Annotated in this window: 55 protein-coding genes, 1 tRNA gene and 1 pseudogene (1 of these 57 cut by a window edge); 41 read left to right on the top strand and 16 right to left on the bottom strand. The window is 53.4% G+C overall.

The features are described 5' to 3' along the window. Window positions 1-116 precede the first annotated feature (116 nt). From BJ887_RS19480 to dinB, 8 genes are all read left to right on the top strand, one after another. Window positions 117-1,460, top strand: a complete 1,344-nt coding sequence (locus BJ887_RS19480; RefSeq protein WP_049022690.1) for a Na(+)-translocating NADH-quinone reductase subunit A — start codon at window positions 117-119, stop codon at window positions 1,458-1,460. Between the two features lie 3 nt (window positions 1,461-1,463). Continuing rightward, entirely contained in the window at window positions 1,464-2,699 is a 1,236-nt protein-coding gene (locus BJ887_RS19475; RefSeq protein WP_121340308.1) for an NADH:ubiquinone reductase (Na(+)-transporting) subunit B, read from the top strand. Continuing rightward, a complete protein-coding gene (locus tag BJ887_RS19470; protein ID WP_121340307.1) occupies window positions 2,692-3,486 on the top strand; it encodes a Na(+)-translocating NADH-quinone reductase subunit C in 795 nt (264 codons plus the stop codon). Before BJ887_RS19475 ends, BJ887_RS19470 begins: the two co-directional genes overlap by 8 nt. After that, window positions 3,479-4,117 (top strand): NADH:ubiquinone reductase (Na(+)-transporting) subunit D, encoded by a 639-nt coding sequence (locus tag BJ887_RS19465; RefSeq protein ID WP_121340306.1) that lies wholly within the window; start codon window positions 3,479-3,481, stop codon window positions 4,115-4,117. The genes BJ887_RS19470 and BJ887_RS19465 overlap by 8 nt, the downstream gene beginning before the upstream one ends. 6 nt (window positions 4,118-4,123) lie before the next feature. Further along, window positions 4,124-4,720, top strand: a complete 597-nt coding sequence (gene nqrE, locus BJ887_RS19460; RefSeq protein ID WP_014168762.1) for an NADH:ubiquinone reductase (Na(+)-transporting) subunit E — start codon at window positions 4,124-4,126, stop codon at window positions 4,718-4,720. Window positions 4,721-4,730: 10 nt separating this feature from the next. After that, complete coding sequence (nqrF, locus tag BJ887_RS19455) at window positions 4,731-5,954, top strand: NADH:ubiquinone reductase (Na(+)-transporting) subunit F (RefSeq protein WP_121340305.1); 1,224 nt, start codon at window positions 4,731-4,733, stop codon at window positions 5,952-5,954. Then, window positions 5,954-6,157 carry a (Na+)-NQR maturation NqrM gene (gene nqrM / locus BJ887_RS19450; protein ID WP_020882787.1) on the top strand — a complete coding sequence of 68 codons (204 nt, stop codon included), beginning with the start codon at window positions 5,954-5,956 and terminating at the stop codon, window positions 6,155-6,157. Before nqrF ends, nqrM begins: the two co-directional genes overlap by 1 nt. 101 nt (window positions 6,158-6,258) lie before the next feature. After that, complete coding sequence (gene dinB / locus BJ887_RS19445) at window positions 6,259-7,317, top strand: DNA polymerase IV (protein ID WP_014168765.1); 1,059 nt, start codon at window positions 6,259-6,261, stop codon at window positions 7,315-7,317. A gap of 54 nt (window positions 7,318-7,371) precedes the next feature. Here the strand turns inward: dinB and pepD are convergent, their stop codons facing one another. Beyond that, a complete protein-coding gene (pepD, locus tag BJ887_RS19440) occupies window positions 7,372-8,829 on the bottom strand; it encodes a cytosol nonspecific dipeptidase (RefSeq protein ID WP_032677472.1) in 1,458 nt (485 codons plus the stop codon). A 260-nt stretch (window positions 8,830-9,089) separates the two neighbouring features. Between pepD and gpt the strand changes: the two genes are divergently transcribed. The 3 genes from gpt to crl all read left to right on the top strand — a co-directional run bounded on the left by gpt (window position 9,090) and on the right by crl (window position 11,357). Next, window positions 9,090-9,548 carry a xanthine phosphoribosyltransferase gene (gpt, locus tag BJ887_RS19435; RefSeq protein ID WP_010427903.1) on the top strand — a complete coding sequence of 153 codons (459 nt, stop codon included), beginning with the start codon at window positions 9,090-9,092 and terminating at the stop codon, window positions 9,546-9,548. Window positions 9,549-9,653: 105 nt separating this feature from the next. Further along, window positions 9,654-10,898, top strand: coding sequence for an esterase FrsA (gene frsA / locus BJ887_RS19430; protein WP_014168767.1), 1,245 nt, complete (start codon window positions 9,654-9,656; stop codon window positions 10,896-10,898). A gap of 57 nt (window positions 10,899-10,955) precedes the next feature. Further along, window positions 10,956-11,357, top strand: a complete 402-nt coding sequence (crl, locus tag BJ887_RS19425) for a sigma factor-binding protein Crl (protein ID WP_020882784.1) — start codon at window positions 10,956-10,958, stop codon at window positions 11,355-11,357. Window positions 11,358-11,469: 112 nt separating this feature from the next. Here the strand turns inward: crl and phoE are convergent, their stop codons facing one another. Further along, window positions 11,470-12,522, bottom strand: coding sequence for a phosphoporin PhoE (gene phoE / locus BJ887_RS19420; RefSeq protein ID WP_014168769.1), 1,053 nt, complete (start codon window positions 12,520-12,522; stop codon window positions 11,470-11,472). 305 nt (window positions 12,523-12,827) lie between these two features. Between phoE and proB the strand changes: the two genes are divergently transcribed. From proB to BJ887_RS19385, 7 genes and pseudogenes are all read left to right on the top strand, one after another. Beyond that, on the top strand, window positions 12,828-13,931 hold the full coding sequence (gene proB / locus BJ887_RS19415) for a glutamate 5-kinase (protein WP_032677473.1): 1,104 nt from the start codon (window positions 12,828-12,830) through the stop codon (window positions 13,929-13,931). 11 nt (window positions 13,932-13,942) lie between these two features. Continuing rightward, window positions 13,943-15,196, top strand: coding sequence for a glutamate-5-semialdehyde dehydrogenase (gene proA, locus BJ887_RS19410; protein WP_121340304.1), 1,254 nt, complete (start codon window positions 13,943-13,945; stop codon window positions 15,194-15,196). 111 nt (window positions 15,197-15,307) lie between these two features. Then, window positions 15,308-15,383: transfer RNA gene (locus BJ887_RS19405), tRNA-Thr, on the top strand. 192 nt (window positions 15,384-15,575) lie between these two features. After that, a pseudogene (locus BJ887_RS23370) lies at window positions 15,576-15,671 on the top strand (Arm DNA-binding domain-containing protein); the annotation flags it as partial. A 161-nt stretch (window positions 15,672-15,832) separates the two neighbouring features. Beyond that, complete coding sequence (locus BJ887_RS19395; RefSeq protein WP_229216858.1) at window positions 15,833-16,120, top strand: hypothetical protein; 288 nt, start codon at window positions 15,833-15,835, stop codon at window positions 16,118-16,120. A gap of 457 nt (window positions 16,121-16,577) precedes the next feature. Beyond that, window positions 16,578-17,093, top strand: a complete 516-nt coding sequence (locus BJ887_RS19390; RefSeq protein WP_121340303.1) for a hypothetical protein — start codon at window positions 16,578-16,580, stop codon at window positions 17,091-17,093. A 47-nt stretch (window positions 17,094-17,140) separates the two neighbouring features. After that, window positions 17,141-17,767 carry an AbiV family abortive infection protein gene (locus BJ887_RS19385; RefSeq protein WP_121340302.1) on the top strand — a complete coding sequence of 209 codons (627 nt, stop codon included), beginning with the start codon at window positions 17,141-17,143 and terminating at the stop codon, window positions 17,765-17,767. Window positions 17,768-17,913: 146 nt separating this feature from the next. Here BJ887_RS19385 and BJ887_RS19380 read toward each other — a convergent pair whose 3' ends face one another. Both BJ887_RS19380 and BJ887_RS19375 read right to left on the bottom strand, forming a co-directional pair. After that, entirely contained in the window at window positions 17,914-18,825 is a 912-nt protein-coding gene (locus BJ887_RS19380) for a DUF2971 domain-containing protein (protein WP_121340301.1), read from the bottom strand. A 532-nt stretch (window positions 18,826-19,357) separates the two neighbouring features. After that, window positions 19,358-19,999, bottom strand: coding sequence for a TetR/AcrR family transcriptional regulator (locus BJ887_RS19375; RefSeq protein ID WP_121340300.1), 642 nt, complete (start codon window positions 19,997-19,999; stop codon window positions 19,358-19,360). Window positions 20,000-20,107: 108 nt separating this feature from the next. On the opposite strand from BJ887_RS19375, the gene BJ887_RS19370 reads away from it, so the two are divergent. Then, the gene (locus BJ887_RS19370; protein ID WP_050737773.1) at window positions 20,108-20,800 is read left to right on the top strand and encodes a DAPG hydrolase family protein; all 693 of its coding nucleotides are present in this window, start codon (window positions 20,108-20,110) and stop codon (window positions 20,798-20,800) included. Between the two features lie 184 nt (window positions 20,801-20,984). Here the strand turns inward: BJ887_RS19370 and BJ887_RS19365 are convergent, their stop codons facing one another. Together BJ887_RS19365 and BJ887_RS19360 are read right to left on the bottom strand one after the other, a co-directional pair. Continuing rightward, window positions 20,985-22,373 (bottom strand): carbohydrate binding domain-containing protein, encoded by a 1,389-nt coding sequence (locus BJ887_RS19365; protein ID WP_229216857.1) that lies wholly within the window; start codon window positions 22,371-22,373, stop codon window positions 20,985-20,987. A gap of 87 nt (window positions 22,374-22,460) precedes the next feature. Continuing rightward, entirely contained in the window at window positions 22,461-23,225 is a 765-nt protein-coding gene (locus tag BJ887_RS19360) for a LecA/PA-IL family lectin (protein WP_014168780.1), read from the bottom strand. A 778-nt stretch (window positions 23,226-24,003) separates the two neighbouring features. Here BJ887_RS19360 and BJ887_RS19355 point away from each other — a divergent pair. Next, a complete protein-coding gene (locus BJ887_RS19355; RefSeq protein ID WP_078774980.1) occupies window positions 24,004-24,363 on the top strand; it encodes a LecA/PA-IL family lectin in 360 nt (119 codons plus the stop codon). A 404-nt stretch (window positions 24,364-24,767) separates the two neighbouring features. Here the strand turns inward: BJ887_RS19355 and BJ887_RS19350 are convergent, their stop codons facing one another. Continuing rightward, window positions 24,768-25,982, bottom strand: a complete 1,215-nt coding sequence (locus tag BJ887_RS19350; protein ID WP_121340298.1) for an L-dopachrome tautomerase-related protein — start codon at window positions 25,980-25,982, stop codon at window positions 24,768-24,770. A 68-nt stretch (window positions 25,983-26,050) separates the two neighbouring features. Further along, entirely contained in the window at window positions 26,051-26,845 is a 795-nt protein-coding gene (locus BJ887_RS19345) for an SDR family NAD(P)-dependent oxidoreductase (RefSeq protein ID WP_020885260.1), read from the bottom strand. A 97-nt stretch (window positions 26,846-26,942) separates the two neighbouring features. Here BJ887_RS19345 and BJ887_RS19340 point away from each other — a divergent pair, with 97 nt between their 5' ends. Further along, entirely contained in the window at window positions 26,943-27,836 is an 894-nt protein-coding gene (locus BJ887_RS19340) for a LysR family transcriptional regulator (protein WP_121340297.1), read from the top strand. 23 nt (window positions 27,837-27,859) lie between these two features. Next, entirely contained in the window at window positions 27,860-28,369 is a 510-nt protein-coding gene (locus tag BJ887_RS19335; RefSeq protein WP_020885258.1) for a hypothetical protein, read from the top strand. Window positions 28,370-28,402: 33 nt separating this feature from the next. On the opposite strand, the gene BJ887_RS19330 is transcribed toward BJ887_RS19335, so the two are convergent. Both BJ887_RS19330 and BJ887_RS19325 read right to left on the bottom strand, forming a co-directional pair. After that, entirely contained in the window at window positions 28,403-30,187 is a 1,785-nt protein-coding gene (locus BJ887_RS19330) for a diguanylate cyclase (protein ID WP_121340296.1), read from the bottom strand. A 120-nt stretch (window positions 30,188-30,307) separates the two neighbouring features. Next, on the bottom strand, window positions 30,308-31,417 hold the full coding sequence (locus BJ887_RS19325) for an AI-2E family transporter (protein ID WP_020885256.1): 1,110 nt from the start codon (window positions 31,415-31,417) through the stop codon (window positions 30,308-30,310). A gap of 336 nt (window positions 31,418-31,753) precedes the next feature. On the opposite strand from BJ887_RS19325, the gene mmuP reads away from it, so the two are divergent. The 6 genes from mmuP to tauD all read left to right on the top strand — a co-directional run bounded on the left by mmuP (window position 31,754) and on the right by tauD (window position 37,682). Continuing rightward, complete coding sequence (gene mmuP, locus BJ887_RS19320; protein WP_025205021.1) at window positions 31,754-33,154, top strand: S-methylmethionine permease; 1,401 nt, start codon at window positions 31,754-31,756, stop codon at window positions 33,152-33,154. Continuing rightward, window positions 33,141-34,073: a homocysteine S-methyltransferase gene (gene mmuM / locus BJ887_RS19315; protein ID WP_047955096.1), complete on the top strand. Its 933-nt coding sequence runs from the start codon at window positions 33,141-33,143 to the stop codon at window positions 34,071-34,073. Before mmuP ends, mmuM begins: the two co-directional genes overlap by 14 nt. Window positions 34,074-34,269: 196 nt before the next feature. Continuing rightward, window positions 34,270-35,232, top strand: a complete 963-nt coding sequence (gene tauA / locus BJ887_RS19310) for a taurine ABC transporter substrate-binding protein (protein WP_047955097.1) — start codon at window positions 34,270-34,272, stop codon at window positions 35,230-35,232. A 10-nt stretch (window positions 35,233-35,242) separates the two neighbouring features. Beyond that, entirely contained in the window at window positions 35,243-36,010 is a 768-nt protein-coding gene (gene tauB / locus BJ887_RS19305) for a taurine ABC transporter ATP-binding subunit (protein WP_014168801.1), read from the top strand. Continuing rightward, window positions 36,007-36,834 (top strand): taurine ABC transporter permease TauC, encoded by an 828-nt coding sequence (gene tauC / locus BJ887_RS19300; protein ID WP_014168802.1) that lies wholly within the window; start codon window positions 36,007-36,009, stop codon window positions 36,832-36,834. Before tauB ends, tauC begins: the two co-directional genes overlap by 4 nt. After that, the gene (tauD, locus tag BJ887_RS19295) at window positions 36,831-37,682 is read left to right on the top strand and encodes a taurine dioxygenase (protein WP_014168804.1); all 852 of its coding nucleotides are present in this window, start codon (window positions 36,831-36,833) and stop codon (window positions 37,680-37,682) included. Before tauC ends, tauD begins: the two co-directional genes overlap by 4 nt. Window positions 37,683-37,726: 44 nt before the next feature. On the opposite strand, the gene BJ887_RS19290 is transcribed toward tauD, so the two are convergent. After that, the gene (locus tag BJ887_RS19290; RefSeq protein WP_121340295.1) at window positions 37,727-39,427 is read right to left on the bottom strand and encodes a lysophospholipid acyltransferase family protein; all 1,701 of its coding nucleotides are present in this window, start codon (window positions 39,425-39,427) and stop codon (window positions 37,727-37,729) included. Between the two features lie 132 nt (window positions 39,428-39,559). Further along, window positions 39,560-40,534, bottom strand: a complete 975-nt coding sequence (gene hemB, locus BJ887_RS19285; RefSeq protein WP_020885251.1) for a porphobilinogen synthase — start codon at window positions 40,532-40,534, stop codon at window positions 39,560-39,562. Window positions 40,535-40,983: 449 nt separating this feature from the next. Here hemB and BJ887_RS19280 point away from each other — a divergent pair, with 449 nt between their 5' ends. Together BJ887_RS19280 and BJ887_RS19275 are read left to right on the top strand one after the other, a co-directional pair. Beyond that, window positions 40,984-43,758, top strand: coding sequence for an autotransporter outer membrane beta-barrel domain-containing protein (locus tag BJ887_RS19280; protein WP_121340294.1), 2,775 nt, complete (start codon window positions 40,984-40,986; stop codon window positions 43,756-43,758). A 91-nt stretch (window positions 43,759-43,849) separates the two neighbouring features. Beyond that, entirely contained in the window at window positions 43,850-44,473 is a 624-nt protein-coding gene (locus BJ887_RS19275) for a helix-turn-helix domain-containing protein (protein ID WP_014168808.1), read from the top strand. Here BJ887_RS19275 and ampH read toward each other — a convergent pair. Then, the gene (gene ampH, locus BJ887_RS19270) at window positions 44,470-45,636 is read right to left on the bottom strand and encodes a D-alanyl-D-alanine-carboxypeptidase/endopeptidase AmpH (protein WP_121340293.1); all 1,167 of its coding nucleotides are present in this window, start codon (window positions 45,634-45,636) and stop codon (window positions 44,470-44,472) included. The genes BJ887_RS19275 and ampH overlap by 4 nt on opposite strands. Window positions 45,637-45,840: 204 nt before the next feature. On the opposite strand from ampH, the gene BJ887_RS19265 reads away from it, so the two are divergent. From BJ887_RS19265 to BJ887_RS19255, 3 genes are all read left to right on the top strand, one after another. Continuing rightward, the gene (locus BJ887_RS19265; RefSeq protein ID WP_121340292.1) at window positions 45,841-46,374 is read left to right on the top strand and encodes an isochorismatase family protein; all 534 of its coding nucleotides are present in this window, start codon (window positions 45,841-45,843) and stop codon (window positions 46,372-46,374) included. A 111-nt stretch (window positions 46,375-46,485) separates the two neighbouring features. Continuing rightward, window positions 46,486-47,706 (top strand): peptide antibiotic transporter SbmA, encoded by a 1,221-nt coding sequence (gene sbmA, locus BJ887_RS19260; RefSeq protein ID WP_014168811.1) that lies wholly within the window; start codon window positions 46,486-46,488, stop codon window positions 47,704-47,706. A 14-nt stretch (window positions 47,707-47,720) separates the two neighbouring features. Beyond that, window positions 47,721-48,818, top strand: coding sequence for a DUF1615 domain-containing protein (locus BJ887_RS19255; RefSeq protein WP_121340291.1), 1,098 nt, complete (start codon window positions 47,721-47,723; stop codon window positions 48,816-48,818). Here the strand turns inward: BJ887_RS19255 and BJ887_RS19250 are convergent. Further along, on the bottom strand, window positions 48,815-49,117 hold the full coding sequence (locus BJ887_RS19250) for a DUF2755 family protein (RefSeq protein WP_020885246.1): 303 nt from the start codon (window positions 49,115-49,117) through the stop codon (window positions 48,815-48,817). The genes BJ887_RS19255 and BJ887_RS19250 overlap by 4 nt on opposite strands. Before the next feature lie 248 nt (window positions 49,118-49,365). Here BJ887_RS19250 and BJ887_RS19245 point away from each other — a divergent pair, with 248 nt between their 5' ends. After that, window positions 49,366-49,602 (top strand): DUF2754 family protein, encoded by a 237-nt coding sequence (locus BJ887_RS19245; RefSeq protein WP_025205000.1) that lies wholly within the window; start codon window positions 49,366-49,368, stop codon window positions 49,600-49,602. Here BJ887_RS19245 and ddlA read toward each other — a convergent pair. After that, window positions 49,599-50,699, bottom strand: a complete 1,101-nt coding sequence (ddlA, locus tag BJ887_RS19240; protein WP_020885244.1) for a D-alanine--D-alanine ligase — start codon at window positions 50,697-50,699, stop codon at window positions 49,599-49,601. The genes BJ887_RS19245 and ddlA overlap by 4 nt on opposite strands. Before the next feature lie 103 nt (window positions 50,700-50,802). On the opposite strand from ddlA, the gene BJ887_RS19235 reads away from it, so the two are divergent. The 6 genes from BJ887_RS19235 (at window position 50,803) to adrA (ending at window position 56,469) form a co-directional block, all read left to right on the top strand. Further along, on the top strand, window positions 50,803-51,486 hold the full coding sequence (locus tag BJ887_RS19235; RefSeq protein ID WP_104440500.1) for an extensin family protein: 684 nt from the start codon (window positions 50,803-50,805) through the stop codon (window positions 51,484-51,486). A 169-nt stretch (window positions 51,487-51,655) separates the two neighbouring features. After that, entirely contained in the window at window positions 51,656-52,870 is a 1,215-nt protein-coding gene (locus BJ887_RS19230) for a multidrug efflux MFS transporter (protein WP_020885242.1), read from the top strand. Between the two features lie 208 nt (window positions 52,871-53,078). Then, a complete protein-coding gene (gene iraP, locus BJ887_RS19225) occupies window positions 53,079-53,339 on the top strand; it encodes an anti-adapter protein IraP (RefSeq protein WP_014168818.1) in 261 nt (86 codons plus the stop codon). Between the two features lie 99 nt (window positions 53,340-53,438). Next, window positions 53,439-54,854 carry an alkaline phosphatase gene (phoA, locus tag BJ887_RS19220; RefSeq protein ID WP_020885241.1) on the top strand — a complete coding sequence of 472 codons (1,416 nt, stop codon included), beginning with the start codon at window positions 53,439-53,441 and terminating at the stop codon, window positions 54,852-54,854. Between the two features lie 89 nt (window positions 54,855-54,943). Further along, complete coding sequence (gene psiF, locus BJ887_RS19215) at window positions 54,944-55,264, top strand: phosphate starvation-inducible protein PsiF (protein WP_014168820.1); 321 nt, start codon at window positions 54,944-54,946, stop codon at window positions 55,262-55,264. 101 nt (window positions 55,265-55,365) lie between these two features. Further along, the gene (gene adrA / locus BJ887_RS19210; RefSeq protein WP_063215184.1) at window positions 55,366-56,469 is read left to right on the top strand and encodes a diguanylate cyclase AdrA; all 1,104 of its coding nucleotides are present in this window, start codon (window positions 55,366-55,368) and stop codon (window positions 56,467-56,469) included. 16 nt (window positions 56,470-56,485) lie between these two features. Here adrA and proC read toward each other — a convergent pair whose 3' ends face one another. Beyond that, window positions 56,486-57,295, bottom strand: coding sequence for a pyrroline-5-carboxylate reductase (gene proC, locus BJ887_RS19205; protein ID WP_020885239.1), 810 nt, complete (start codon window positions 57,293-57,295; stop codon window positions 56,486-56,488). A 97-nt stretch (window positions 57,296-57,392) separates the two neighbouring features. Between proC and BJ887_RS19200 the strand changes: the two genes are divergently transcribed. Further along, window positions 57,393-57,671 carry the 5' portion of a YaiI/YqxD family protein gene (locus BJ887_RS19200; protein WP_014168823.1) on the top strand. 180 nt of this gene lie beyond the right edge of the window, so only the first 279 of its 459 coding nucleotides appear in the window; the start codon lies at window positions 57,393-57,395; its stop codon lies off the right edge, out of view.

Here is a 57,671-nt window from a genome sequence, read left to right as displayed (position 1 = left end):
TTTGCGTAATACCTCGCACTTTAGCGCCTGCAACCGAGGTTTTGGTGCCCGAAAAACAGCGAAAATGGTACACTTCGCCCCCTCTGGATTGAAGTTCATGGAAGCTTGCTAACCACATGTTTAAAATCAGAAAAGGACTTGATCTGCCGATTGCAGGCGTGCCCGAGCCGCACGTTTCGCCTGGCGCAAGTGTCCGCCATGTCGCCATTTTGGGCGACGACTACCTGGGAATGCGTCCCTCAATGCTGGTGCAGGAAGGCGATCGCGTCATTAAAGGACAGGCGCTCTTCGAGGACAAAAAAAATCCTGGCGTTATGTTTACGGCCCCCGCGAGCGGTACCGTGGTGGCAATCAATCGCGGTGAACGTCGCGTCCTGCAGTCGGTGGTTATCCGTATTGAAGGCGACGAACAACGTGAGTTTTCCCGTTTCGACGCAGCGGACCTCGCCGCCCTGAGCCGGGAAGCCGTTCAGGCACAACTGCTGGCGTCCGGCTTGTGGACGGCGTTTCGCACGCGACCTTTCAGCAAATCGCCTGTTCCGGATACGCTTCCGGCCGCTATTTTCGTCACTGCCATTGATACCAACCCGCTCAGCGCGGACCCGGAGCCCATTATTCTGGCGCAGCGTAACGCGTTTGATGCCGGGCTAACCGTGTTAACCCGTCTGACCTCGGGGAAGGTCCACGTCTGTCAGGCGGGCGGCGGCAAACTCGGGGGCCATCCGCAGGGGCAAGTTACGTTTAATGCGTTTGCAGGCCCGCACCCGGCGGGGTTAGTCGGAACGCATATCCACTTCCTGGAGCCGGTGAGCCTGACGAAACAGGTCTGGCATCTGAATTATCAGGACGTGATTGCCATTGGTAAGCTCTTTACCGCCGGTGAACTGTGCGCTGAACGGGTGATCGCCCTCGGCGGGCCACAGGCAGCAAATCCACGCCTGGTGAAAACGCTGCTGGGTGCGGACATTAATGAACTGCTTGCCGGTGAAACGAAAGAGGGTGAAAACCGCCTGATTTCTGGCTCGGTGCTCAGTGGCCGTCATGCGGCTGGCGCGCAGGCGTATCTTGGGCGCTTCCACCTGCAGGTCAGTGTGGTTCTGGAAGGTCGCGAGAAAGAGCTGTTCGGCTGGGTTCTGCCGGGCGCTGAGAAGTATTCCGTGACCCGCACCACCCTTGGGCACTTCCTGCGTCGCAAACTCTTTAATTTCTCGACCAGCACCCACGGCGGAGAGCGCGCCATGGTTCCGATTGGCAACTACGAGCGCGTTATGCCGCTGGATATTCTGCCAACTCTGCTGCTGCGCGATCTGCTGGCCGGCGACACCGACAGTGCCCAGGCGCTGGGGTGCCTCGAGCTTGACGAAGAAGATCTGGCGCTCTGTACCTATGTCTGTCCGGGAAAATACGAATATGGACCGGTATTGCGCGAGGTGTTAACCCGCATTGAGCAGGAAGGATAACTGATGGGCTTAAAACACCTCTTTGAAAAAATAGAGCCGCACTTTACGCACGGGAAGCTCAGGAAGTACTACCCGCTGTATGAAGCAACGGCGACCATTTTCTACACGCCGGGGCTGGTAACAAAAGGGGCGGCACACGTTCGCGATGCTATCGACCTCAAACGAATGATGATTCTGGTCTGGTTTGCGGTCTTCCCGGCCATGTTCTGGGGTATGTACAACGTTGGCCTGCAGACCATTCCGGCGCTGCATCATTTATATGATGCCCCACAGCTGGCTCAGGTTATCCAGTCGGACTGGCACTACCGCCTGGCCCAGACGTTAGGCGTCAGCTTTGCAGCCGATGCCGGCTGGATAAGCATGATGACGCTGGGAGCCGTATTCTTCCTGCCAATCTACATCACGGTGTTTATCGTGGGGGGCTTCTGGGAAGTGCTGTTCGCCATTATTCGCAAACATGAGATCAACGAAGGCTTCTTCGTGACGTCGATTCTGTTTGCCCTGATTGTTCCACCAACGCTGCCGCTTTGGCAGGCGGCACTGGGGATCAGTTTTGGCGTGGTGATTGCCAAGGAGATCTTCGGTGGTACCGGGCGCAACTTCCTCAACCCGGCGCTGGCCGGGCGAGCTTTCCTGTTCTTTGCGTATCCGGCGCAAATTTCGGGCGACCTGGTGTGGACGGCCGCGGATGGGTTCTCGGGTGCGACGCCGCTTTCACAGTGGGCCGCGCACGGGGGCGAAACGCTGGTTAACAACGCCACGGGTCAACCCGTGACCTGGCTGGATGCCTTTATTGGCAACATTCCCGGCTCTGTTGGGGAAGTTTCCACGCTGATGATTTTACTCGGTGGCGCCATCATTCTCTTCGGACGCGTCGCGTCGTGGCGCATTGTAGCAGGGGTAATGATTGGCATGGTGTTAACAGCCACGATGTTCAATTTCATCGGTTCCGCCACCAACCCGATGTTCTCCATGCCCTGGTACTGGCATCTGGTGCTGGGTGGGTTCGCTTTCGGCATGATGTTCATGGCCACCGATCCTGTCTCTGCGTCCTTTACCGACAAAGGTAAATGGAGCTATGGCGTGCTCATTGGTGCGATGTGTGTCCTGATTCGCGTGGTCAACCCGGCTTATCCGGAAGGGATGATGTTGGCCATTCTGTTTGCCAATCTGTTTGCGCCGCTCTTCGACTATCTGGTCGTGCGCGCCAACGTTAAGCGGAGGAAAGCGCGTGGCTGAAAGCAAGAATAACGACAGCATCGGCAAAACGCTGCTGGTGGTGCTGGTCCTTTGCCTGGTCTGTTCCATTGTCGTGGCTGGCTCTGCCGTGGGATTAAAACCACGGCAACAGGAGCAGCGTGCGCTGGATAAACAACGCAACATCCTGGCTGTGGCCGGGTTAATGCAGGAAGGGATGAGTACAGACGACGTGGCTGAACTCTTCGCGGAGCGAATTTCGGCGCGTCTGGTGGATTTAAAAACCGGCCAGTTGCTGGATAAAGACCCGACGAAATTTAACCAGGCACTGGCACTGAAAGATCCTGAGATGAGCCTGACGCTGGAGGCATCGCAAGATCCCGCTGGCATCAAGCGTCGCAGTAACCTCGCCGAAATTTACCTTGTGCGCGATGAGCAAAAGCGGGTGCAGGAGGTCGTGCTGCCGATATACGGCAACGGGCTATGGTCGATGATGTACGCCTTTGTGGCACTCGATACGGATGGTCGCACGGTGAAAGGGATTACCTATTATGACCAGGGCGAAACGCCGGGGCTCGGCGGTGAGGTTGAAAACCCTAACTGGCGCGCGCAGTTTGTCGGCAAGAAAGTGCTCGACGATAACGGCCTGCATGCCCTGAAGGTGATGAAAGGGGCTGCGCGTCCGGGTGACGAATATGCCGTAGATGGGCTTTCCGGGGCAACGCTCACGTCAAAAGGGGTGCAGCACAGTTTTGATTTCTGGATGGGCGAGCTGGGCTTTGGTCCTTTCCTGAAAAACGTACGTGAAGGAGCGCTGAACAATGGCTGATACGGGTGAACTGAAAGAAGTCAAAAAGGTGCTCATCGGTCCGCTGCTGGCGAATAACCCTATTACCTTACAGGTACTGGGCGTCTGTTCGGCGCTGGCGGTCACGACAAAACTGGAAACCGCGCTGGTCATGACCGTCGCGGTCACGCTGGTGACGGCATTTTCCAGCATGTTTATCTCCATGATCCGCCACCACATCCCGAATAGCGTGAGGATCATTCTGCAGATGGCGATCATCGCGTCGCTGGTGATCGTGGTCGATCAGCTACTGCGCGCTTTCGCGTATGAAACGTCAAAACAGCTCTCGGTGTTTGTCGGTCTGATTATCACCAACTGCATCGTGATGGGGCGTGCCGAAGCTTATGCGATGAAAATGCCTCCGCTGGCGAGCTTTATGGACGGGATCGGTAACGGTCTCGGTTACGGCGTTATCCTGCTGACCGTTGGGTTCCTGCGCGAGCTGATCGGCAGCGGTAAGCTGTTTGGCGTCACGGTGCTGGACACGGTACAAAACGGCGGCTGGTATCTGCCAAACGGACTCTTCCTGCTGGCCCCAAGCGCATTTTTCATTATCGGTTTGCTGATCTGGCTGATTCGTACCCTGAAGCCAGAACAGCAGGAAAAGGAGTAACCGACGATGGCTCATTACCTGAGTTTATTTGTGCGCGCGGTGTTTGTTGAAAACATGGCACTCGCGTTTTTCCTGGGCATGTGTACGTTTCTTGCCGTTTCCAAAAAGGTATCGACGGCGTTTGGTCTGGGTGTTGCGGTCACGGTGGTGCTCGGCTTATCTGTACCGATTAACAACCTGGTGTACAACTTTGTGCTGCGCGACGGTGCGCTGGTAGACGGTGTCGATCTCAGCTTCCTGAACTTCATCACCTTTATCGGTGTGATTGCGGCGCTGGTACAAATCCTGGAGATGATCCTCGACAGGTATTTCCCGTCGCTATACAACGCGCTGGGGATTTTTCTGCCGTTGATCGCGGTGAACTGCGCCATCTTTGGTGGCGTCTCGTTTATGGTTCAGCGTGATTACAACTTCAGTGAATCCGTTGTGTATGGTTTCGGCTCCGGCATCGGCTGGATGCTGGCTATCGTTACCATGGCGGGGATCCGCGAAAAAATGAAATATGCCAATGTGCCTGCGGGTTTACGTGGCTTAGGGATCACCTTTATCACCACCGGGCTGATGGCGCTGGGCTTTATGTCCTTCTCCGGTGTGCAGCTATAAGGGCTAACAGATGGAAATTATTCTTGGCGTGGTGATGTTCACGCTGATTGTACTGGTGTTGTCAGGGCTGATTCTGGCGGCACGCGAGAAGCTGGTGAATTCCGGCGACGTAGTGATTGATATCAACGGTGAGCCGCAAAACCAGATCCGCACGCAGGCGGGGGATAAACTGCTCAATACGCTCTCCGGCAACGGGATCTTTGTCTCCTCAGCCTGCGGTGGCGGTGGCTCCTGCGGTCAGTGCCGCGTCACGGTGAAAGAGGGCGGCGGTGATATTCTGCCCACTGAGCTGGCGCATATCACGAAGCGTGAGGCGAAAGAGGGCTGCCGTCTGGCCTGCCAGGTCGCGGTGCGCCAGGACATGAAAATTGAGCTGCCGGAAGAGATCTTCGGGGTCAAAAAATGGGAGTGCGAGGTTATCTCTAACGATAACAAAGCGACTTTCATTAAAGAGCTGAAGCTGCGCGTGCCGGAAGGGGAAGATGTTCCGTTCCGGGCCGGGGGATACATCCAGATTGAGTGCCCGGAGCACACCGTGGCGTATACGGACTTCGACGTTCCGGATGAGTACCGTGCCGACTGGGACAAATTCAATCTTTTCCGTTTTGTGTCTGACGTTAAAGAACCGACGCTTCGCGCCTACTCAATGGCCAACTACCCGGACGAGAAGGGCATCATTATGCTCAACGTGCGTATCGCCACGCCGCCGCCGAGTGTGCCTGATGCCCCCCCAGGCGTCATGTCGTCGTATATCTGGTCCCTGAAGCCGGGTGACAAGGTGACCATCTCCGGTCCGTTTGGCGAGTTCTTTGCTAAAGAGACCGAGGCTGAAATGGTCTTTATCGGTGGTGGCGCAGGCATGGCACCGATGCGTTCGCACATTTTTGACCAGCTCAAGCGCCTCGGGAGCAAGCGCAAAATCAGCTTCTGGTACGGGGCACGCTCGCTGCGAGAGATGTTCTATGATGATGAGTTTGAGCAACTGGCGCGTGAAAACCCAAACTTTACCTTCCATGTGGCCCTCTCCGATCCGCAACCGGAAGATAACTGGACCGGCCACACGGGGTTCATCCACAACGTACTTTATGAAAACTACCTCAAGCAGCATCCTGCGCCAGAGGATTGCGAATTTTACATGTGTGGGCCGCCAGTGATGAACGCTGCAGTCATTAAGATGCTAAAAGATCTGGGTGTGGAAGATGAAAACATCCTGCTGGATGACTTCGGGGGGTGATGATGCTGACGTTTCTGGCAACTTTCGCGGTTTTTTTGCTTGTTGTACTCGGCATGTCTCTGGGCTGGATCATAAAGCGTAAAAGCATTCAGGGCAGCTGTGGTGGTATCTCCGCGCTCGGGATGGAAAAAGTGTGCGACTGCCCCGAACCCTGCGACGCCCGTAAAAAACGCATGGCGCGCGAGGCCCGGCGGATCCTGTAGTGAGTCCGGTGTTTTCCCTCTTCCTGGAGGAGAGGGGAAACACACTTCTCAACTCTCATTTTTTTACTGTATACTTATCCAGTGATGAGTGAGGGCTTACTATGCGCAAAATAATCCATGTCGATATGGACTGCTTTTTTGCCGCAGTGGAGATGCGTGACAATCCGGCGCTGCGGGATATACCTATTGCGATTGGCGGTAGCCGTGTCCAGCGCGGTGTGATCAGCACCGCCAACTACCCTGCGCGCAAATTTGGCGTGCGCAGTGCTATGCCAACTGCCATGGCGCTAAAGCTGTGCCCTCATCTCACGCTGTTGCCCGGCCGATTTGAAGCCTACAAAGAAGCCTCCCTGCATATCCGCGAGATCTTCTCTCGCTATACCTCGCTGATTGAACCTCTGTCACTGGACGAAGCCTACCTGGATGTCACTGACAGCCTGCACTGCCACGGCTCCGCAACGTTAATGGCGCAGGAGATCCGCCGGACTATCTTCAACGAGCTCAATCTGACCGCTTCCGCAGGCGTCGCACCGGTGAAATTCCTCGCCAAAATAGCGTCTGATTTGAATAAACCCGATGGTCAGTACGTCATCACTCCGGAAGAGGTTCCGGCGTTTTTAAAAACGCTGCCGCTCGGCAAAATCCCCGGCGTGGGGAAAGTGTCTGCTGCAAAGCTGGAAAGTATGGGATTACGGACCTGTGAAGATGTACAGCGAAGCGATCTGGCCATGCTGCTTAAGCGTTTCGGTAAGTTTGGTCGCGTGCTGTGGGAGCGCAGTCAGGGAATTGATGAGCGCAGCGTGAGCAGCGAGCGGCTGCGTAAATCGGTCGGGGTTGAACGCACGCTGATGGAAGATATCCATGACTGGTCCGAGTGTGAAGTCATTATCACTGACCAACTTTATCCCGAACTGGAGCGGCGGTTAGCGAAAGTAAAACCCGATCTGCTGATTGCCCGTCAGGGCGTTAAGCTCAAGTTTAATGATTTCCAGCAGACGACGCAGGAGCATGTCTGGCCGCGACTGAATAAAGACGATCTTATCGCTACTGCGAGAAAAGCCTGGGAAGAACGGCGGGCAGGGCGGGGAGTCAGGCTGGTGGGGTTACATGTGACGCTGCTGGACCCGCAACTGGAGCGGCAGCTGGTATTGGGGTTATAGCAGGCGGATTTGTCAGCCCGGCAGGCAACGCGCTACCGGGCATCATACGGCGAATTACTTAGCAGGGATCGCTTTCAGCAGTTCAGTCAGCAGAGTCCAGTAATGACCCACGCTTTCAATATGAACCTGCTCATCCGGCGAGTGCGGACCGGTAATGGTTGGCCCGATAGACACCATGTCCATGTTCGGATACGGTTTCTTGAACAGACCACACTCCAGACCGGCGTGGATCACCTGAATGTTCGGGGTACTGTTGAACAGACGCTGGTAAGTTTCACGCACCAGCGCCATCACCGGGGAACTTGCATCCGGCTGCCAGCCTGGGTAGCTACCTTTTGCGGAGGTGTGCGCACCCGCCAGTTTACCCAGAGACTCCAGCATGCTCACCACATACTCTTTACCGCTGTCGATAAGCGAACGGATCAGGCAGATGATCTCCGCGCTGTCATCGCTCATGGTGACCACGCCCACGTTCAGGGAGGTTTCAACCACGCCTTTCGCGACGTCTGAGTTACGAATCACGCCGTTTGGCGTCGCGTTCAGCAGCTGAACGAAGGCGTCACGAGACGGGGAGGTCAGCGCCGCTTTGTCGGTAGTCACGGACTCGAGCACCACGGTCAGGTTCTTCTCTTTCGCTGACAGTTCGTTTTTCAGGATATCCAGGTACACGCTGGAAAGCTTTTTCAGCTCGTCAGCTTTTGCAGCGGGTACTGCCACGGTCGTGAAGGCTTCACGCGGAATGGCATTGCGCAGTGTGCCGCCGTTGAAATCCACCAGACGCAGATCCAGCTCAGCCGCGTGGCCAGCCAGGAAGCGTGCCAGCAGTTTGTTGGCGTTGCCCAGACCCAGGTGAATATCACCACCGGAGTGACCGCCTTTCAGCCCTTTCAGCGTCAGCTTGAAGGTCTGGAAACCAGCAGGGATCGCTTCGCGGGACAGTGGCAGGGTCGTGATGAAATCAATCCCGCCGGCGCAGCCCATGTAGATCTCACCCTCTTCTTCAGAGTCGGTGTTGATCAGAATGTCCGCCTGCAGCCAGTTCGCCTGCAGACCGAACGCGCCGTCCATGCCTGCTTCTTCCGTCATGGTCAGCAGCACTTCCAGCGGACCGTGCTCAACGCTGTCGTCCGCCAGGACCGCCAGAGCAGACGCCATGCCAATGCCGTTATCTGCACCAAGGGTCGTGCCGCGCGCTTTCACCCAGTCGCCATCGATGTAAGGCTGGATAGGGTCTTTGGTGAAGTCGTGAACGGTGTCGTTGTTTTTCTGTGGAACCATGTCCAGGTGCGCCTGCAGCACAACCGGTTTACGGTTTTCCATGCCTGCGGTCGCCGGTTTGCGGATCAGAATGTTGCCAACCTGGTCGCGTTCAGCATGCAGACCTTTTTCCTTCGCCCAGCCCATAATATGTTCGGCAAGCTGTTCTTCATGGTAGGAAGGGTGGGGAATGGAACAGATTTTGGCAAAAATATCCCACAGTGGCTGTGGAGATAATTGAGACAGTTCAGACACGATAAGTCTCCTTGTCGATGCCCTGCAAAGCGAGTTGCAGGTCACAGGGTTAGCAGGTTAATAGTTACCACAAGACAGGCTTGCGAGATGCAACTGAGAATACCACTTTCTCCGATGGCTGGTAGCATAAAGCATGTAAAAACTCAGGCTCCGGGCGCTAAACACTGGTTTTTAGTGCGTCAGATCTCTATAATCTCGCGCAACCTATTTCCCCCTCGAACACTTTTTAAGCCGTATACAAACAGGCTGGGACACTTCACATGAGCGAAAAATACGTCGTCACCTGGGACATGTTGCAGATTCACGCACGCAAACTGGCTGCGCGTCTGATGCCTTCCGAACAGTGGAAAGGCATTATTGCCGTCAGCCGTGGCGGTCTGGTACCGGGGGCGTTGCTGGCACGTGAGCTGGGTATTCGTCATGTCGATACCGTATGCATCTCCAGCTATGACCATGACAACCAGCGTGAGCTGACCGTGCTGAAACGTGCGGAAGGCGACGGTGAAGGCTTCATCGTTATCGACGACCTGGTTGATACCGGCGGTACCGCGGTGGCTATCCGCGAAATGTATCCAAAAGCCCACTTCGTCACCATCTTCGCGAAGCCAGCAGGCCGTCCGCTGGTTGACGATTACGTGATTGATATCCCTCAGGATACCTGGATTGAACAACCATGGGATATGGGCGTGGTATTCGTACCGCCAATCTCTGGTCGTTAATTCTCTTACGCACTTATTTAACGCCCGGTGATACCGGGCGTTGTTTTTTTTAGTCTGACGCGCGTTACAATGGTCTCTATATGACGTATTCATGGAGGCAACGTAATGACGCAGGCGAATCTCACCGAGACTCTCTTCAAACCCCGTTTCAAACATCCTGAAACGTCGACGCTGGTGCGCCGGTTTAATCCGGGGACCATGCCTGCCGTCCAGTCTGCATTAGACGGTAAAAACGTGCCCCACTGGTACCGCATGATTAACCGTCTGATGTGGATCTGGCGCGGTATTGATCCCCGTGAAATCCTTGATGTGCAGGCGCGTATCGTGATGAGCGAAGCCGAGCGCACCGACAGTGAACTCTACGATACGGTCGTGGGTTATCGCGGGGGGAACTGGATCTACGAATGGTCTAAACAGGCGATGCTCTGGCAGCAAAAAGCCAGCCAGGAAGAGGACGCCACGCTCAGCGGCAAACACTGGCTGCATGCAGCCAACCTCTATGCTATTGCCGCATACCCGCATTTGAAAGGTGATGAGCTCGCCGAGCAGGCTCAGGCGCTGGCGAATCGCGCCTACGAAGAGGCCGCTCAACGCTTGCCGGGCCGGATGCGCGAGCTGGAATTTACCATCCCGGGTGGCGCGCCCGTCACCGGGTTCCTGCATATGCCAGAAGGCGAAGGTCCGTTCCCGACCGTTCTGATGTGCGGCGGGCTGGATTCACTGCAAATCGACTATTACAGCCTGTATGAGCGTTACTTCGCACCAAAAGGGATCGCGATGCTGACGCTGGATATGCCCTCAATTGGCTTTTCATCCAAATGGAAACTGACTCAGGACTCGAGTCTTCTGCACCAGCATGCACTAAAAGCGCTGGAAAACATTCCATGGGTTGACCACACGCGTGTTGCTGCATTTGGCTTCCGCTTTGGCGCCAACGTCGCCGTGCGTCTGGCTTACCTTGAAGCTTCACGCCTGAAGGCCGTCGCCTGTCTCGGCCCGGTGGTGCACGCTCTGCTCAGCGATCCGACCCGGCAGGGCCGCGTGCCGGAAATGTACCTTGATGTGCTGGCCAGTCGCCTTGGCATGCATGATGCATCAGACGAAGCGCTGCGCGTTGAACTCAATCGTTACTCGCTAAAAACGCAGGGGTTGCTGGGACGGCGTTGCCCTACGCCGATGATGTCAGGGTACTGGAAAAACGATCCCTTCAGTCCCGAAGAGGAGTCACGCTTAATCACTTCGTCATCTGCGGATGGCAAATTGCTTGAGGTACCGTTCAGCCCGGTGTACCAGAATTTTGACAAAGCATTGAGAGAGATCACACGCTGGATCGCGCAGAGATTGTGTTAATAGATTGCTAAATTTTGCTGGTTTGGTAAAACAGTGGCTTCACAAAAGGAGATCGCAATGACGTTACCGAGTGGACACCCGAAAAGTAGACTGATCAAGAAGTTTATGGCTCTCGGCCCGTATATTCGAGAAGAGCAGTGTGAAGAAAATCGCTTTTTTTTCGACTGCCTGGCTGTATGCGTCAACGTGAAGCCTGCACCCGAAAAACGTGAATTCTGGGGCTGGTGGATGGAAATGGAAGCGGAAGAAAAACGTTTTACGTATAGCTACCAGTTCGGCCTGTTTAATAAAGACGGCTACTGGCAAACAGCCCCCATCAAAGACCAGGAAGTGATCGACCGCCTGGAGCATACTTTGAAAGAGTACCTCGAAAAGGCAAGAGCACTGCTGGCCACCCTGGATCTGAAGCTTGAACCCGCGGATAACTTTTCCAGCGAAGCGGTTAAGCTGACGGCGTAATCGCGATATTTCTCTCTCTCTTCGCGAGGGATGGGGTGAGGGCAGTAAACCCGACCCCCTCCAGGCAAAAAAAATCCCGGCATCTGCGCCGGGATTTTTTATTTCAACAATATCAGAACTGGTAGGTCATACCCAGAGCAACGATGTCATCGCTGCTCACGCCCAGTTTATTGTCGTCATCAATCTGGTTGATTTTATAATCAACAAACGCGGACATATTCTTGTTGAAATAATAGGTCGCGCCCACGTCGATGTATTTCACCAGATCTTCGTCACCCACACCTTCGATATCCTTGCCTTTAGACTGGACATAACCCAGGGACGGACGCAGACCGAAATCGAACTGGTATTGTGCAACAACTTCAAAGTTCTGAGCCTTATTCGCAAAACCACCCGAAATTGGGGTCATATTACGGGTTTCAGAGTACATCGCTGCCAGATAAATATCGTTAGCGTCATATTTCAGACCGGTTGCCCATGCTTCCGCTTTTTTACCTTCACCGCGCGTCAGCAGGTTTTGTGCGTTAGTACGGTCAGAGTTGGTGTAGGCACCGCTGACGGCGAAGTCGCTGCCACCGAAGTCATAGGTCAGAGAGGTACCGAAACCGTCACCGTTCTGTTTTTTGACGTCGCGGTTTTCGTTTTTGCCCTGATACTGCAGGGTCATATCCAGGCCATCAACCGCACCGAAGAAGTCGGTGTTACGGTAGGTGGCAAGACCGCTCGCACGTTTGGTCATGAAGTTATCAGTCTGGGCTGAAGAGTCACCACCGAACTCAGGGAACATATCGGTCCAGGCTTCAACGTCGTACAGTGCGCCCAGGTTACGACCGTAATCCAGAGAGCCAATGTCTTTCAGTTTCAGACCAGCAAACGCCAGACGCGTTTTCTGTGTAGAGTCGCTTTCTGCTTTGTTACCGGCAAATTCAGCTTCCCAACGGCCATAGCCCGTCAGCTGATCGTTAATCTGTGTTTCGCCTTTAAAACCGAAACGGACGTAAGTCTGGTCACCATCTTTAGTGTCATCATCGCTGATGTAGTGCATTGCTTTAACTTTGCCGTATACGTCCAGTTTATTACCGTTTTTATTATAAACTTCGGCTGCGTGTACAGATGCGGAAGCCACAACGCCCATTACCACTAATGCCAGTGTGCTCTTTTTCATTTTCGATCCTGTCTTATAAACGCGCTAAAAAAATTCGCTGGACGATAAGCTCATGCTTAAGTCCCGTGAAAAAACAGAAAGGGTTTTAACGTTACGCAATGAAACTTTTATGACAAATTAAGAATAATTTTAAAAAACTGTGATTTATTATTTCGGTAATAAAACTGTCAAATTTTGCCGCTACGCTTCCTGATCCCGCGCAACAAAGTGTTTCGCGATGTGCTAAGGCAGTTGGCAACGGGGCTGACACCTGTTAAAACGTTCGTTTGACATCATTTTCCCTTATCGTTGAACGGCAGAGAATCATGAGTGACAGCCAGACGCTGGTGGTAAAACTCGGTACCAGTGTTTTAACAGGCGGATCGCGCCGCCTTAATCGCGCCCACATTGTTGAGCTTGTACGTCAGTGCGCTCAGTTGCATGCCGCAGGGCATCGTATTGTAATTGTGACCTCCGGGGCGATTGCCGCCGGGCGTGAACACCTGGGTTACCCCGAACTCCCCGCGACGATCGCCTCTAAACAGCTGCTGGCCGCCGTGGGACAAAGCCGACTCATTCAACTCTGGGAACAGCTGTTTTCTATCTATGGCATCCACGTCGGGCAGATGCTGCTGACGCGTGCGGATATGGAAGACCGGGAGCGTTTCCTGAACGCGCGCGATACGCTGCGTGCGCTGCTGGATAACAACATCGTTCCCGTCATTAACGAAAACGATGCCGTTGCCACCGCTGAAATCAAAGTGGGTGATAACGATAACCTCTCGGCGCTGGCCGCAATTCTGGCAGGCGCTGATAAATTACTGCTCCTGACCGACCAGCAGGGGCTCTTCACCGCCGACCCGCGTTCAAATCCAGATGCTGAACTGATTACCGATGTACACGGTATCGACGATGCGCTACGCGCCATCGCAGGTGACAGCGTTTCAGGCCTCGGGACCGGCGGGATGGGGACCAAACTGCAGGCTGCTGACGTGGCATGCCGTGCCGGTATCGACACCATCATTGCCGCGGGCAGCCGTCCTGGCGTGATTGGCGACGTGATGGAAGGCATCTCCGTGGGAACCCGCTTCCACGCGCAGGCCTCCCCGCTGGAGAACCGCAAACGCTGGATCTTTGGCGCACCGCCGGCAGGCGAACTCACCGTTGATGCAGGGGCGACCGCCGCAATTCTGGAAAGAGGGAGCTCATTACTTCCTAAAGGAATTAAAAGCGTGACAGGCAACTTCTCACGTGGTGAAGTGATCCGTATCCGTAATCTCGAAGGTCGTGACATCGCCCACGGCGTAAGCCGCTACAACAGCGATGCCCTGCGCCGTATTGCGGGTCACCATTCACAGCAGATCGACGCCATTCTGGGTTATGAATATGGCCCGGTTGCCGTGCATCGTGATGACATGATTATTCGTTAAGGAGCCAGAAAATGCTGGAACAAATGGGCGCAGCCGCGAAGGCCGCCTCTTACAAACTGGCGCTCCTTTCCAGCCGCGAGAAAAACCGCGTGCTGGAAAAAATCGCTGATTATCTGGAATCGCAGTCGCAGGAGATTCTGCTCGCCAACGAGCAGGATCTGCTGGAAGCGCGTCGCAATGGCCTGAGCGAAGCAATGCTCGACCGCCTGGCGCTGACCCCGGCACGTCTGAAAGGCATCGCTGACGATGTCCGCCAGGTCTGCAATCTTGCCGATCCGGTTGGTCAGGTCATTGACGGTGGGCTGCTCGACAGCGGGCTGCGCCTTGAGCGTCGTCGCGTGCCGCTGGGCGTGATTGGCGTGATCTATGAAGCGCGTCCCAACGTTACGGTTGATGTTGCTTCCCTGTGCCTGAAGACCGGCAACGCTGCCATTCTGCGTGGCGGGAAAGAGACCTGGCGTACCAACGCCGCGACCGTAAACGTTATCCAGCAGGCGCTGGAAGAGTGCGGCCTGCCGGCAGGTGCCGTACAGGCAATCGAGAGCCCGGACCGTGCGCTGGTGAACGAGATGCTGCGCATGGATAAATACATCGACATGCTGATCCCACGCGGTGGCGCGGGCCTGCACATGCTGTGCCGTGAGCAGTCGACCATCCCTGTGATCACGGGCGGTATCGGCGTGTGCCATATCGTGGTCGATGACAGTGCCGAGATTGAACCGGCGCTGAAGATTATCGTCAATGCTAAAACCCAGCGTCCAAGCACCTGTAATACGGTTGAAACGCTGCTGGTGCATCAGGGCATCGCCAATACCTTCCTGCCTGCGCTGAGCAAACAGATGGCCGAAAGCGGCGTGACGCTGCACGCGGATGCCAACGCGCTGGCACTGCTGAAAGATGGCCCGGCGGCGGTGGTACCGGTGAAAGCGGAACAGTACGACGACGAATTTCTGTCGCTGGATTTGAACGTGAAGGTGGTTGCGAGCCTTGACGATGCCATTGCTCACATCCGTGAACATGGTACCCAGCACTCGGATGCGATTCTGACACGTACCCTGCGCAATGCCGATCGCTTTGTGAATGAGGTGGACTCCTCCGCCGTATACGTGAATGCCTCAACCCGCTTCACCGACGGTGGCCAGTTCGGCCTGGGCGCAGAAGTTGCTGTCAGCACGCAAAAACTGCATGCAAGAGGCCCGATGGGCCTGGAAGCACTGACCACTTACAAGTGGATCGGCTTCGGTGATGATACGATTCGTGCGTAAATAATCACGGGTGATGCAAAAATAGCCGTTTGATTCAAAAGGGCATTGACGCATCACCCGGTTAGATCTAACCTTTTGCCCCGTGGTTACGCTCGTAACCGGCCTTTCAGGGCCGATATAGCTCAGTTGGTAGAGCAGCGCATTCGTAATGCGAAGGTCGTAGGTTCGACTCCTATTATCGGCACCATTCTAACGTCTCCTCAGGTCTACTAAATTTCACCAAAATCCCTTATATCCTGCGCTCTGAAACCTTTTAGTACCTCCACGTCTACAAAAATCTCCTGAAATCAATGGTCAGTAGGTGCAAGGGTATTTGTACTTCGGTCTTAAGTAGGTATTTCCATGTGAAACTTAACGCCACTAAGAGAAGGCTAATAAGTTGTCCGATGGTGATGGTCTGTATTTCCTGATCAAACCTTATGGCGGCAAATACTGGCGCTTAAAATATCATGTTGCCGGTATAGAGAAGCTGGTTTAGTCGGTAAAAGGTTGACGGCTGGATAGCCCGCGGTGAAATCGTTATTTCAGGCGATAAAGTAGATGTCGAAGCATCGCAGGCTAAACAAAATTCCGCCGGTGCTGGCGAACACCAGAATGAAATGACGTGGGCGCTAGCCGCCGCATGGGTATGGGAGCATGCGGCGGCTAGCGCTGCTGGCAGATATGGATGCTGACCAGTGGATAGAGGCCGCAGCCGCTGAGCTGGGTTTTGATGTTCAGCACGAACCCGAAGACCAACTGCTGATTCTGTTCCGGCTGGATGAAGAAACCCACAGCTTCTATGGAAAAGACCGTGCCGCGGGCGCTTTACGGTTTTTTCGTTCTGAGCTGGCCTACTTTGCCACAATGAACCCCGATTGCCCGGATGACTGGAGCAAAACAGGTTTAATGGCGCTCTGCCTGCTGGACGGCGAAAAACTGTAAACCCTCAGCCTAACCCAGCCCCTCAAACTTGACACTTTTTCGCGAAAAACCGGGAAAAGTGTCAACCCAACCTAACGGATCCTGACGCCCACGAACAGCAGCTGCAGCGGAAGTGTAAAGGTCTGGCGTTGAGATTTGTTGAGCCTTGGCTGTTAGCTTTTGTTAATCCTGATGCGAAGCAGGGCAGGTGTCAGCCTGTTATGGTTTGTTATGCCTTACTAGGGAAAACTTGGGGGAAAGTGACAACCGATCCCCCTTTAGAAAACTTCAGGTGCAGCTCATTGGATGCATCTGTCAAAACTTGTCACTCACCGGCACCGCCAGCGGGGATTTTTGGCTGTAGGCGCTCTAAGTTACAGTTGCTTCCATCAGTATGATAGGATCGTACTTCAAGCTTGTTTTAAAAGATGTTCTAAGATTATCTCCATAACAATGTTTTAACGAGAACGGATTAATTATGGATTGGAAAGATTTAGCACATACAGCCATCTACACTGGGGCCGAAAATTCAGAAGGTAGTATATGGAATCGGGTGGAAGGAGTGGATGTAGAATTCATCGGAGGATTTCTTACTGCCCATCTTAGTGTTGAGAAATATATTAGTGACTATCTTTCTTTAAAGTACCCTTCACTTTCTTGGAACGAAGCCAAGTTAACTTTCTCACAAAAAATTGCTTTATTGCAAAAAGAAAAAGCAGATCCTCCTTATAATGAGATTTACATAAGGTTGAAAGATTTTAATAGTATAAGGAATAAATTAAGCCACAATTTAAACTACAAGTTAACTGAAGCTGATAAAAGTAAGTTTATTGATTTTTTTAAGAAGGTATCTAAGGGGCATGAATATGCCTCATCTATTGATATAGATGATCCGGCGTATTTAATAAGTTTTTTTGTGAAAATATCCGAAGCCTACTTCGCCAGTGCGATAGCTTTTTATCATTCTAAAAACCAAGTTCTTTCAAAAAGATAGTGATTGATTATTTATGGTTTTTACTTCTTTAGATATAAGGTAGTTTCATGAGTAAAGAATCGATGTTGGCAGGATGGGAATTGATTTTTCAGGCAGCAGACGCAGGAGCAGTACTTTTTAGTCAAGATAAGTTTACGCAAGATTTTGATAAGGCCTGTGGTCATATCATGGTACTTATTGAAGATGCCTTTATGTGTTATGAGCGCCGATCATTTGGAACCTCGGTATTTCTAAGCGTAACAGCTATAGAAGAGACTGCGAAAGCTGAGATTGGTATTTATCGTAGGGATAATAAAAACGAAAAACAAAACAGGAAGAAAGATCCACTTTATAATCATTTATCTAAACATAAAATGGCAGTTCTTCCAACGGTATTTATGGGTAAAAGATTGCTGGAGGCTTTAGGTGAAAAAAGATGTAAGGAATTATACTCCGAAGTTATAAATGGTTCTTTGAGAACTTTGAGGGAGGAAGCACTTTATTTCTCTAACAAAGACGGCTCACTTATTACACCTAATGAACTGATTAACAGGGAGAAGTCTAAAGAAATGTTGCTCTTAGCTATTGAAACTATAGACGATAGATTAGTTGGTTATAGCGATAAAAGTTATGACATTGAAAAAAGATTATCTCAGTTATTCGAACATGTTTTAAAACAATCTTTAGATGATTAAAATTATAACTCTAAATATTGTTATGGCTTTGATTTTTCATGAGGATGTGAAGAGGTTTTATTAATGAATATTAAAAATCAGATAGATACGATATTCATTAACTTTATTTTATACCCCCTTCACATCCTCTAGTAGTGTATAAATTTTCAATTTGTAGTTAAGGGAATTATTTCAATCAATCCAGAGCGCGTAATTGTTGCACTAGAAACACTGGCTAAAGGATATTTCTCTGATAGCTCATCTATAGCAGGTAATTTATCCATATCAAACATGGGGCCGAGTATGATTGTTTTAAGTTCGTGTATATTGAAGGTTAGGTCACTATAAAGACCTTCCTGAAGAGGTCTTTTGTGAGTTGATACTCTCCATTCTTTTTCATATTGCCAATCTAGGGTTTTGATGTAAGTTATATCTTCGTTTATATAATTTTTAACGATTTCTTCATCCATGAAAAATAATTCAGCCATTCCTTCAGCAGTATAAGTTAAGGGTTTTTTATCTGTGTACTTCACAGGTTTAGCTAAAAGCCAAGCGCTATCAAGTTCATCTATGCAACTAAATTCTAAAACTATACCTTTATAGCTGTCAGCATAATGATTCCACATTGAGGTTATTACCGGGCTTTCACTAAGACATAATATCCGTCTATCTCGTAGTGTATTATCCCAATAATTTCTAAACCCTGTTAAAGCATCCTTTGCTCCTTCTCCTACGGGAGGGTTTAAAATAAGCTCGGTTTGTTTTTTTATTAACTCTTCTGGAAGTCCAAATGGAAAGTAATTTTTATAGAATTCAAGAAGGTATCTTATGCCAGAGTTCAGTTGGGATGTGTCAGGTCGTGGGTTTTTTAATTCTAACAAAATTTTCTGGGCTAATGCTCTGCTAATATCGTGTTCATTCACATCTGGGATAACTTCTCGCGGAACATCAAAAGGGTCATTGAATATTAGTGGTGAACTCCATCGCAATGACGCGTTTTGCAGGACAATTTCAGCTGTGGAAAGGGGCATGTATTTATAAAAGGAGCTACGTTCATGGAAACGATACGGTGAGCGCATGTACAATCCTTAAGAGAATGAGTGCTATTACTTCTTACAATACTATTTATTAAAAAGATAGAGCAAGAAAATACGGATCTATTATTAACAAATTTTATGAAGATCTCATTTTAAACACTGTTTCATGTTCGTATGGATGACTAGTAGAGTTAGACATGAATGATAAATACTTACCTGAGGGAAGGTTCTGAGGAACTTGCCATATGGTTGTATGTTTATTGAGCAAAGAAAAACGCTGGGGGTATTTCTGGGGGTATTTTTGTATCGCCATATAAAATAATCATTGAATTTCAATATGTTGGATGTCTTATGCTGTTCCTATTATCGCAACAAAAAATAAAAGCCATTAAAAACAATCCATTAAAGAAGTTATTAGTCTCAAGTTACGATCTTTTTTCATTAGGTTCTATAATTAACAGTTACCGCTATGGTTAACAGTTACTATCAGAGATGTAAGTACGTAGCGACCTGTAGTTGTATAGCTCGCAAAAATACTAAGCGTGACACTCCACACGAATCGCCACGTACTATGTCATTCATCACCTTGCCTGAATATAAGTAAAATAAAAGGCATACAAGAATCCAAATGTGCCTCAATATCGATTTTCTCAACGGGATCAATTAAACCAATCGCCGCCTGCCGAAGAGGTTCGGCGACACACATGGCGAGTATGACTTTGGCACAGGTATCTGCAGGTAACATCGGCAACCAGCCCTGTTTTTGCTGTCGTGTAATCCACTCAGTGAGTAATTGTTGGCCGCGCGCTATGCCATTTTCATTGTATTTCTTGAGGAGATCATCTTTGCCAGGAAATTCACTATTGAGAAGACGAAACATTTTCACGGCCGTTACTGATAGCGCCTGACCACAAATCGCAGCCAGTAATTTTCTTAACGCCGGTAAAACGTCATTCTTATCTTTCGGATCGCTCTGCAGGAGTGGGGCATAGTTATCCGTCCAGTTTCGAACCGAAAGGCCAAGCAATTCCTCCCTGTTTTTCGCAAAGCGATAGACGGTCTTTTTGGCAACGCCTGCATGCGATGCAACCGCCTCAATTGTTGTGGCGTCATAGCCTTTGTCAAAGAGCAAGGCCATCGCGCTACCAATGATTTGTTTCTTCACCTCTTCCTCAGGGACTGAGGGACGTCCGCGTGGTTTGGTTGGTGAGGTCATCCTGGAGATTCCTTTTCGCTTGTCATACGACCATTCTATCGGTAATGTTTAGGAAACGCACTTCGTTTCCTAAATGGTGCGAATTTCCCAATGCTAATGGAGAAAAAAATGCGACAACACGATATTGCCAGGCCCTGGCTGGATTATTCGGCATTGCTTGATCCTTCACCCATGCCGCTGGAGACGGGTATTAAACGTCTGGATGACGGGAGTCTGCTGGTCTCCGTACGCACTGATTTACATGGCTGCAAAGGGCGTATGATTAACTGGTGGTTTACCTTTTTTGAAACGACGCAGCATATAAAATGGTGGCATCCCGTTGATCATGTTGAGCATCGTGGATGGGATGCCAACTGGAAGCGTGGGGAAAGTTTTTACGGCGCAAGCATCCATGCAGTTGAATCATTAGCTGAAATCCCTCCCATTCCCGCGCGTCTTAAATTCCATCACCCTGCATCGGTATTTGGCGAAATGGCTGTCGACAAGGCAATGGCGGATGGGAGTGTCTCGGCAATCATTGCCGCAAGGATAGGCTTCGGTGAAAAAACTGAACTGGATAGTCAGGGCGACCCGCTGGACGGACAAATGCTACATGTTGTCCGGGATACGCCTTTTGGGTGTGTGCTGCGTAGCCGGTTTATTCTGGGTATGAGTAATGACGACCACGCTGAACCTGCCGATGACGTTGGATTAGCGCTTATGCGACACTGTTATACAGAGTTCACGTTCTTGTCTCGTTTCCTGCCTTCTTTGTATTACGGCGAGAAAGCGAATGATGAGAAAATTGCGCTTCCCTGGTAACACGCAGGTTTAACTGCTCAGGTAAACCTGTCGACGAGGGTAATCATGCCCACCGTGTATTACCGGGCCAGACCAACGTTATCTCAAGCGTGACGCACACTGGCTAAGCAGTGATGCCTGGTTTAACCAACGCGTAGCCAAACCGGCATCACTTCATATCTGAAATGAATTCAGCGTAACAAAATCAATCGACGGATTTTACTGTGATTCCAGTAATGCTGAAATCGTTACCATCGCCGCTGGCTTTATGGCTGAAAATTTCCAGCACATTATCGCCCTGCGCCGCCGTAAACTCTCCTGACAGCGTGACCCACTCGCCTTTCACGGCAAGTGCTGTAACCGAGGTAATATCCTGGCCTGCCACCCGCAGTGACAGTTCGGGTATCACCTTATAGTCATTGTCCCTGCGAGCCTGAAGGCTGAAGCGATAGCGTTTCCCCGGCTGGAGTTCCGAATAATGTTTATAAAGCAGCACGCCATTGTGTGTCCGGCCTTTAACATTGGTGGTCGGAAAACGAATCATGGTCGCGCCACCTTCTGAGTAAAACTCATGCTCAGGCGTTGCTGGTCCGAACTGCCAGTGATTCAGATGATTATTCGTAAACTTACTCTCATCCAGGAATGGTTTTGCTGGCGGCTCGGGACTGACAGGGGGAGTGTCCGGCGCAGCGGGGGGTGAGGAGGGAGTCACCGGTTTGTTGTGATGTTCCTGACACGGGCAAGGGGGCGTATTCTCTTTGCAACGACAGTCGCTGGCGCAAGCGTCAATCAGGTTCTTAAGCACATCGGCAAGCGTATTCACCGCCCGGACAATCTCAGGGGCCTGTGCGCACAGATCGCTGCCATTACCGGGCGTCTTCGCTGGCGTTTTGCCTTCCAGCGCATCTGCTTCTTCTTTTTTGTTCGCCACGCTGTCGTGTTGCGTGGCCTTACTGGCGCAAATGGTGCTTTTTAAAACCGAGGCAAAATCGGCAATGCCGGAGGTGTAGATATAATGCTCACCACCCGTACGAAGCGCCAGGCGCTTGTATTCCCGAACCATGGCTTTCTCATCATCCGGGGTGGGATAAGGTAATGAGACATGAGGCGTGCCCAGATAGGAGTGGATTTTGACACCGTACTCCAGGGCGGTGGCAATGGCATCATCGCAGGCTTTGATGCGGCCCGCATCCAGGGTCATCTCCCCGCCTTTCAGACTTTCGTCTCCCAGCACAAAAACATTCTTTTCAGCGCCGTCACGCCAGTTGTAATGACGGATAACGTCCTCCGCAGCAGGCGCCACATCTTCCTGAGCGGGGTTCCCCTCTTTGACATACTCTCTGCCTTTCAGGGCGGACGGGTTAGCTCCGGCCTCGCTCGTCAGGAACTGACGGACCGTTTTATTAAATTTGGTGCCGGCAAAAACGCCTTCGATACCCAGAAAATCAGTTCGTAAATCCGAAGGGCAGGCTTTTCTGGCCTCCTCAATGGCGCTCTCAAGTTTTGCACAGAGCGCTTCCGCTTCATCCTTCATTGAAAGACTGCTGTCGATGATGAAAACCAAATCAACTTTTTTATTGTCCATAATGCTCATATCAGGGGCTCCATTAACGTTCATTTTTGTTTTCCAGTGAACCGGCAGGGAAGGCAGTGGATGGCATGTTGCCTCCCTGCGGGCATTTCAACCGAGCACAACAAACCTGACGTCATAGCCTCCCGTATTATTGGCGTATTCAGACGCAACATTTGTATCGTTAAAAATGAATGAAATTTCGCCATCAGCAGGGACTTCCCAGTCGCTACCGCCGCTTCCGATACCGTAAATATGCTCACCCGCTTTGATCAGTAATTTCCCCGCCAGTGCTTCTGGCAGGACAAAAGTGGGATCCGGTTTTTGCGCTGACGGATGCTGGCTGTCGCCGTCAGGTCCAAAGCTGCGACCGCGGCTGTCGTACTGAGCGGTACCGGCTGCAATCAGCATCACCTTGTCCCCTTTGCTCACGGATACGCCGGTGTGGGTCCAGTCACTGCGCGTTGCGGGAACATGACCTTTCCAGTCCGCCTTTTGAGCCGCCGCTTTCTTTTCGTCTTCAGCGATATACACAACCGCGCTGAAAGCGCCGCTGTTGTCGCGATGTGAAGAGTCACTGACCACGAGAATCAGCTCGCCGTCTTCCGGTACCGACCATTGGTAAACACCACTGCCAATGTCATAGCTTTTTCCGGATGCACTGAATCGGGCTTTCAGCACCTTATCGTTCCGTAAGACAAAGCCCTCTTTTAGCCTGCCGTATGGCGATGCCAGGGCGTAGTCTTCCTTACCGTATTTAATCCATCCTTCCGCAATAATACTGATTTTTTGCCCGGCTTTTAGTTTAAGTCCGGTATTAATGCCCGTGTCAGCAGTTGCGTCGATATTGCCCGACCATGCAGGTGAAACAGTCATATAATTCTCCGTAATCGTGACAGCGTCCAGCTTGTCAGTGGTATGAGGTAATAAATAGTCTACAGATAATGATTTTTGTTACTAAGGGGTACGGCATTCACAATCAGAATATAAACAGATACGCCACTCAGCAAATAATATTCTGGAAATGATGCTGGTGATTTCTGTTCGTCTCCCGTCTGCTGCAGTTCTGTGAATTAAATATTAGGATTAATCTCATGCTGTGTTTTGTTACTCCAGAGCGGTAATGCGTGTGAGTGAGAGGTATATGTTGAAACCAAAAGAGTAATACACAGGGTAACTAAGTGGATATTTGTTAACCCATTCATTTTTCGTCGGGGAGGCGAGAAATTAAGTGGGTTGGTAGAGGTTTTTTATTGGGCGGATATCGCGGCAGGCGGTGCTGTAATGCGCCATCTCACTGCTTCGCATACCTATTATTACCGCCAGCCAGGTATGATAATTAATTTACTAAAGGTATAATTACAGTCATGATTAAAAGTGCGATTACTCCTATAGTTAACATTAAAATCAATTGTAAATCAGTGGCTTAGTTGTTGATTGTGTTGGTGGATTTATATAAATCGCAGCGTAAAAAAAGAAATCGCATTATTCTTTCGACATAAGTCTGGAAAAGATAAATATATTCATATGCATCCATGATGAAATGTTATGAATACTAAATGTGATGTCTGTCACATGCAGGGAGTTTTGTCTTTGATTGATGTAAAGCACGCATCAAATGTAATGTTAATGAAGTTTGATAAAGGAGAATAGCATGACGGCTAAGCCAGAATGGTCCGGAGAAGTTCCTTCAAATATTCCTGCCGGTATTAATACAGGCCTGCAACTGAATGCCGGTGATGAGATAACGATAATGGCCTCTGGCTGGATTAAATACGGTAAAGAAGAATTTGCGCTGGCGGTGCCGGATGGCAGGGTGAAAGAAGGGCTCATTACCTGCAATGATAAGGTGCTGAAGGCGAGATTTGATACCTCTGGAAAAGGTTATGATATAGGCGGTGGAGTATATAAATGGGCGGCTCCCCAAAGCGGTATCCTGCATCTGTATATTGCCGATACAGAGGCTGGATACTCTGATAATACCGGCAGTTTCAGCGTCAATGTATACCGGTAAGAACGGGTCGTTTCGGATACAGCGATTTCAGCCCTATTGATATGGCGGCAGGGATTATGTCCGGCGTTCTCAAACCGATATCTTATTCATTCCAATATTATTCGCAGAACTCAGCAGATGATAAGAAGACTAATCAACAATATTCTCTGGTACTCTACCGGGTGGGTGTTTTTTGGCCTGATAGTGCTCAGTGGAATCGCAGGGGGACTGGCGGCTTCAGTCCTGCATTTTACTACAACGGATGCATTCCTGGCCGCATTTTGCCTTTTTCTGTTGCTGTCATTGCCCGTTTGCTTCTGGCTGCACCGGTTATCTCGCATACACCGGCGTCAGTAATGTACACGCCCACAAGGAGAGTCCCTGTGAGCGTGTAGTGTTTCCAGTGCTGAGCATGCGCAGTCGCGTTACTGGTGCTTATCCTGCAACGCCTTCAGGGGTAAACGCCATACGTCATAGCGCTCCTGGCCAGGTTTGACCGCGCCAGCAAAATGGTCGTTCAGGCTGCTGGAGGTAAAGATCAGATCCCCGTCCGGATTGATGGCCGGCGTGTCCGGCCAGTGTACGCCGTCGTTTGACGCCATCAGGGTCATTGAGCCGCTCTTCGGTTCATACCTGACAATACCGTTGTGTGTCACATCGGTGATATAGAGGTTGCCTTTGGCATCGGTCACGATACCGTCGGTATTGCCTCCCACCGAACCAAGATCCCGGATCTGTGCCGCAATCTGCGTATCGTCAGCACCAGGCTTTCGCAGAATGTCAGTCGGTACCGCAAACGCATGGGTCCCTGTCGTCACCGTCCAGTAGAGCGTGCCGGTATCCGGAGACAGCGCAATACCGTTGATGCCAATCAGTAATGGATGACCTGGCCAGACTTCAGCCCCGTGCGAGACGACTTTCACACCCGGCTCAATCTGCAGGTCTGGATGACGGTCGAGCACGCGTCGGGCAGTGCCGGTTGCGAAATCGGCGATGATAAGACCGACGCGGTTCTCAGGCGCACTGCGCGAGCCGCTGTCGGAGATGTAAGCGACACGACGCGTCTCATCAACAACCACATCATTGAGGAAGCTCGCCTTGCGGTCTGCCACACTATCCAGTGGAATGCGTTTGATCGTGCGGCCGGTATTCAGATCCAGCACCATCAGTTTCTGCGAACCCACGGGGGATTCCGCTTCTCCCGCGACGAACCCCATATCCAGGGCCCACAGCCAGCCATTCTTACGGTCAATATAGAAGCCAAGCACGTTACGCAGGTTCTGATCGGGAGCGGTTTCCACCGCATTCCCCTCGCGGGACGGAAATGCCGTGAGGCGCGCCGGTCCGGTCTGAACGGTCGTATCAAGAATACTTAACGTCGCGGGTGCACCGGCTGAAACCAGTCGAGGGGTACTGACAAAGGCTCTTCCCATTGCATCAAAGTGGATGCCTGCGATGGGCGCGTTAACCGAGCCGGAAAATGGCGTCGGCGTTTCCCCCTTCTCAGGCGTATTCCAGGTTACGCCGGTATAGCTGCGCCAGCGCTCAAGAGGGGCCTGGTTCGCTGCGCTGGCTACGCTCGCAAAAGAGAACAACATTGCCATCGCGATGGCGGACATATTACGGGTACGTTTGAACATTTCTATGCTCCGGTAAATAGGGGAAAGCAGGGGACACTGATTCCCCTCAGGTCATTACGGCTGCTGCATTAAAGAATGGAGCGGAAGGTGCCGCCTTCGACGCGCACCGCGGCGCCGTTAGAGGCAGCGCCCAACGGGCTTGCCAGCAGCGCGACCATCGCGGCTATCTCATCAGCATCGATCATTCGCGCGATAAGAGAGCTGGGGCGGTAGGTCTGGAAGAAATTCGCTTCGATCTCCTGGTCGGTCATACCCGGTGCAGGCGCGGTCTGGCGCAGGTATTCGATAATGCCGTCGGAGCGGGTCGCTGAAGGCAGTACGCTGTTGACCGTAACGCCCGTCCCCTTCGTGAGTTCGGCCATACCGCGCGAAACGGCGAGTTGCGCCGACTTACTGACGCCGTAATGCACCATGTCTGGCGGCGTGAATGCGCCGACTTCGCTCGACATAAATATCACCCGGCCCCAGTTGCGTTCCAGCATGCGCGGGAAGTAATGCCGTGACAGGCGAACGCCGGACATGACATTGATGTTGAACATGTTCAGCCACTCATCATCGGTGATGTCGGCGAAGTCTCGGGCTTCGTAAAAGCCCAGGTTGTTGATGAGAATATCGGTGTCAGGGCAGGCCGCGATCAGGGCTTTTGCCCCCTCAGCGCTTGCCAGGTCGGCAACGATGGCGGTGACCTGCGCCTGAGGCTGAGCAGCGGTAATGTCTGCCACGGCGTTTTGCAATTTCGCGTGGTCACGACCAGTAATGGTGACGGCCACGCCTTCGCGCGCCAGCGTGCGGGCGATGGCCAAACCAATCCCCGCGGTTGCGCCAGTAACGAGTGCTGTCTTACCGGTGAGTTGAAGATCCATGATTTTACCCTCTGGTGATGAATGCGCACACTTTACTCATCGCCCAACTGGAGATAAATTAGCGGAATTGAAAAACATTTGTTCCTGAAAGAGCATAATGAGCAGAAAATTCGATTATCTTGGCGATGTTGAGGTCTTCATCGCTGTCGTTGAACACGGCTCATTTACTGCTGCTGCCGTCGCCCTGTCCACCACGCCCTCGGTGTTGAGTCGTGCGGTTTCCCGCCTTGAGACGCGTCTGGGACGACAGCTTTTACAGCGAACCACCCGTCGGGTAGGCCTGACCGAGGCAGGGCGAGTCTATCTGGAGCAGGCGCGCTCTGCTTTTTCCCTGCTGGATGAAGCCGAACGTGATGGGCAGGGTCAGGAAGGCGACCTGACCGGACGCGTGCGCATGAGTGTACCGACTACCTACGGGCACTATCGTCTGCCGCCCTTGCTGGCGCGATTCTCCCAGCACTACCCGCGCGTTCAGGTGGATCTGAACATCACCAACCGCAACGTCGACCTGATTGCTGAAGGGTTCGATCTGGCGATTCGTTTGGGTCAGATGCCCGACAGTGGTTTAGTCGCGCGTAAACTGGAGGATGCCGCTTTGCTTCTGGTCGCATCACCCGCGTACCTTCACAGGATGGGGACTCCGCAAACGCTGGATGATTTGCACCGACACATGTGTCTGCCGTTTATTTTGCCGCGCACCGGTCGCATCGCTCCGTGGGTGTTTCGGGAAGACGAACGCGATGTGGACTGGCTACCCGCTTCAACTATCGAAACGTCGGATGATGTGCTGGGCGTCGTCTCCCTGACTGAACACGGTATGGGGATTTGCCAGAGCTATGAATTTATCGTTCGGGACAGGATACAGCGCGGTCAGCTGGTGGAGGTGCTTCCTCACCTTCGCGGACGCTCGCGGCCGTTCTCGGTGATCTTCGCGCCACACCGGCGCCAGTCCGCTGCCACCCGCGCGATGATTGATCTCCTGACCACGTAATAACGACAAGGGAAGGGTGCAATATGAAAAAAACGTCTTATTCGTTTTTGATTCCAGCGATTGTTGGGGTATTGACGCTGGTAATTTGTTTTATTACCTGGCGCGTAGAAATTTACCGTGTGACATTTATTAACGCTCTCGCAATGCAATACATCGCGACCGGCTCATTGCTCTTGTCGCTGGCTTTGATGGTCATTTTTATCTGGAAGGGACGGTTGAAAGGTTGGCCGTTTTCTGAGCGTCTAAAAGTGTTCATTGGCACCTTTATTATCAGCATGCCTCTCGCCATTTTCGTCGTCTTTACGGCGGTTTATTTACTGGATGGGAAAGTGTCGTCCTGGAGTGCTCCTTACAAATATAAATCTGTAGGCAGATATAATTGTGAAGGGGCTGAAGTATATGAACCTGAACTGAAAGAGAAGATACGTATTTGTCACCCGATGGGCGACTATCAACTCGATAACACCTTATATGTTGAAAAACGCAGTAATGCGCTGGGTATCGTGGTACTTTGGGCTATCACGCGCTCATGAACAGGGGAAAGCATCAGTGGCGCAACATGACGTCTAGCCCCCCTCCAGCATCCCAAAACTTACAATCCGCGATCGACCCAGTTCTTTAGCCCGGTACAAAGCCACATCGGCTGCACGCAGCAGGTTGTCACTCTGGGCGTGCTGCGGATAGCTGGCGATACCAATCGAAACATCGACTGGCCCAATCTCCGTGAGTCCATAACGTAGCGACAACCCTTGTACGCCGTTGTAAATCTGTTGAGCACAGTCATGCGCTTCTTCTTCATCAGCACCGGAAAGCAGTACTAAAAACTCCTCCCCGCCGTAGCGGAAAGCCATTCCGTTGTCATGGGTAGCCCGCTGAACAATCGTCGCTACGCTTTTAATAACCTGATCACCCGCTTCATGGCCAAACCGGTCATTAATGCTCTTGAAGTGATCGATATCGATCATCATGCAACTCAGTGGTTCGCCGTTACGAATGGCCTGTGTCATTTGGGTATGAAGCGTATCTTCCAGATGATGGCGATTACGCAAGCCGGTCAGCGGGTCGAACAATGCTTTTTCCAGCAACGCATCGCGTAGCCGCTGGTTTGCCAGCGCCAGACCGAGCGCTTCGGCCATGAGTTCGAGATAAGCACGGGCAGGGGCATTTTCCGCGGTGATATTCTGGAATGAGAGTAGACCAATGGCCTCGCCCTGGGCAATAAGCGGCACGCACAGCGAACGATACGCCAGTGATTCCGGCAGATGATAGCAGGCGATATCCGGCTTACCGCTGAACGGGGGATGACTCTGACCACGCCTTACTGCCCAGCATTCGTCAGGATGAAACATCATCTCCTCTCCCGTGGGGGAGAGCCACTGGGCAACGCAGCGCATCTGCCAGGGATCGCGGTCAAGGACATAGAGCCGGCCAGGGACCCCCGGGGCGATATTGGGGGCAAACATCTCCGCCACGTTGATAACATCGGTAAAGTTCTCACACCCTTGCAGCCGCTGCGTCATGCGGGCCAGCAGTTCGCGGACAGCCCAGTCGGCGTCGCGCTCTTTTTCCAGCCGTTGCCGGGCAAGGCCGTTTTCACGAAAAATACGGATCGCCTGCGCCATATCGCCAATCTCATCAATCTGATTAAAATTCGGCGTTTCGACGGCGTAATCCTGCGACGCCAGACGGTGTACCACGTCGCTCAGGCGCACCACGGGGCGCAGCACGCGGCGTTTCAGGATAAAGCCCAGGACAAACAGAAACAGCAGGGCGGTCAGGCCAACCATCAGTTCAGAGGCCGTACGCAGCGCTTTCGATTTTTTGGTGGCATCCTGCACGGACGCAATCACCCGCTTGTCGAGGATCTGGCGAAAGTGATCAATCTGGTTTTGTGCGCGTTCCAGTGCCTGCTCATAGGGGGCACCATAAAGCAGGGCAATGGCCTGGGCATCTTCTCCCCGTTCTGTACTGGTCAGGGCCGTCTGCTGTTCATCCTGTAGCTCATCGATAATCTTGAGACCTTCCCGCAGCAGGGACAGCTCCTCATCGGACGCGCCGTTATCGCGCAGTTTATCCAGCCTCAGCTCGACATTTTTCAGGTTGTTCTCTGACTGGCTGTATTGTCTGAGGGTTTGCGGATCTTTTTTTATTACGTACAGGCGGGCTAAATCGGACTGCGCCCAGGCGTCGGTTTCAATATCCTCCGTCAGCTCATCAAAGCGCTGCCGCTGTTCCACGGCATGACGTTCCACGGTGTCGGCATTGGATGCCATCAGCATGATGATGCCTGAGACAAGGGTCAGGCAGACCGTGGCACCATAGGCCCAGTTAGTTATCGTTGCGATTCGCACCTGTGGATCCTTTTACGACATGAGAAGGATGGCGTTCTTTCAAATTATAGAAAACGTTTGATTTAAGGCGAAAAAAAAGGCGGCACAGTGCCGCCTGGTGTGGTCTTTATCGTCATATCATCACAAATCTGGAGGGTTTTTTCCTTCCTCGATGAAATCCGCATCCAGCTCTTCGGCGTTACCCGCGTGATCGCGACCGGAGAACAGGTTCCAGCAGGCGATGAACAGCGCGGCGATCAGCGGCCCAATCACAAAGCCATTAATGCCGTACAGCTCCATCCCGCCAAGGGTTGAGATGAGGATCAGGTAGTCCGGCATTTTGGTGTCTTTCCCCACCAGCAATGGACGCAGGATATTGTCCACCAGCCCGACAATGATGACGAAGAAGCCAACGATAAAGAGACCCTGCCAGAGCTGATGCGTGGCGAACAGGAAGATGGCGGCCGGCACCCAGACAATGGCCGAGCCGACGGCCGGAACCAGCGAAAGGAACGCCATCAGCGCGCCCCAGAGTACGCTACCGTCAATGCCAGCGATGGCAAATGCAATCCCGCCGAGCGTGCCCTGAACCACCGCCACTACCGCCGTACCTTTTACCGTTGCCCGCGAGACGCCGACGAATTTGGCGAACAGATGCTGTTTGGCAAAATCAGACAGAGGAAGCGAATCAAGGATCTGGCGTACCAGATACGGACCATCTTTCAGCAGGAAGAACAGCAGATAAAGCATGATGCCGAAGCTGATCGCAAAGCCAAACGTCCCTTTACCAATCAGAAACGCGCTGCCGGCCAGATACTGTCCGCCCTGCAGGGCCACATCGGAGAGTTTTTTCTGGATCTGCGCCGCGTTCGTCAGATTGTGGTCCGCAAGGAAGCCGCTGGCCCAGCCTGGCAGGTGGTTAAAGATGCTCGCCACCACTTCCGGGAATTGGGTATTGTTCGCTTGCAGCTTGGTGTACACCACGTTCAGTTCAATGGCGAGCGATGAAAAGATCACCATCAACGGGATAAAGACGATGAGGCAGATAATGCCGATGGTTAACAGCGAAGCCAGTCCGTTGCGATCGCCCATCGCCGCGCGCAGCTTGTTTTTTACCGGGTTAAAGATAACGGTAAGAATGGCTGCCCATAAAATCGCGGAGAAGTAGGGGGAGAGCACGTCGAAGAAAGCCCAGGTGACAAGGGCGAGTATGAAGATAAAGAAACCTTTGGTCAGTCCGTTAAAGCGCATCAGTTGATCCTGTAACGATGAAACTGTGTCGACTATAGAACTGATTGAGGGATTTACCAAGAATTGCGCCGCTGTAAAATCCCGCGTATGAACCCGCTCCTTACGGATACCACTTTCGACTGACCGAAGAACGCCAGGGTCCGCGCCATGCTGTAAGTATCTGCTTGCGGAGGTACTTATGGCCTGGCGTCCGTTCCTGTATGTGATCCTCACAACCCACCCCAGACTCAGCGCGCGGCGCGCTCGATTACGTCTGGTCGTCTAGCTTTTTCTTAACAATCGCGGTATAACACACCTTCTTTGGATGTTTAGATGTCCATACGTATAGAAGGTAATATGCAAACACAACAAGAAAATGGGCAGCTTAAGCGCACCATGAAAACACGCCACCTGATTATGCTCTCGCTGGGTGGGGTCATTGGGACAGGGCTATTCTTCAATACTGGTTATATCATTTCAACGACCGGGGCCGCGGGAACGCTGCTGGCGTACCTGATTGGCGCGCTGGTGGTCTGGCTGGTGATGCAGTGTCTGGGCGAACTTTCCGTTGCGATGCCGGAAACCGGCGCGTTTCACGTCTATGCCGCCCGCTATCTTGGCCCGGCTACAGGCTATACCGTGGCGTGGCTTTACTGGCTTACCTGGACGGTGGCGCTCGGGTCGAGCTTTACCGCCGCCGGGTTCTGTATGCAGTACTGGTTCCCGCAGGTGCCCGTCTGGACGTGGTGCGTGGTGTTCTGCGTGGTGATCTTCGGCCTTAACGTCATCTCCACGCGCTTCTTTGCCGAAGGCGAGTTCTGGTTCTCGCTGGTGAAAGTCATCACCATTATTGCCTTTATTATTCTTGGCGGCGCTGCGGTGTTTGGCTTTATCCCGATGCAGGACGGTTCTCCCGCGCCGGGCTTAACCAACCTTACCGCCGAAGGCTGGTTCCCGCACGGCGGCCTGCCCATCCTGATGACCATGGTCGCGGTGAACTTCGCCTTCTCCGGGACAGAGCTTATCGGTATCGCGGCGGGTGAGACGGAAAACCCGCACAAGGTGATTCCGGTTGCCATTCGTACCACCATTGCCCGGCTGATCATCTTCTTTATTGGTACCGTGTTTGTGCTGGCCGCGCTGATCCCGATGCATCAGGCGGGCGTGGAAAAAAGTCCGTTTGTACTGGTGTTCGAAAAGGTCGGTATTCCGTACGCGGCTGATATTTTTAACTTCGTGATCCTGACGGCCATCCTGTCGGCGGCGAACTCGGGCCTGTACGCTTCTGGCCGCATGCTCTGGTCGCTCTCGAATGAAAAAACGCTGCCGCGTTGCTTTGCGCGCGTTAATAAAAACGGCGTACCCATGACGGCGATTTCTGTTTCAATGCTTGGCGGCGTACTGGCGCTGTTCTCAAGCGTGGTGGCACCGGACACGGTGTTTGTCGCACTGTCCGCCATCTCAGGCTTTGCTGTGGTGGCGGTCTGGATCAGCATCTGCGCGTCGCATTTTGTCTTCCGTCGTCGCCATCTTCAGTCTGGTCAGCCGCTTTCCGCTCTGCAGTATCGCGCGCCGTGGTATCCGCTGGTGCCGGTGCTCGGCTTTATCCTCTGCGTGGTGGCCTGTGTTGGTCTGGCGTTTGACCCGAGTCAGCGTATTGCCCTTTATTGCGGGCTTCCGTTTGTTGCCCTGTGTTATGGTGCCTACTACCTGACCCGAAACATGACATCGCAGGAGCCTGAACATGTCGCAGAATAATCCGCTTACCGCCATCCTTGAAAAACAGCCATTTGTGGTGCTGGATGGCGCGATGGCGACGGAACTGGAAGCGCGCGGTTGTAATCTTGCAGACAGCCTGTGGTCTGCCAAAGTGCTGGTTGAAAACCCGGATCTTATCCGCGACGTTCATCTGGACTACTACCGGGCGGGCGCGCAGGTGGCGATCACCGCCAGCTATCAGGCCACGCCTGCGGGGTTTGCCGCACGAGGCCTGGATGAGGCGCAATCCCGTGCGCTGATTGGCAAAAGCGTGGAGCTGGCGCGTAAGGCGCGCGAAGCGTATCTCGCGGAAAACCCTCGTGCAGGCACGCTGCTGGTCGCGGGATCGGTTGGGCCGTATGGTGCATACCTGGCGGATGGATCTGAGTATCGCGGTGACTACGTGCGAAGCGCAGAAGCGTTTACCGATTTCCATCGCCCGCGCGTGGAAGCGCTGCTGGATGCCGGGGCAGATCTGCTGGCCTGCGAAACGCTGCCATCCTTTGCTGAAATCAAGGCGCTGGCGGCGCTTCTTGCCGAGTATCCCCGAGCCCGGGGATGGTTCTCGTTTACCCTGCGTGACAGCGAGCACCTCAGCGACGGCACGCCGCTGCGCGAGGTGATTTCTGCGCTGGAACGCTATCCGCAAATTGTGGCGCTGGGGATCAACTGTATCGCGCTGGAAAATACCACCGCGGCGCTGAAACATCTTCACAGCCTCACCGCACTGCCGCTGGTGGTCTACCCGAATTCGGGGGAGCATTATGACGCCGTGACCAAAACCTGGCATCACCATGGCGAAGCCTGCGAAACGCTTGCGGGCTATTTACCCCAGTGGCTGGCGGCCGGGGCGAAGTTGATTGGAGGATGTTGCCGGACCACGCCGACAGACATTGCAGAGCTAAAGGCGCAGCGCTGATGCCGTGTGTCGTCTGATGCATTCACCTCATCCCTCTCCCGTCGGGAGAGGGAGCCAGAATAAACCCCACAAAATTCACTATCCTTTGCCACTTTTTTTCTAAAAACGAATCGGAATTAACGATTCTTTTTTATTCCTTTATCAAAATTCCTGCGCCGGAAATACTGCCCTCATAACAACAAGGGGAGCAGTCACAATGGCAATTTCATCGCGAATTACACTTCTCGGCGCGCTGGCGCTGTGGGCATTTCAGGCACAGGCGGTAGACGTTACCGTCGCGTATCAAACCTCTGCGGAACCGGCAAAAGTTGCGCAGGCGGATAACACTTTCGCCAAAGAAAGCGGCGCGAAGGTGGACTGGCGTAAATTCGACAGCGGGGCGGCCGTCGTGCGCGCATTAGCGTCCGGCGATGTGCAGATTGGCAATATCGGTTCCAGCCCGCTGGCGGTGGCTGCCAGCCAGCAGGTGCCTGTTGAGGTTTTCCTGCTGGCGTCACAGCTCGGGAACTCTGAAGCCCTGGTCGTGAAGAAAAACATCACCCGGCCGGAAGATCTGATTGGCAAGCGCATCGCCGTGCCGTTTATCTCCACCACCCATTACAGCCTGCTGGCGGCGCTCAAACACTGGGGCATCAAGCCGGGCCAGGTGCAGATCATCAACCTGCAGCCACCCGCAATTATTGCCGCCTGGCAGCGTGGGGATATCGACGGCGCTTACGTCTGGGCACCTGCCGTGAATGAGCTGGAAAAAGACGGCACCGTGCTGACCGATTCCGAACAGGTGGGGCAGTGGGGCGCGCCGACGCTCGACGTGTGGGTCGTGCGTAAAGACTTCGCGGAGAAACACCCTGATGTGGTGAAGGCGTTTGCTAAAAGCGCCATTGACGCCCAACAGCCTTATCTCAGCAACCCCGATGCGTGGCTGAAAGAGACGGGCAATCTGGAAAAACTGTCGCGCCTGAGCGGCGTTCCGGAAGCGGACGTGCCGGGGCTGGTGAAAGGCAATACCTATCTCACGCCTGCACAACAGGTTCAGCAGCTCAATGGGCCGGTCAATAAAGCGATTGTCGATACCGCTACGTTTCTGAAAGAACAGGGCAAAGTGCCTGCAGTGGAGACAGATTACAGCCAGTACGTGACCGATCGCTTTGTGAAATAAGGGGGAAGCGATGCTGAATATTACAAATCTGTCTGCTGATTACGGCGGTAAACCCGTGCTGGAGGAGATCAACCTGACGCTGGACAGTGGTGAATTGCTGGTCGTGCTGGGGCCGTCCGGGTGCGGCAAAACCACGCTGCTGAATCTGATCGCCGGGTTTGTACCGTATCAGCATGGCTCCATCCAGCTGGAAGGGAAACGGGTCGAGGGTCCGGGTGCAGAGCGCGGCGTGGTCTTTCAGAGTGAAGGGCTGCTTCCGTGGCGCAACGTGCAGGAAAACGTCGCCTTCGGCCTGCAGCTTGCGGGGATTCACCGTGAACAACGGCTGGCGACCGCGCGTGAGATGCTAAAAAAGGTGGGGCTGGAGGGCGCTGAAAAACGTTTTATCTGGCAGCTTTCCGGTGGCCAGCGTCAGCGGGTCGGGATTGCCCGCGCGCTGGCGGCAAACCCACAGCTGTTGCTGCTGGATGAGCCGTTTGGTGCGCTGGACGCCTTCACCCGTGAGCAGATGCAAACGCTGCTTTTGCGCCTGTGGCACGAAACGGGCAAGCAGGTACTGCTGATCACCCACGATATCGAAGAGGCGGTGTTTATGGCGACCGAACTGGTGTTGCTTTCGCCGGGGCCGGGTCGTGTGCTGGAGCGGTTGCCGCTCAGCTTTGCCCGTCGCTATGTGGCCGGTGAACCGGTCCGCAGTATCAAATCCGATCCGCTGTTTATTGAACAGCGCGAATATGTTTTAAGCCGCGTATTTGAACAACGGGAGGCATTCTCATGAGCATTGTCTTCAGTGAAAAAACGCGCCGTCCTCGTCTCGCGTTACGCTGGCCGTTCTCTCGCCAGATCACGCTGAGTGCGGGCACGTTGCTGGTATTGCTCGCGGTCTGGTGGGCGGTGGCAGCGCAACAGTGGGTTAGCCCGTTGTTCCTTCCGCCACCGGGACAGGTGCTGGCGAAACTCATCACCATCGCCGGGCCGCAGGGTTTTATGGATGCCACGCTCTGGCAGCATTTAGGTGCCAGTCTGGCGCGTATTCTGGTGGCGCTGCTGGCGGCGGTAGTGATTGGCATCCCGGTGGGTATCGCGATGGGGCTGAGCCCGACGGTGCGCGGCATTCTAGACCCGCTGATTGAGCTTTACCGTCCGGTCCCACCGCTGGCCTATCTGCCGCTGATGGTGATCTGGTTTGGCATCGGGGAAACCTCGAAAATCTTGCTGATTTATCTGGCGATTTTTGCCCCGGTTGCTATGTCGGCACTGGCTGGGGTGAAGAGTGCGCAGCAGGTGCGGATCCGCGCGGCGCAGTCGCTTGGTGCCAGCCGTCTTCAGGTGCTGCTGTTTGTGATTTTACCGGGCGCGCTGCCGGAGATTTTAACCGGATTGCGCATTGGCCTCGGGGTGGGCTGGTCAACGCTGGTGGCGGCTGAGCTGATCGCCGCCACGCGCGGATTAGGGTTTATGGTGCAGTCGGCGGGAGAGTTTCTGGCGACTGACGTCGTGCTGGCAGGGATCGCGGTGATCGCCGTGATCGCCTTTGGATTAGAACTGGGGCTGCGCGCGCTACAGCGACGTCTGACGCCCTGGCATGGAGAAATACAATGAGTGAACGTCTGACCATCACCCCGCTGGGGCCATACATTGGTGCGCAGGTCTCCGGCCTGGACGTGACCCGTCCACTGAGCGATAACCAGTTCGAGCAGTTGTACCACGCGGTGCTGCGCCATCAGGTGGTGTTCCTGCGCGAACAGGCGATCACCCCGCAGCAGCAGCGCGCGCTGGCTCTGCGCTTCGGCGATCTGCATATCCACCCGGTCTATCCCCATGCGGAAGGCGTGGAGGAGATCATCGTGCTGGATACCCATAACGATAATCCGCCGGACAACGACAACTGGCACACCGACGTGACGTTTATCGAAACGCCACCTGCCGGGGCGATACTGGCGGCGAAGCTGTTGCCGGACACCGGTGGAGATACGCTGTGGGCCAGCGGTATCGCCGCCTTCGAGGCGCTGTCCGTGCCGTTCCGGACGCTGCTGAGCGGGTTGCGGGCCGAACATGACTTCAAAAAATCCTTCCAGGAGTACAAGTACCGGAAAAGCGAAGAGGAACATCTGCGCTGGCAGGACGCGGTCGCGAAACATCCGCCGCTGCTGCATCCGGTAGTGCGTACGCACCCGGTGACCGGTAAGCAGGCGTTATTTGTGAACGAAGGCTTTACGACGCGGATCGTAGACGTGACGGAAAAAGAGAGCGATGCGCTGTTAAGCTTCCTGTTTGCCCATATCACCAGGCCGGAATTTCAGGTGCGCTGGCGCTGGCAGGAGAACGATCTGGCGATCTGGGACAATCGCGTGACGCAACACTATGCGAACGCGGATTATCTGCCGCAGCGTCGGATTATGCAGCGGGCGACGATTTTAGGGGATAAACCGTTTTACCGTGCGGGCTGATGCCTCCCCCTGACCCTCTCCCGACGGGAGAGGGGAAAGCAGGGTTACAAATGCGCCTCAATATAGCGCTGATAGCGGTTCGCCTTCAGATAACACAAATCCACCAGCACCAGGCCATCAACGCAGTTGTTGAATGCCGGGTCGCTTCCGAAATCAATAAACTGTACGCCACCCGGTTCGCACAGCTCGGAATACTGCTTGTAGAGCGGCGGAATGCCGCAGCCCAGATTGCCGAGCAGGGATTTCAGCTTCGTCAGATCGTCGACATAATCCACGCCGCCAAACTGCGCCAGCACGTCCGGAAGCGATGCCGGGTAGGGCTGGCGTGACGCCGCGAGCGGATGGCTTGCCGGGAACCAGAGGCGGTAGAACGCCACCAGCAGATCCCGCGCGGCAGGCGGTAAGCCCCCGGAAATCGAGACCGGACCAAACAGATAGCGGTAGTGAGGATAACGTGCCAGATAGGCACCAATGCCTGACCACAGATAGTCCAGACCGCGGCGTCCCCAGTAGCGCGGCTGAATAAAGCTGCGCCCGAGCTCAATGCCGTGCTCCAGCACATCCTGCATTTTGTCGTCGTAGTGGAACAGGCTGTAGCTGTACAGTCCTTCCGGCCCCCGACGCTCCACTTGTCTGGCGGTGGGCATAAAGCGATACGCGCCGACAATCTCCAGGTCCTCATCGTCCCATAAGATCAGATGCAGATAATCATCATCGTAGCTGTCAGTGTCCCGGCGTTTACCGCTCCCTTCTTCCACCGCGCGAAACGCAATCTCACGCAGGCGGCCCAGTTCGCGTAGCAGTGGCGCCTCTTCCTGGCCGTTACGCTGCCAGAGATAGATGGATTTTCCATCGCCGGTTTTGCCCAGACATTCGGCCTGCGCCAGCTCGCGTTTTAGCGTGGCCCGGTCTTCCGGACGGGCAATGGCGCACTGGGTTTTAAAGACGCCAGGCACTCCCTTGCCAAGACGTATCACGTGCTGACGGCACTTTTCGGCCATCTCACGCGACGAAAGGGTGGCGCTATACCAGTCACTCCAGGCAATCTGCTGACCGATTGTAATCGGCAGCTGGCTATGGCGACGGCGGAACATCTGCTGCATCAGCAGCAGCATGGATAACGTCGGCGATACCAGCGTGCTGGCATAAAAGAGGAGGCTGTTGTGCGCCTGAATATGTACCGGCAGCAGTGGGGCGCGCAGTTTGGTGGCGAGTTTGATAAATCCCGAGTGCCATTTTTTATCGCGAATGCCTTTTCGCGTCGGCCGGGAAACTTCACCCGCCGGGAAGAAGATCAGCACGCCCGCGTTTTGCAGATGTTGTTCCATCTGTACCAGCGACGTTTTTGCCGTTCTGCCGCCCATATTATCGACCGGGATAAACAGCGAGCTTAGCGGCTCCAGGTGGGTCAGCATCCGGTTGGTCACGACTTTGACATCGCGTCGCACGCGCGAGACGGCGTACATCAGCGCCAGCCCGTCCAGAGTTCCTGTCGGGTGGTTGGCAATGATAACCAGAGGGCCATGTTCGGGGATTTGTTCGAGATCGCGGGCGGAAACGGTGCAGAGAATATCAAGGTGCTCCAGAACTTGCTCCACCGTATCCAGTCCTTTCAGGTGGCGGTGTGCTGCGGCAAATTGCTGGAATTCTTCTTCGTAAAACAGCCTTTTTAACAGACTTTTTTGCCAGGGTGCCGGCCTCGCCTGAGGCCAAAGGTCATCGAGAACGCTATCGAGACTAAACATGATCACTCCTCCTGCCGTCTTGCGATGACAGTAGAAGGGGGAGATGTCGGTTGTATTGCAGTTTGGTGAAGTTTCGTGAGGCAGGGAGAGCAGGCCGGGTCAGGCGAAACCGCCCCCCGGCACCGTTGCGCCTTAGCGCAGAATTTTCTTCTCAGCCAGATCCAGCGCAAAGTAGCTGAAGATCAGATCCGCACCCGCGCGTTTGATCGCACCCAGGCTTTCCAGGATCACTTTCTCTTCATCGATCGCACCCGCCATGGCGGCGAATTTGATCATCGCGTACTCGCCGCTGACCTGGTACGCGCCCAGCGGCAGCGAGGTGCGTTCGCGAATATCACGCAGGATGTCGAGATAGGCTCCCGCTGGTTTCACCATCAGGGCGTCTGCGCCCTGGGCTTCATCGAGCAGGGATTCACGGATAGCTTCCCGACGGTTGAGTGGGTTCATCTGATACGTTTTACGATCGCCTTTCAGCGCCGTACCGGCTGCTTCACGGAACGGGCCGTAGAAAGAGGAGGCAAATTTGGTGGAGTAGGACATGATGGCCGTGTCGGTAAAACCGGCAGCATCCAGCGCCTGGCGGATAGCCTGCACCTGCCCGTCCATCGCAGCCGATGGCGCGATGAAATCAGCACCCGCAGCGGCAGCAACCACCGCCTGCTTACCAAGATTCAGCAGGGTAGCATCGTTATCCACACCGTGATCGCACAGCACGCCGCAGTGGCCGTGAGAGGTATATTCGCAGAAACAGGTGTCGGACATCACGACCATTTCCGGCACGGTCTCTTTGCAAATGCGCGACATACGGGCGACCAGACCGTCCTCTTTCCAGGCATCGCTGCCGGTGGCGTCAGTATGATGGGAGATGCCGAAGGTCATCACCGAGCGGATCCCTGCATTGGCGATACGTTCGATTTCACGCGCCAGATGTTTTTCAGGAATGCGCATCACGCCAGGCATGGCTTCGATGGCCTTGTAGTCGTCAATCTCTTCTTCAACAAAAATCGGCAACACCAGATCGTTTAAGGTCAGTGTTGTCTCTTCAAACATAGCGCGTAGTGCGGGTGACTTGCGCAGGCGACGGGGACGAGCAATTAAATCGGTCATGGTATGCCTGAGGTTTGTGGAACAAAGAGGGTTAGTGTACCTCAAAGTGAAAGAAGGTGTTTTACCAAAGTGGGCATTTTGTCGAGGGGGAATCCCGATGCCAACGCGTTACGCGAACAATAATATTCTCCCTTCGACTGGCGTTAATTGTTCTCGAAATATTGGTTTTATTTCTATGATGAAGTAAATATATCATTGAAAATGATCTATTTATTTTTATTATATTTTTTATCTTTATAAGAGGGTGTTTTAACTGCCTGTTTTATAATGATTATTGATGGCATTGCATCGCTTCTGCATTATTTTCATGTTGTTTGTCTGAATGCGGACTTAATGGAATGATTCATTGAACCTTTTCAGATTGAAAATGCATAATTCCCTCCGCAATTAAGTATTGCAAAATCGTTAGATGGACAAACTTGCTTACGTCCCTGAGGAGGGATGACCCAATGCAAACATGGAAAAAGAAACTGGTTGTATCACAACTTGCATTAGCCTGCACCCTGGCTATCGCTTCTCAGGCCAATGCGAAGGATATTTCTGGTACGACATATAATACCTTCGGATATGATAATACGGCAGCAGCACCCTGGTATTATGGTTACGCTGACTGGGATTACTCTGATGCGACGCACGATGGTGATATTTATCCGGTGATTAATAAATCCACCGTGAATGGTGTTATATCAACCTATTATTTGGATGATGGTATCAATGGGCGGGCGAATGCGCTGAGCATTTCCAACAGCACCATTAATGGCATGATCACTTCAGAATGCATGACCGCGTCATGTGCTGATGGCGTGGATACGGACGGCACAACCCATTCTCAATACGACCGTTTTAGCCTGACCGTCGATAACTCCACGATCAATGATACTTACGAGCATTATGCGTATGACGTTGTGAACGGGGAAAATACGGAAACGCATTATCTGGACACCTATGCGCTGGGCAATGCAATTACCCTGGATGTGGAATCGGATATTGTTATTCAGAATAACTCTCACATCGCCGGCATTACCCTGACTCAGGGGTATCAGGAACGGGATAATACCCCGTATGACGGTGTGGAAGGTGTGGCGAACAGCAGCAATGTCTTTACCGACACGCTGCTGGTGAAAGACTCGGTGCTGACCTCTGGCGCATACAGTGACCTGGGCACCAGCGGGTTCTATGGTCAAACCGCGAAGCCGAGTGATTACGGTGAAACCAATGCCACTGCGGCTGACGACGCGGCGCTGATTGTTGCTGCCAGTGCGTCTGACAACGCGATGCAGACCACCGCAACGTTCGATCACTCCACGATCACCGGCGATATCCTGTTCTCCAGTACCTTCGATAACAACTTCTACCCGAACGGCGATCCGGCAACCGATACGACGGCTGACGGTATATACAACCCAACCACCAACGGCTGGGATGACACCGATAAGCTGGACGTCACGCTGACCAATGGCAGCAAATGGGTCGGCGCAGCGCAGTCCAGCGTTGAGGCCATCGGCACCGTGCAGATGTATGGCCTGGGCTACAGTGACGTTGACTGGCGCACCCTTTCTCCAGATAGCATCTGGCCGGATTCCACGTTCGACAATAATGGACATGTCGCGGGTGAAGCGGTCTATCAGAGCGGTCTGTTCAACGTCACGCTGGATAACGGCTCTGAGTGGGATACCCGTAAGCTCTCTAACATCGACACGCTGACGGTGAATAATCATTCGCAGGTCAATGTTGAAAACTCGGGCCTGCTGGCTGATTCCATCACCCTGTCCAACGCTTCATCTCTGAACATCGGTGACAATGGTGCCGTGGCAACCGACAGCCTCTATCTGGACAGCGACAGCCGTGCGGCCCTGACAGAGGAAACCGCGGAGCTGTATGCCAATACCATTACCGTGGACAACGGTGCGGAGCTGTCTCTCGGCCTCGGCCAGGTGGATACGCACAATATGGTGTTAACGGATGGCGGCGTGCTGAACGTGGCCAGCCGTGATTACGTGTTGAACAGCGATCTGAACAACGCCCGCTATATCACCAACGATATGAGCAAAGCCGATTACGACTACGGCGTTGTGGCACTCAACGCTGACGGCCATCTGGCCGTGAATGGTGACGTGGCAGGGAATTACGCCGTGCGTATCGACAACGCCACCGGCGCCGGCTCTGTTGCTGACTATAAAGGCCAGGAGATTATCCGTGTTTATGACAACAACACGGAGACCCGCGCCAGCTTCACTGCGGCAAATAAAGCCGATTTAGGGGCATATACTTATCAGGCGCAGCAGAAAGGCGACACTGTTGTTCTGCAACAGCAAGCGCTGACCGATTATGCCAACATGGCGCTGAGTATCCCGTCTGCCAACACCAACATCTGGAATCTGCAGCAGGATGCAGTTAGTGCGCGTCTGACCAACAGCCGTCATGGCCTGGCGGATAACGGCGGGGCATGGGTAAGCTACGTTGGCGGCAACTTCGACGGCGATAATGGCGTTATCAGCTACGATCAGGACGTGAGCGGTATCATGGTTGGTCTGGATACCCTGATTGACGGTAATAATGCGAAGTGGATCGTCGGGGGTGCGGCAGGTTTCGCCAAAGGCGATATCAGCGATCGCACCGGTCAGGTGGATCAGGACAGCCAGACGGCAATGATGTACGCGTCCGCGAAGTTTGCGAACGATCTGTTCATCGACAGTTCCCTGAGCTACACCCGGTTCAACAACGATCTCTCCGCGACCATGAGCAATGGTCAGTATGTTGACGGTAACACTACCACCGACGCCGTTGGTTTTGGGTTGAAACTGGGCTATGACTGGAAACCAAACCTCTCTGGTTATGTGACGCCATACGCAGCCGTGTCGGGTCTGTTCCAGTCCGGTGATGACTATCGCCTCAGCAACGACATGCGCATGGATAGTCAATCCTATGACAGCCTGCGTTACGAAGCGGGTGTGGATGCCGGTTACACCTTTAACTACGGCGGTGACCAGGCACTTACGCCTTACTTCAAACTCGCTTATGTCTATGACGACGCTGGTAACGATGCCGATGTTAACGGTGACAGCATTGATAATGGCGTGAAAGGCTCCGCAGTGCGGGTTGGTCTGGGTACCCAGTTTAGCTTTACGAAGAACTTCAGTGCTTACACTGATGCCACTTATCTGGGCGGCGGTGACGTTGACCAGAACTGGGGCGCAAATCTGGGTGTGAAATATACCTGGTAATGAATAAAAGCGGGGGATAAGCCCCCGCTTTTTTATAGATGACAATAAAAAATAATAGTGAACCGACAAATACGGATGTCTTGAGGTCTGCATGAACGTTAATGCGAAACCACTTTCTGAATTAAGCCGGCTCGAAGCATGTTTGATAGCAGCCAGTACCCCGTTTAAATCTGCTCCACAGCAATTAATTACCTCGGGCAAGGGGAGTGAGCCTTGTACCTACGTATTCCAGACCGGCGTTATTGAAGTTTATCGTCATTCAGACGATCTGCTGGTTGGCATTGCGTCAGCCCCTTTTATTTTTGGCCTGTCTGCCGTAGTGATTAACCACAGTCAGGAATACAGAGTCACTGCCAAAACGGCCTGTACCGGTTTTTATTTGCCCGCGGCGACCACCCGTCAACTCATTCAACAGCATTCGCTCTGGAAAGACGCGTTTTGCTGGTTATCCTGGATAAATTACATTCTGGGCAAACGCGACAGGCAGCTGGTGGGAAATAACTCCTATCACCAGATCCGCGCAATGCTGCTGAATATGGCCGAGTGGGATGAAACGCTGCGTTCAAAAATTGGTGTGATGAATCATATACAACAAAGCACGCGTATTTCACGCTCTGTCGTTGCCGAAGTGCTCGCTGCTTTGCGACAAGGCAACTACATCAATATGAGCCGGGGCAAACTGGTCAGCATCAACCGTTTGCCCACGGAATATTAAGGCTGGATGGAGGCGGTGAGCACCTGAGATTTATTGGCGCTCAGCTCAGCCACCAGGTTATTGATGCCATCGCTCATATTGACGAAACGCGTATTTGGAGAGCGGGTGACGACCACAAACGCGCCCACGTTGGACTGCGGGATCATCGCCATATAGGTGATGAATCCACCGCCGCCACCGGTTTTCTGAATAATGCCCGGTCGGCCATTTTTGGGTGCCATATAGACCCAGCCCATGCCCAGCGCGTCGGCTTTACCCGGTACGTCCATGCCGATCACGCGGTGCAACTGGCTACGCTGGTAAATCAGGGTCTGCATGCGATCGGCCTGGTGACTGCGCGCATAGAAATCTGATGAGAGGAACTGCTGCATCCAGCGCATCATGTCGCCTGGCGTTGAATAGACCCCGCCACTGCCGATGGCTGCCAGGGTGTTATTACACGGACTAGCGCCTTTCTCTGCCACCATCAGGCGTCGGCACTGATCCGGAGAAGGGGTAAAGGTGGTGTCCTTCATGCCGAGCGGGCGCGTTATCTGCTCTTCAAAGAGCTGAGGGTAAGGTTTGCCTGCTGCCGTCGAGAGCGCATCTGCCAGCAGGTCAAACGCCAGGTTTGAGTAAGATGCCTGTGAACCCGGGGCCGATTTCAGCGTGGCGGTGCTCAGGTAGTTCCAGCGCTGTTCGCGCGTTGGCCAGACAAAAACGTCGCGGTGCGCCGCGCCGCCGGGTTGTTCGCGAGGCAGCGCGCTGGTATGGGTGGCAAGGTTTACCAGCGTGATAGGCGTGCCCTGATAGGTTGGAACGCGTGCGCCTGTCGGCGCATATTTGCTGAGCGGATCGTCGAGCTTGACCACGCCCTGATCGAGTAATTTCACCAGCATTTCGCTGGTCATCAGCTTGGTTAAGGACGCAATGCGGATCACGGAATCCAGCTGCGGGTGAACGTTATTTCCCGGTCGCGTTTCGCCAAAGCTGCGAAATACGCGCTGGTTGCCGTCGATGACCACCATCGCCATCCCGGTCGCGCCACTGCCGTAATAGATAAGGTTCGCGTAGCGATCGGCAATATCTGAAGCCAAAACGGGGGCCGTCAGCGGCTGAGCTGCCTGGGCGGTGGAGAAGCTCACCGCACACAGCGCGGCAAAAGAGAGCAGACAACGTTTCAACGAAAAGCATCCATGAATTGAATGAGAAAAGTAATGGGTATTTATACTACTAAAGCGCACGGTGCAATGCCCCGAATTGCATAACGATAGCGAGAAAAACGTAACCATGGGTAAATAAGCATAATTTCCTGGAGACCAGTCTCCCATTTTGTGACATCGGCCGTATGATAGAGGCCAGTGTCACTCAATCTTGCGGAGAACGATATGTCAGTGAAGCGTGTGGTTATGGTTGTCGATATGCAGCAAGGGGTGTTTGCAACGCCGCGTTACCAGCGCGAAAAATGTGTTTCGCTTATCAATCAGCTCACGCAGGCCGCCGAACGGGTGATTTTTATTCAGCATACCGGTGAAGGCGGTCTGGAAGAGGGGAGCGAAGGGTTTGCGCTGCTGCCTGAACTCCATCAGCCTGCTGACGCGCTTTACGTCACCAAGACTGCCTGCGATGCATTTTATAACACCGCACTTGAAGCGGTGTTGCGCGAGCAAGGTATTCGCGAGTTTGTCATGTGCGGCTGTGCCACCGATTACTGTGTCGATGCGACCATCAAGAACGGGGTCAGCCGTGGCTATCACATTACCGTGGCGGAAGATGCCCATACCACGGCTAATCGTCCGGCAGCCGACGCGCCCATTCTGATTAACCATTACAACGACGTCTGGCGTGACTTTATTGCGCCGGCCAATCCTCTCGCGGTGAAACGCACCGAAACAATTCTCGAAAACTGGAAAGCGAACTAATAATTAACCCTCGGGTCTGACCTTTTTGCCTGCGCCGTCTGGCTCAGGCGAGATTTTCGTGTGGTGATGTGTTGAGCACAGCAACAGCCATAACAACAAGAAGGATGCATTATGTTTAAGTCTTTTTTCCCAAAGCCGGGGCCTTTTTTCCTGTCGGCATTTATTTGGGCACTGATCGCTGTCATTTTCTGGCAGGCTGGCGGCGGGGCGTGGCTGGCCCGCATTACGGGCGCAACGGGTGACGTCCCGATCAGCGCCGCTCGCTTCTGGTCGCTTAGCTATTTGCTGTTTTACGCCTACTACATGGTATGCGTTGGCCTGTTTGCCCTGTTCTGGTTTGTCTATGCGCCGCACCGCTGGCAATACTGGTCGATTCTGGGAACCTCGCTGATTATCTTTGTGACCTGGTTCCTGGTGGAAGTGGGGGTGGCAGTAAACGCCTGGTATGCCCCGTTCTACGACCTTATCCAGACCGCGCTGAGTTCGCCGCATAAGGTAACCATTAATCAGTTTTACCATGAGGTGGGCATTTTCCTCGGTATCGCGTTGATTGCGGTGGTGATCGGGGTGATGAACAACTTCTTCGTCAGCCACTACGTTTTCCGCTGGCGTACCGCGATGAACGAACACTATATGGCGCACTGGCAACACCTGCGTCATATCGAAGGTGCAGCACAGCGTGTGCAGGAAGACACCATGCGTTTTGCCTCCACCCTTGAAGACATGGGCGTCAGCTTTATCAACGCCATCATGACGCTGATTGCCTTCCTGCCGGTGCTGGTGACGCTCTCGGCTCACGTGCCGGATCTGCCTCTTGTCGGTCATCTGCCGTATGGGCTGGTGATTGCGGCGATTGTCTGGTCTCTGATGGGGACGGGGCTGCTGGCGGTGGTCGGGATTAAGCTGCCGGGGCTGGAGTTTAAAAATCAACGCGTGGAAGCGGCTTATCGTAAAGAGCTGGTCTACGGTGAAGATGATGCTAACCGCGCCTCGCCACCAACCGTACGCGAGCTGTTTGGTGCCGTGCGTCGCAACTACTTCCGTCTCTACTTCCACTATATGTATTTCAATATTGCGCGCATTTTGTATCTGCAGGTCGATAACGTTTTCGGTTTGTTCCTGCTGTTCCCGTCCATCGTTGCGGGTACGATTACGCTCGGTCTGATGACCCAGATAACTAACGTTTTTGGTCAGGTGCGTGGCTCATTCCAGTATCTGATCAGCTCCTGGACCACGCTGGTGGAACTGATGTCCATCTATAAACGTTTACGCAGTTTTGAGCGTGAGCTGGACGGCCAGGAACTGCAGGAAGTCACCAATACATTTAGCTAATACAGGGAGTTGCTATGACCTTTGCCGTACCGCGTGCGTTACCGTTGTCCTTACTGGCCGCTCTGGTGCTGGTGGGGTGTGCCGAAAAAGGGGCCGCTCCGCTTAAAGAAGGGGAGAAGCCTGTTGATGTGGCAAGCGTTGTGCGGCAAAAAATGCCCGCCAGCGTGAAAGATCGCAATGCATGGGCGGATGCGCTGGCAAAAACCTTTGAAAGCCAGAAGATTGCCCCTACCGAGGAGAACATCTGCTCGGTACTGGCGGTGGCGCAGCAGGAGTCAATGTACCAGTCAGACCCGGTCGTGCCGGGTCTGAACAAAATAGCCTGGAAAGAGATCGACCGCCGTGCGGAATCGATGCATATCCCGGTATTTCTCGTGCATACCGCGTTTAAAATCACCTCGCCAAATGGAAAAAGCTACAGCGAACGGCTGGACACGGTAAAAACCGAGAAACAGCTCAGCGCCATCTTTGATGATTTCATCAGCATGGTGCCGATGGGGCAGACACTGTTTGGTTCACTTAACCCGGTACACACCGGCGGGCCGATGCAGGTCAGCATTGCCTTTGCGGAAAAGCATACCGACGGCTACCCGTGGAAAATCGACGGTACGGTGCGTCAGGAGGTCTTCTCCCTGCGTGGCGGCCTGTGGTTCGGTACTTATCATCTGCTGAACTATCCGGCGAATTACAGTGAGCCGCTGTACCGCTTTGCGGACTTTAACGCAGGCTGGTATGCCAGCCGTAACGCGGCGTTTCAGAATGCGGTCAGCCGCGCGAGCGGCGTGAAGCTGGCACTGGATGGCGATCTTATTGCCTACGGCAGCAGCGAGGCTGGCACCACGGAGCGGGCGGTGCGGAAATTATCGAACAGGCTTGGCATGAGTGACAGCGACATTCGCCATCAGCTTGAGAAAGGCGATAGTCTGGCGTTTGAGAAAACCGAACTGTACAAGAAAGTCTTTACGCTTGCAGAACAGAAAAGTGGGAAAACGTTACCGAGGGCAATCCTGCCGGGTATTCAGCTGGAAAGCCCGAAGATCACGCGTAACCTGACAACCGCCTGGTTCGCAAAACGCGTGGATGACCGCCGGGCTCGCTGTATGGGGCTTTAAAAGCGACGGCGAAAACGCAGTACTAATGCCACAACGCCTAAAATCATACACCCTGCGAGGAAAGGAATGAGGCCAAACAGGGTGCTTACGCCAAAGCCAATTTCCACTCGCGGGCGTCCGTTATCCTGCACCTGCATCAGGTGTTCATAGACTCCTGGTGCATGAACCAGCATATTGAGTAGCTGCGAACCCGCCCAGAAACAGAACAAGACAAACAGGGCATAAGCGATATTACCCGCCGTGGAGGTTTTTGGTTGTTTACCGCCAAAAATCGGTTTCGACAATGTAAAGTCAGCCATCACGACCTCCCGATAAATCACTCTGTTTTATATGCGTCTTACAGGGTGAGTTTGACAGGTCATAGCATTTGTCAATATCAGAATCGTGTTAATTTACCCTAAGGAATTCTCCTGGATTGTCGAATTCTGCAGCGCATCACAATTTCTTAACTTAATTGAAACAACAGCGTGTTTCAGAATTTCCGCATTAGCCACAGACCTCGTCATAAATCTGTGAGAGGATATCTTTTTTTCCTGCCGGAGTTGTCATGAAGCTCACTTCCAAACTACGCCGTGACTGGCATTACTACGCCTTTGCTATTGGGCTGATCTTTATTCTTAACGGTGTCGTGGGGCTGTTGGGATTTGAAGCAAAAGGGTGGCAAACGTATGCCGTGGGTCTGGTGACCTGGGTTATCAGCTTCTGGCTGGCGGGGATGATTATCCGCCGTCGTCCTGAAGAGACGACAGCGGATGAGACGGAAACGGCGAAAACTCCCGATTAACCGTTTACGGAGCTTTTCAGGGCGCTGTCCGCAGCATGACGCTCCAGCGCCAGTTCAATCAGGCGGGTGATAAGTGCTGAGTAGCTAAGCCCGCTGGCCTGCCACAGCTTGGGATACATGCTGATGTTGGTGAAGCCCGGCAGGGTGTTGATTTCATTAATCACCACCTCGTTTTCAGGCGTCAGGAACACATCCACGCGCGCCATGCCGCTGCAGCCGAGCGTCTGATAAGCGTTAATCGCGATCGCGCGGATCTTATCGTTGATTGCCGGATCGATATTCGCAGGCACAACAACCTGGGCGCCTTTATCATCAATGTATTTAGTGTCGTAAGAGTAGAAATCACTGTTTAACACCACTTCACCGCAGGTGCTTGCCTGTGGGAAATCGTTGCCCAGCACGGCGCACTCAATTTCGCGGCCTTTGATGCCCTGCTCAACCACCACTTTATGGTCAAACTCAAACGCCAGGCTGACCGCTTGCGTGAACTGCGCTTCGCTTGTCACCTTGCTGACCCCGACGGAAGAACCCTGGTTTGCAGGTTTCACAAACAGCGGCAGGCCCAGCTGACCGGAAATCTGAGCGAAGCTGTGTTGGTCACGGTTGGCGCGGGTGAGGGTGACAAACGGCGCAATATTCAGCCCCGCATCACGCAGCAGGCGCTTGGTGACGTCTTTATCCATGCAGGCAGCGGAACCCAGCACATCAGAACCGACAAACGGCAGGTTGGCCATGCGCAGCATCCCCTGCAGCGAACCATCTTCGCCAAGGGTGCCATGAACGATAGGGAAGACCACGTCAATCTGGGCGAGAGACTGCGCATTACCGGCGTCGATGAGTTGCCCTTGCACCACGCCGGGTACGGTCGCGACGCTGATTGCAGAAGGATTGAGGGCGATATGCGCCGGATCGTCAGCATTTAACAGATACTGGCTGGCATCGTTGACATGCCATTGCCCCTGTTTATCTATGCCCAGCAGCACCACGTCGAAACGGCTTTTATCGATTGCATCGACGATATTTTTGGCCGATTGCAATGAAACCTCGTGCTCCGCTGATTTTCCCCCAAAGACAATACCTACGCGCTGCTTTGCCATCTCACTCTCTTCCAGTCTGACGAAAAACCAATAACATACCACGATGCCCAGCGGGTTTCGCGGCCTTCTGCCATAATGTTTTGGGGAATGTTAAGGGGGGAGCGTGAAAGGAAAAACTCTGCTGACCATTTTCATTATTGCGGCTGTCGCAACGGTGGGGTATCACTGGTTGCCGTCTTACTACAACCCTTTCACGCCGCTACATCTCGACGACCCGCCAGGCCGCATTACCCAGTATAAGCTTCGGAACTTAACGCCCCAGGCGTGCGCGAGTCTGTTATCGCAGGCCAATCAACGCGCGCTTATCCGCACACAACCGGTCGCAGACAGCGGTGGGGAGTGTCCACTCCGTAACGTCGTCCGGGTACGTAACTTCGGTCCGGTCAGCCTGAACAGCAGTTTCCTTGCGAGCTGCCCGCTGGCGCTCAGTTCTGCCTTGTTTATCAGCCAGCAGGCCCGGCCACTCACCAGACGCTATACGGGAAGTGAGCTGACGCGTATTGAGCATCTCGGCAGCTTTGCCTGCCGCAACATTTACCATCGCCCCGACGCGCGACGCAGTGAACATGCTACGGCAGAGGCGCTGGATATCACGGCGTTTGGGCTGGCAAACGGTGAGAGGGTCACGGTACAAAACGGCTGGAAGGCGACAAAAACGCAGCCATGGCTGAAAGGCATGCTGGCGGCGAGCTGCAGCTATTACGGTAACAGCCTGGGGCCAGAGTATAACGCTGCCCATGCCAGCCACTTTCACCTGGGGATGCGCGGTTTCGGTCTCTGCCGCTGAAGCATAATATTCCGTCAGAAAATGGATGATTTGTGACTTATTTCACAAATATGATGACTGGGAAGATAAAACACCAAAGTCGGCAAGTGCGCATCTCTGGTGCGACGTCATAACGCGTAACTTGCTAATCTGTCGGCGAATTCGCCTAAAAATGAAGACTATTTCTTTTATGGAATCCTGGAAAGTTAATCTCATCTCGGTCTGGTTCGGGTGCTTCTTTACCGGACTGGCCATCAGCCAGATATTGCCCTTCCTGCCACTGTACGTGTCGCAGCTGGGCGTTACCTCCCATGAAGCGCTCTCCATGTGGTCAGGTCTGACGTTCAGCGTCACGTTTCTGGTCTCTGCCATTGTCTCGCCGATGTGGGGGAGTCTGGCCGACCGCAAAGGGCGCAAGCTGATGCTGCTGCGCGCATCGCTGGGGATGGCGATAGCCATTCTGCTGCAGGCCTTTGCCACTAACGTATGGCAGCTCTTTTTCCTGCGAGCGGTGATGGGGCTGACGTCCGGGTATATTCCGAATGCCATGGCGCTGGTGGCCTCGCAGGTGCCCCGTGAACGCAGCGGCTGGGCGCTGAGTACGCTCTCTACTGCTCAGATAAGCGGGGTCATTGGCGGCCCGCTGCTAGGGGGCTTCCTCGCCGATCATGTGGGGTTGCGCGCGGTGTTTATCATTACGGCCATCCTGCTGGTGGTCAGTTTTCTGGTCACGCTCTTCCTCATTAAAGAGGGAGGACGCCCCGTCATCAGCAAAGCTGAACGCCTGAGCGGCAAGGCCGTTTTCGCCTCGCTGCCCTATCCGGGCCTGATGATCAGCCTGTTTGTGACCACCATGGTGATCCAGCTTTGCAACGGTTCGGTCGGCCCGATTCTGGCGCTGTTTATTAAGTCGATGGAGCCAGACAGCAATAATATTGCTTTCCTCAGCGGGATGATTGCCGCCGTCCCGGGCGTATCAGCCCTCATTTCGGCGCCACGCCTTGGAAAACTGGGCGACAGGATCGGCACGGCGCGTATCCTGATGGCCACGCTGATTTTTGCGGTGGTGCTCTTTTTCGCAATGTCGTTTGTCACTTCTCCGTTTCAGCTTGGCGTGCTGCGGTTTCTGCTGGGCTTTGCCGATGGTGCGATGTTACCCGCGGTGCAAACATTGCTGGTGAAATATTCCAGTGACCAGGTAACGGGCCGTATTTTTGGCTATAACCAGTCGTTTATGTATTTAGGTAACGTTGCCGGTCCGCTTATGGGAGCCGCTGTTTCGGCAATGGCCGGTTTCCGTTGGGTATTTGCTGCTACCGCCATTGTGGTGCTGATAAATATAATTCAACTGGCTATTGCACTGCGTCGCCGCAGACAAATGGCGGAGGCGAAATCGGCGCGATAACCGTTTCGTAGATGTATTATATATTCTTATGGTTGCCGCATTTTTATATAACTAAATGCGGCGTTTTTATAGAAAAACGTTTCGCTGAAAGCCGCGAGGAATCTATTTTTCCTGCCGCATCACTTTTGCATAACATAATAAATTTCTTCTCTTTGCATAATGGATTCAGAATGCTAAGTTCAGACAAAACGGATAAGGAAATAGCACCATGAAAAATCTCATTGCTGAGTTGTTGGTCAAGCTTGCACAAAAGGAAGAAGAGTCAAAAGAGTTGGTCGCCCAGGTTGAAGCGCTGGAAATTGTGGTCACCGCGCTGCTGCGACAAATGGCGAAAAACGAACAACAGACGTTGATTGAGAACGTTGAAGGCGCGCTGGAAAGCGTCAGACCCGATTCCCAGGTGCCGGTTGAGGATGCTGAAATGCTCCGCCAGTACGTAAAAAAGCTGTTAAGGCATCCTCGCAACTAAACCATCACGGAACCTGACGGCGTGTCATAGAAATGTCATGCAGGATGCCTATAGTCGCTCTGTTTTATTTTTTATGTATTTGTACATGGAGAAAATAAATTGAAACAGAGCGCTCTTTTCATCGCATTACTTCCCCTGTTAATGTCACCCGCAATTTATGCCGACAATCACAATACCAGCGTGCTGGATAATCGTGCGGCCAAAGGGGATATCACCCAGCCAGGCGGCGCGCGTCGGTTGACCGAAGATCAAACCGCCGCCATTCGCGCTTCGCTGAATGAGAAACCCGCTAAAAACATTATTCTGCTGATTGGCGACGGGATGGGCGATTCCGAAATAACGGCAGCACGAAATTATGCCGAAGGCGCGGGCGGCTTTTTTAAAGGTATCGACGCACTGCCTCTCACCGGACAATATACCCATTACGCGCTGGATAAAAAAACCGGTAAACCCGATTACGTGACGGATTCTGCTGCCTCTGCCACGGCGTGGTCCACCGGTGTGAAAACCTATAATGGTGCGCTGGGTGTAGATATTCACGAAAAAGATCACCAGACCATTCTGGAGATGGCTAAAGCGGCGGGACTGGCTACCGGCAACGTCTCTACGGCTGAACTTCAGGATGCAACGCCAGCGGCGCTGGTGGCGCATGTTACCTCGCGTAAATGCTACGGCCCGTCGGTGACCAGCGAAAAATGCCCGACTAACGCGCTGGAAAAGGGCGGCAAAGGCTCGATTACGGAACAACTGTTGAACGCACGTCCTGACGTGACGCTGGGCGGCGGGGCGAAAACCTTCGCGGAAACCGCAACGGCGGGCGAATGGCAGGGCAAAACGCTGCGTGAGCAGGCGCAGGCTCGCGGCTATCAGCTGGTGAGCGATGCATCTTCTCTGGCGGCGATTACCGAAGCAAGCCAGGATAAACCGCTGCTGGGTCTTTTCTCTGATGGCAATATGCCGGTGCGCTGGGAAGGGCCAAAAGCGTCCTACCACGGCAACATTGATAAACCTGCCGTAACCTGTACGCCAAACCCAAAACGTACCGACAGCATCCCGACGCTGGCAGCGATGACCGATAAAGCGATCTCACTGCTGAGCAAGAGTGAAAAGGGCTTCTTCCTGCAGGTGGAAGGCGCGTCTATCGATAAACAGGATCATGCGGCTAACCCGTGCGGTCAGATTGGCGAGACGGTCGATCTGGACGAAGCAGTGCAGAAGGCACTTGAGTTCGCGAAGAAAGACGGCAATACCCTGGTGGTCGTTACCGCAGACCATGCGCACGCCAGCCAGATCATCCCAGCGGATACCAAAGCACCGGGCCTGACGCAGGCGCTGAACACCAAAGACGGCGCGGTGATGGTGTTGAGCTATGGCAACTCTGAAGAAGAGTCCATGGAGCATACCGGAACCCAGCTGCGCATCGCAGCATACGGTCCGCATGCGGCAAACGTGGTAGGGCTGACCGATCAAACGGATCTGTTCTACACCATGAAAGCGGCTTTGGGGCTGAAATAATAAAAGCCCGGCGGAAATCACATCTGCCGGGTGGTTTTTTTCCTGTCACGAACCAGACTTACAGTGAATGTTCACAAAAGGATGGTGCAATGAAAACAACATTACTGGTTACTCTGCTCTCGGGTCTGTTCCTGATCTCATCGGCGAACGCGGAAGAGAAAACATTAACGCCGCAGCAGCAACGCATGACCACCTGTAATCAACAGGCGACCGCACAGAGCCTGAAGGGCGATGCCCGTAAGACCTACATGAGCGGTTGCCTCAAAAACGGTGCCGCGAAGCCGGGTGAGAAAAGCCTGACGCCGCAGCAGCAAAAAATGCGCGAGTGTAATGCGAAAGCGACCGAACAGTCCCTGAAAGGCGACGATCGCAGCAAGTTCATGAGTGCCTGTCTGAAGAAAAACGTGTAGTCCTATCGGGTGAGTGGCCCCGGCGGCTCACCCGAAATTTCATACTTTCCCCGTAAGCCCCCTCTCTATAATTTGGGAAATATTTCAGAATATTCCCAAAAATGATGAATGATGAATCTTATTACAATATAAAGCGCATTCGGGAAGAGTGGAATATGACCCTTTCTCAGGATGACCCCCACCGTACCGGGATCCCGTTTGCCCGGCGAGCCCGGCTGGCGCGTGTTGTCGGACTGGCAGCGATGTTCTTCCCCCTCTCTGGCGTGCTGGTCACCTTTTCTGTATCCGGCGTCTGGTGGTTGTTCCTGGTGGGGTGGGCATTTGTCTGGCCCCATTTCGCCTGGCAGTGGTCCTGCCGTGCTGCTTCGCCTCATCAGCAGGAACGCTTTAATCTGAAGATTGATGCCATTATTGCCGGGCTTTGGATCGGCATGATGGGGATCAATGCGCTACCTACGGCAGCGCTGCTGATGATGGTGGGAATGAACATGATGGGGGCCGGCGGCTGTCGGCTGTTTTTTACCGGCATCATGTTAACCCTTCTGTCTTCCCTGGTGACGCTCCCCGTCGTGGGCCGGGTGGCTGTCTTTAACCCGGAGCCTCTGGCATGGGGCTTAACGCTTCCCGTGCTGGTGTTATATCCGATGCTTTTTGCCTGGCTCAGCCATCGTACTGCCATCAGGCTTGCAGAGCATAAACGGCGGCTGGAGCTGATGAGTACCCGCGACGGCATGACCGGCGTCTTTAATCGCCGGCACTGGGAAGTGTTGTTGAGAAATGAATTTGAACACTGTCGCCGCAACCACTGCACCGCCACGATTTTGCTTATCGATATCGATCATTTTAAGAATATCAATGACACCTGGGGCCACGATGTGGGTGATGAAGCGATCATTGCCCTGACGCGGCAACTGCAGCTAACGGTGCGTTCCGGGGATGCGATAGGCCGTTTTGGCGGGGATGAGTTTGCGGTGATCATGTCCCGGACGGCGGCAGACAGTGCCATCGCCGTGATGTCACGCGTACATGAGCGGCTGGAAACGCTGTCGTTACCGTGTGCGCCCAAGGAATCTCTGCGTATTAGCGTCGGTGTCGCGCCCTGGGGACCGCAGTTCGGGCACTATCGGGAGTGGTTAAAAGCGGCCGATGTGGCGCTGTATAAAGCGAAAAATGCCGGACGCGGCCGCACCGAGGTGGCCGCCTGACGTCCGGCGCAGATAATCAGGATTTACTCAGTTTCTCTGATTTTTCCATGCATTTTGTCATCGCTTCAATAACGGCCGAACGGAAGCCGCGCTCTTCCAGCACCCGCACCGCCTCGATAGTGGTTCCGCCAGGCGAGCAGACCATATCTTTCAGTTCACCCGGATGCTTACCGGTCTCCAGCACCATTTTGGCAGAGCCCATCACGGCCTGTGCAGCGAATTTATACGCCTGCGCTCGTGGCATACCGCCAAGCACCGCGGCGTCGGCCATCGCTTCTAAAAACATAAAGACATACGCAGGCGCTGAACCGCTCACTCCCACTACCGGATGGATCATAGATTCGGCAATGACTTCCGCTTCACCGAAGCAGCGGAAGATGTTCAGGACATCCGCCACGTCTTCCGACGTCACCAGCGCGTTAGGCGTGACGGAGGTCATGCCGGCGTTAACCAGTGACGGGGTATTCGGCATAGCGCGTACGATTTTACGGTCATGACCCAGCGCGCGCGCCAGCTGATCGAGCGTGACGCCCGCGGCAATCGATACAACCAGCGTCTCTTTGTTCAGGCTGGTGGTGATGTCGCTCAGCACTTTGATCATGATGTTCGGCTTGACGGCGCCAAAGACAATATCGGCTACCTGAGCCACTTCCTGGGCGCTTTCGGCTGCGTTGATCCCGTACCGATCGCGTAACGCGGCGACGTTGTCCGGTGATGGGGTGTAGACCCAAATCTGACCCGGCAGCACCTGTCCGCTGGCGATCAGGCCACCCAGGATGGCTTTGCCCATGTTACCGCAGCCGATAAACCCGATTTTCTTATCCATCACGATTCTCCGTCATTATGCGTTGTTTTCTCTGATTGATAGCTTAACAACGAAATGCAGGCGACAATAGTCGGCAGAATCATTATGGGGAGACAATATGGCGATTTGGGTTGATGCGGACGCGTGTCCGAATGTGATTAAAGAGATTTTATTCCGCGCGGCCGAGCGCGTGCAGATGCCGCTTACGCTGGTGGCGAACCAGAATATTCGCGTACCACCTTCCCGATTTATTCGCGCGTTGCGGGTTCCGGCCGGCTTTGACGTGGCGGATAACGAGATTGTGCGTCTGTGTAGTCCCGAGGATCTGGTGATCACGGCGGATATCCCGCTGGCCGCGGAAGTGATTGAAAAGGGAGCGGCGGCGCTGAACCCGAGA

Source organism: Enterobacter sp. WPR_3_1 (genome assembly GCF_003635055.1).
GTDB lineage: Bacteria > Pseudomonadota > Gammaproteobacteria > Enterobacterales > Enterobacteriaceae > Enterobacter > Enterobacter ludwigii.
This window is presented reverse-complemented; position numbering and strand designations above follow the sequence as displayed.

Coding starts and splice junctions, on each gene's coding strand:
- BJ887_RS19480 (WP_049022690.1), top strand. CDS start 117: ATGTTTAAAATCAGAAAAGGACTTGATCTGCCGATTGCAGGCGTGCCC.
- BJ887_RS19475 (WP_121340308.1), top strand. CDS start 1,464: ATGGGCTTAAAACACCTCTTTGAAAAAATAGAGCCGCACTTTACGCAC.
- BJ887_RS19465 (WP_121340306.1), top strand. CDS start 3,479: ATGGCTGATACGGGTGAACTGAAAGAAGTCAAAAAGGTGCTCATCGGT.
- nqrE (WP_014168762.1), top strand. CDS start 4,124: ATGGCTCATTACCTGAGTTTATTTGTGCGCGCGGTGTTTGTTGAAAAC.
- nqrF (WP_121340305.1), top strand. CDS start 4,731: ATGGAAATTATTCTTGGCGTGGTGATGTTCACGCTGATTGTACTGGTG.
- nqrM (WP_020882787.1), top strand. CDS start 5,954: ATGATGCTGACGTTTCTGGCAACTTTCGCGGTTTTTTTGCTTGTTGTA.
- dinB (WP_014168765.1), top strand. CDS start 6,259: ATGCGCAAAATAATCCATGTCGATATGGACTGCTTTTTTGCCGCAGTG.
- gpt (WP_010427903.1), top strand. CDS start 9,090: ATGAGCGAAAAATACGTCGTCACCTGGGACATGTTGCAGATTCACGCA.
- frsA (WP_014168767.1), top strand. CDS start 9,654: ATGACGCAGGCGAATCTCACCGAGACTCTCTTCAAACCCCGTTTCAAA.
- crl (WP_020882784.1), top strand. CDS start 10,956: ATGACGTTACCGAGTGGACACCCGAAAAGTAGACTGATCAAGAAGTTT.
- phoE (WP_014168769.1), bottom strand. CDS start 12,522: ATGAAAAAGAGCACACTGGCATTAGTGGTAATGGGCGTTGTGGCTTCC.
- proB (WP_032677473.1), top strand. CDS start 12,828: ATGAGTGACAGCCAGACGCTGGTGGTAAAACTCGGTACCAGTGTTTTA.
- proA (WP_121340304.1), top strand. CDS start 13,943: ATGCTGGAACAAATGGGCGCAGCCGCGAAGGCCGCCTCTTACAAACTG.
- BJ887_RS19395 (WP_229216858.1), top strand. CDS start 15,833: ATGCGGCGGCTAGCGCTGCTGGCAGATATGGATGCTGACCAGTGGATA.
- BJ887_RS19390 (WP_121340303.1), top strand. CDS start 16,578: ATGGATTGGAAAGATTTAGCACATACAGCCATCTACACTGGGGCCGAA.
- BJ887_RS19385 (WP_121340302.1), top strand. CDS start 17,141: ATGAGTAAAGAATCGATGTTGGCAGGATGGGAATTGATTTTTCAGGCA.
- BJ887_RS19380 (WP_121340301.1), bottom strand. CDS start 18,825: ATGCGCTCACCGTATCGTTTCCATGAACGTAGCTCCTTTTATAAATAC.
- BJ887_RS19375 (WP_121340300.1), bottom strand. CDS start 19,999: ATGACCTCACCAACCAAACCACGCGGACGTCCCTCAGTCCCTGAGGAA.
- BJ887_RS19370 (WP_050737773.1), top strand. CDS start 20,108: ATGCGACAACACGATATTGCCAGGCCCTGGCTGGATTATTCGGCATTG.
- BJ887_RS19365 (WP_229216857.1), bottom strand. CDS start 22,373: ATGAGCATTATGGACAATAAAAAAGTTGATTTGGTTTTCATCATCGAC.
- BJ887_RS19360 (WP_014168780.1), bottom strand. CDS start 23,225: ATGACTGTTTCACCTGCATGGTCGGGCAATATCGACGCAACTGCTGAC.
- BJ887_RS19355 (WP_078774980.1), top strand. CDS start 24,004: ATGACGGCTAAGCCAGAATGGTCCGGAGAAGTTCCTTCAAATATTCCT.
- BJ887_RS19350 (WP_121340298.1), bottom strand. CDS start 25,982: ATGTTCAAACGTACCCGTAATATGTCCGCCATCGCGATGGCAATGTTG.
- BJ887_RS19345 (WP_020885260.1), bottom strand. CDS start 26,845: ATGGATCTTCAACTCACCGGTAAGACAGCACTCGTTACTGGCGCAACC.
- BJ887_RS19340 (WP_121340297.1), top strand. CDS start 26,943: ATGAGCAGAAAATTCGATTATCTTGGCGATGTTGAGGTCTTCATCGCT.
- BJ887_RS19335 (WP_020885258.1), top strand. CDS start 27,860: ATGAAAAAAACGTCTTATTCGTTTTTGATTCCAGCGATTGTTGGGGTA.
- BJ887_RS19325 (WP_020885256.1), bottom strand. CDS start 31,417: ATGCGCTTTAACGGACTGACCAAAGGTTTCTTTATCTTCATACTCGCC.
- mmuP (WP_025205021.1), top strand. CDS start 31,754: ATGCAAACACAACAAGAAAATGGGCAGCTTAAGCGCACCATGAAAACA.
- mmuM (WP_047955096.1), top strand. CDS start 33,141: ATGTCGCAGAATAATCCGCTTACCGCCATCCTTGAAAAACAGCCATTT.
- tauA (WP_047955097.1), top strand. CDS start 34,270: ATGGCAATTTCATCGCGAATTACACTTCTCGGCGCGCTGGCGCTGTGG.
- tauB (WP_014168801.1), top strand. CDS start 35,243: ATGCTGAATATTACAAATCTGTCTGCTGATTACGGCGGTAAACCCGTG.
- tauC (WP_014168802.1), top strand. CDS start 36,007: ATGAGCATTGTCTTCAGTGAAAAAACGCGCCGTCCTCGTCTCGCGTTA.
- tauD (WP_014168804.1), top strand. CDS start 36,831: ATGAGTGAACGTCTGACCATCACCCCGCTGGGGCCATACATTGGTGCG.
- BJ887_RS19290 (WP_121340295.1), bottom strand. CDS start 39,427: ATGTTTAGTCTCGATAGCGTTCTCGATGACCTTTGGCCTCAGGCGAGG.
- hemB (WP_020885251.1), bottom strand. CDS start 40,534: ATGACCGATTTAATTGCTCGTCCCCGTCGCCTGCGCAAGTCACCCGCA.
- BJ887_RS19280 (WP_121340294.1), top strand. CDS start 40,984: ATGCAAACATGGAAAAAGAAACTGGTTGTATCACAACTTGCATTAGCC.
- BJ887_RS19275 (WP_014168808.1), top strand. CDS start 43,850: ATGAACGTTAATGCGAAACCACTTTCTGAATTAAGCCGGCTCGAAGCA.
- BJ887_RS19265 (WP_121340292.1), top strand. CDS start 45,841: ATGTCAGTGAAGCGTGTGGTTATGGTTGTCGATATGCAGCAAGGGGTG.
- sbmA (WP_014168811.1), top strand. CDS start 46,486: ATGTTTAAGTCTTTTTTCCCAAAGCCGGGGCCTTTTTTCCTGTCGGCA.
- BJ887_RS19255 (WP_121340291.1), top strand. CDS start 47,721: ATGACCTTTGCCGTACCGCGTGCGTTACCGTTGTCCTTACTGGCCGCT.
- BJ887_RS19250 (WP_020885246.1), bottom strand. CDS start 49,117: ATGGCTGACTTTACATTGTCGAAACCGATTTTTGGCGGTAAACAACCA.
- BJ887_RS19245 (WP_025205000.1), top strand. CDS start 49,366: ATGAAGCTCACTTCCAAACTACGCCGTGACTGGCATTACTACGCCTTT.
- ddlA (WP_020885244.1), bottom strand. CDS start 50,699: ATGGCAAAGCAGCGCGTAGGTATTGTCTTTGGGGGAAAATCAGCGGAG.
- BJ887_RS19230 (WP_020885242.1), top strand. CDS start 51,656: ATGGAATCCTGGAAAGTTAATCTCATCTCGGTCTGGTTCGGGTGCTTC.
- iraP (WP_014168818.1), top strand. CDS start 53,079: ATGAAAAATCTCATTGCTGAGTTGTTGGTCAAGCTTGCACAAAAGGAA.
- psiF (WP_014168820.1), top strand. CDS start 54,944: ATGAAAACAACATTACTGGTTACTCTGCTCTCGGGTCTGTTCCTGATC.
- adrA (WP_063215184.1), top strand. CDS start 55,366: ATGATGAATGATGAATCTTATTACAATATAAAGCGCATTCGGGAAGAG.
- proC (WP_020885239.1), bottom strand. CDS start 57,295: ATGGATAAGAAAATCGGGTTTATCGGCTGCGGTAACATGGGCAAAGCC.